The 55,645-nt window shown below is 73.3% G+C and carries 53 protein-coding genes (1 of these 53 cut by a window edge); 18 read left to right on the top strand and 35 right to left on the bottom strand.

Going from position 1 to position 55,645, the window contains the following annotated elements:
- The 3 genes from ACFO60_RS28710 to ACFO60_RS28700 all read left to right on the top strand — a co-directional run.
- Positions 1-740 carry the 3' portion of a hypothetical protein gene (locus ACFO60_RS28710; protein WP_380846037.1) on the top strand. The gene continues 241 nt to the left of window position 1, outside the view, so 740 of the gene's 981 nt are visible here — the last part of the coding sequence; its start codon lies beyond the left edge, outside the window; it ends in the stop codon at positions 738-740.
- On the top strand, positions 734-1,096 hold the full coding sequence (locus tag ACFO60_RS28705; protein ID WP_380846034.1) for a GntR family transcriptional regulator: 363 nt from the start codon (positions 734-736) through the stop codon (positions 1,094-1,096). The genes ACFO60_RS28710 and ACFO60_RS28705 overlap by 7 nt, the downstream gene beginning before the upstream one ends.
- A gap of 93 nt (positions 1,097-1,189) precedes the next feature.
- A complete protein-coding gene (locus tag ACFO60_RS28700; protein WP_380846031.1) occupies positions 1,190-1,357 on the top strand; it encodes a hypothetical protein in 168 nt (55 codons plus the stop codon).
- 95 nt (positions 1,358-1,452) lie between these two features.
- Here the strand turns inward: ACFO60_RS28700 and ACFO60_RS28695 are convergent, their stop codons facing one another.
- Positions 1,453-2,346, bottom strand: a complete 894-nt coding sequence (locus ACFO60_RS28695) for an NmrA family NAD(P)-binding protein (protein ID WP_380846028.1) — start codon at positions 2,344-2,346, stop codon at positions 1,453-1,455.
- 123 nt (positions 2,347-2,469) lie between these two features.
- Between ACFO60_RS28695 and ACFO60_RS28690 the strand changes: the two genes are divergently transcribed.
- Positions 2,470-3,372, top strand: coding sequence for a LysR family transcriptional regulator (locus ACFO60_RS28690; RefSeq protein ID WP_380846025.1), 903 nt, complete (start codon positions 2,470-2,472; stop codon positions 3,370-3,372).
- A gap of 186 nt (positions 3,373-3,558) precedes the next feature.
- Here the strand turns inward: ACFO60_RS28690 and ACFO60_RS28685 are convergent, their stop codons facing one another.
- Positions 3,559-3,945 (bottom strand): hypothetical protein, encoded by a 387-nt coding sequence (locus ACFO60_RS28685; protein ID WP_380846022.1) that lies wholly within the window; start codon positions 3,943-3,945, stop codon positions 3,559-3,561.
- A gap of 80 nt (positions 3,946-4,025) precedes the next feature.
- Here ACFO60_RS28685 and ACFO60_RS28680 point away from each other — a divergent pair, with 80 nt between their 5' ends.
- Positions 4,026-4,619 (top strand): alpha/beta hydrolase family protein, encoded by a 594-nt coding sequence (locus ACFO60_RS28680; RefSeq protein WP_380846019.1) that lies wholly within the window; start codon positions 4,026-4,028, stop codon positions 4,617-4,619.
- Positions 4,620-4,622: 3 nt separating this feature from the next.
- On the opposite strand, the gene ACFO60_RS28675 is transcribed toward ACFO60_RS28680, so the two are convergent.
- Positions 4,623-4,823, bottom strand: coding sequence for a DUF5999 family protein (locus ACFO60_RS28675; RefSeq protein WP_380846016.1), 201 nt, complete (start codon positions 4,821-4,823; stop codon positions 4,623-4,625).
- 327 nt (positions 4,824-5,150) lie between these two features.
- A complete protein-coding gene (locus ACFO60_RS28670; RefSeq protein WP_380846013.1) occupies positions 5,151-5,765 on the bottom strand; it encodes a TetR/AcrR family transcriptional regulator C-terminal domain-containing protein in 615 nt (204 codons plus the stop codon).
- A 183-nt stretch (positions 5,766-5,948) separates the two neighbouring features.
- Between ACFO60_RS28670 and ACFO60_RS28665 the strand changes: the two genes are divergently transcribed.
- Complete coding sequence (locus ACFO60_RS28665; protein WP_380846010.1) at positions 5,949-6,326, top strand: hypothetical protein; 378 nt, start codon at positions 5,949-5,951, stop codon at positions 6,324-6,326.
- A 133-nt stretch (positions 6,327-6,459) separates the two neighbouring features.
- On the opposite strand, the gene ACFO60_RS28660 is transcribed toward ACFO60_RS28665, so the two are convergent.
- The 3 genes from ACFO60_RS28660 to ACFO60_RS28650 form a co-directional block, all read right to left on the bottom strand.
- Positions 6,460-7,914, bottom strand: coding sequence for an RNA polymerase sigma factor (locus tag ACFO60_RS28660; protein ID WP_380846007.1), 1,455 nt, complete (start codon positions 7,912-7,914; stop codon positions 6,460-6,462).
- Positions 7,915-8,261: 347 nt separating this feature from the next.
- Positions 8,262-8,606, bottom strand: coding sequence for a hypothetical protein (locus ACFO60_RS28655; protein WP_380846004.1), 345 nt, complete (start codon positions 8,604-8,606; stop codon positions 8,262-8,264).
- 83 nt (positions 8,607-8,689) lie between these two features.
- Entirely contained in the window at positions 8,690-9,823 is a 1,134-nt protein-coding gene (locus tag ACFO60_RS28650; RefSeq protein ID WP_380846256.1) for an AMP-binding protein, read from the bottom strand.
- A 142-nt stretch (positions 9,824-9,965) separates the two neighbouring features.
- On the opposite strand from ACFO60_RS28650, the gene menB reads away from it, so the two are divergent.
- The 3 genes from menB to ACFO60_RS28635 all read left to right on the top strand — a co-directional run bounded on the left by menB (position 9,966) and on the right by ACFO60_RS28635 (position 13,238).
- Positions 9,966-10,787 carry a 1,4-dihydroxy-2-naphthoyl-CoA synthase gene (gene menB / locus ACFO60_RS28645; RefSeq protein WP_380846253.1) on the top strand — a complete coding sequence of 274 codons (822 nt, stop codon included), beginning with the start codon at positions 9,966-9,968 and terminating at the stop codon, positions 10,785-10,787.
- 77 nt (positions 10,788-10,864) lie between these two features.
- Positions 10,865-12,520 (top strand): 2-succinyl-5-enolpyruvyl-6-hydroxy-3-cyclohexene-1-carboxylic-acid synthase, encoded by a 1,656-nt coding sequence (gene menD, locus ACFO60_RS28640; RefSeq protein WP_380846001.1) that lies wholly within the window; start codon positions 10,865-10,867, stop codon positions 12,518-12,520.
- Between the two features lie 61 nt (positions 12,521-12,581).
- Positions 12,582-13,238, top strand: a complete 657-nt coding sequence (locus ACFO60_RS28635) for a DedA family protein (RefSeq protein WP_380845998.1) — start codon at positions 12,582-12,584, stop codon at positions 13,236-13,238.
- Here the strand turns inward: ACFO60_RS28635 and ACFO60_RS28630 are convergent.
- The 4 genes from ACFO60_RS28630 to ACFO60_RS28615 form a co-directional block, all read right to left on the bottom strand.
- Positions 13,205-13,945 carry a GntR family transcriptional regulator gene (locus tag ACFO60_RS28630; RefSeq protein ID WP_380845995.1) on the bottom strand — a complete coding sequence of 247 codons (741 nt, stop codon included), beginning with the start codon at positions 13,943-13,945 and terminating at the stop codon, positions 13,205-13,207. The genes ACFO60_RS28635 and ACFO60_RS28630 overlap by 34 nt on opposite strands.
- 223 nt (positions 13,946-14,168) lie before the next feature.
- On the bottom strand, positions 14,169-15,002 hold the full coding sequence (locus ACFO60_RS28625; RefSeq protein WP_380845992.1) for a hypothetical protein: 834 nt from the start codon (positions 15,000-15,002) through the stop codon (positions 14,169-14,171).
- Positions 15,003-15,035: 33 nt separating this feature from the next.
- Positions 15,036-15,449 carry a hypothetical protein gene (locus ACFO60_RS28620; RefSeq protein WP_380845989.1) on the bottom strand — a complete coding sequence of 138 codons (414 nt, stop codon included), beginning with the start codon at positions 15,447-15,449 and terminating at the stop codon, positions 15,036-15,038.
- 118 nt (positions 15,450-15,567) lie between these two features.
- Positions 15,568-20,022, bottom strand: coding sequence for a CHAT domain-containing tetratricopeptide repeat protein (locus ACFO60_RS28615; RefSeq protein ID WP_380845986.1), 4,455 nt, complete (start codon positions 20,020-20,022; stop codon positions 15,568-15,570).
- A gap of 189 nt (positions 20,023-20,211) precedes the next feature.
- Between ACFO60_RS28615 and ACFO60_RS28610 the strand changes: the two genes are divergently transcribed.
- The 3 genes from ACFO60_RS28610 to ACFO60_RS28600 are packed head-to-tail and all read left to right on the top strand — an operon-like array spanning position 20,212 to position 23,083.
- Positions 20,212-21,201, top strand: a complete 990-nt coding sequence (locus ACFO60_RS28610) for a sugar ABC transporter substrate-binding protein (protein ID WP_380845983.1) — start codon at positions 20,212-20,214, stop codon at positions 21,199-21,201.
- The gene (locus ACFO60_RS28605; RefSeq protein WP_380845980.1) at positions 21,198-22,232 is read left to right on the top strand and encodes an ABC transporter permease; all 1,035 of its coding nucleotides are present in this window, start codon (positions 21,198-21,200) and stop codon (positions 22,230-22,232) included. Before ACFO60_RS28610 ends, ACFO60_RS28605 begins: the two co-directional genes overlap by 4 nt.
- Positions 22,229-23,083, top strand: coding sequence for an ATP-binding cassette domain-containing protein (locus ACFO60_RS28600; protein WP_380845977.1), 855 nt, complete (start codon positions 22,229-22,231; stop codon positions 23,081-23,083). Before ACFO60_RS28605 ends, ACFO60_RS28600 begins: the two co-directional genes overlap by 4 nt.
- Positions 23,084-23,160: 77 nt before the next feature.
- Here the strand turns inward: ACFO60_RS28600 and ACFO60_RS28595 are convergent, their stop codons facing one another.
- Positions 23,161-23,523, bottom strand: coding sequence for a winged helix-turn-helix transcriptional regulator (locus ACFO60_RS28595; RefSeq protein ID WP_380845974.1), 363 nt, complete (start codon positions 23,521-23,523; stop codon positions 23,161-23,163).
- 96 nt (positions 23,524-23,619) lie between these two features.
- Here ACFO60_RS28595 and ACFO60_RS28590 point away from each other — a divergent pair, with 96 nt between their 5' ends.
- On the top strand, positions 23,620-24,501 hold the full coding sequence (locus tag ACFO60_RS28590) for an NAD(P)-dependent oxidoreductase (protein ID WP_380845971.1): 882 nt from the start codon (positions 23,620-23,622) through the stop codon (positions 24,499-24,501).
- A 101-nt stretch (positions 24,502-24,602) separates the two neighbouring features.
- Here the strand turns inward: ACFO60_RS28590 and ACFO60_RS28585 are convergent, their stop codons facing one another.
- On the bottom strand, positions 24,603-25,832 hold the full coding sequence (locus ACFO60_RS28585) for an isochorismate synthase (protein ID WP_380845968.1): 1,230 nt from the start codon (positions 25,830-25,832) through the stop codon (positions 24,603-24,605).
- A 232-nt stretch (positions 25,833-26,064) separates the two neighbouring features.
- Between ACFO60_RS28585 and ACFO60_RS28580 the strand changes: the two genes are divergently transcribed.
- Entirely contained in the window at positions 26,065-27,006 is a 942-nt protein-coding gene (locus tag ACFO60_RS28580; RefSeq protein ID WP_380845965.1) for an SGNH/GDSL hydrolase family protein, read from the top strand.
- Between the two features lie 38 nt (positions 27,007-27,044).
- Here the strand turns inward: ACFO60_RS28580 and ACFO60_RS28575 are convergent, their stop codons facing one another.
- The 4 genes from ACFO60_RS28575 to ACFO60_RS28560 form a co-directional block, all read right to left on the bottom strand.
- Complete coding sequence (locus ACFO60_RS28575) at positions 27,045-27,650, bottom strand: response regulator (protein ID WP_380845962.1); 606 nt, start codon at positions 27,648-27,650, stop codon at positions 27,045-27,047.
- Positions 27,651-27,795: 145 nt separating this feature from the next.
- The gene (locus ACFO60_RS28570) at positions 27,796-28,947 is read right to left on the bottom strand and encodes a sensor histidine kinase (protein WP_380845959.1); all 1,152 of its coding nucleotides are present in this window, start codon (positions 28,945-28,947) and stop codon (positions 27,796-27,798) included.
- 130 nt (positions 28,948-29,077) lie between these two features.
- Positions 29,078-29,803 (bottom strand): ABC transporter permease, encoded by a 726-nt coding sequence (locus tag ACFO60_RS28565; RefSeq protein WP_380845956.1) that lies wholly within the window; start codon positions 29,801-29,803, stop codon positions 29,078-29,080.
- Positions 29,803-30,807: an ABC transporter ATP-binding protein gene (locus tag ACFO60_RS28560; RefSeq protein WP_380845953.1), complete on the bottom strand. Its 1,005-nt coding sequence runs from the start codon at positions 30,805-30,807 to the stop codon at positions 29,803-29,805. The genes ACFO60_RS28565 and ACFO60_RS28560 overlap by 1 nt, the downstream gene beginning before the upstream one ends.
- A 330-nt stretch (positions 30,808-31,137) precedes the next feature.
- Between ACFO60_RS28560 and ACFO60_RS28555 the strand changes: the two genes are divergently transcribed.
- Positions 31,138-31,629, top strand: coding sequence for a hypothetical protein (locus ACFO60_RS28555; protein WP_380845950.1), 492 nt, complete (start codon positions 31,138-31,140; stop codon positions 31,627-31,629).
- A gap of 141 nt (positions 31,630-31,770) precedes the next feature.
- On the opposite strand, the gene ACFO60_RS28550 is transcribed toward ACFO60_RS28555, so the two are convergent.
- From ACFO60_RS28550 to ACFO60_RS28535, 4 genes are all read right to left on the bottom strand, one after another.
- Positions 31,771-33,219 (bottom strand): arabinofuranosidase catalytic domain-containing protein, encoded by a 1,449-nt coding sequence (locus ACFO60_RS28550; RefSeq protein ID WP_380845948.1) that lies wholly within the window; start codon positions 33,217-33,219, stop codon positions 31,771-31,773.
- 881 nt (positions 33,220-34,100) lie between these two features.
- Complete coding sequence (locus tag ACFO60_RS28545) at positions 34,101-37,781, bottom strand: S41 family peptidase (RefSeq protein ID WP_380845945.1); 3,681 nt, start codon at positions 37,779-37,781, stop codon at positions 34,101-34,103.
- 238 nt (positions 37,782-38,019) lie between these two features.
- A complete protein-coding gene (locus tag ACFO60_RS28540) occupies positions 38,020-38,160 on the bottom strand; it encodes a hypothetical protein (RefSeq protein ID WP_380845942.1) in 141 nt (46 codons plus the stop codon).
- A 141-nt stretch (positions 38,161-38,301) separates the two neighbouring features.
- Positions 38,302-39,336: an Rv2578c family radical SAM protein gene (locus tag ACFO60_RS28535; protein WP_380845939.1), complete on the bottom strand. Its 1,035-nt coding sequence runs from the start codon at positions 39,334-39,336 to the stop codon at positions 38,302-38,304.
- A 135-nt stretch (positions 39,337-39,471) separates the two neighbouring features.
- Here ACFO60_RS28535 and ACFO60_RS28530 point away from each other — a divergent pair, with 135 nt between their 5' ends.
- Positions 39,472-39,750, top strand: coding sequence for a DUF3040 domain-containing protein (locus tag ACFO60_RS28530; RefSeq protein ID WP_380845936.1), 279 nt, complete (start codon positions 39,472-39,474; stop codon positions 39,748-39,750).
- Positions 39,751-39,768: 18 nt separating this feature from the next.
- Here ACFO60_RS28530 and ACFO60_RS28525 read toward each other — a convergent pair whose 3' ends face one another.
- The 3 genes from ACFO60_RS28525 to ACFO60_RS28515 form a co-directional block, all read right to left on the bottom strand.
- On the bottom strand, positions 39,769-41,403 hold the full coding sequence (locus ACFO60_RS28525; RefSeq protein WP_380845933.1) for a penicillin-binding transpeptidase domain-containing protein: 1,635 nt from the start codon (positions 41,401-41,403) through the stop codon (positions 39,769-39,771).
- Between the two features lie 83 nt (positions 41,404-41,486).
- Positions 41,487-42,149 (bottom strand): lysophospholipid acyltransferase family protein, encoded by a 663-nt coding sequence (locus tag ACFO60_RS28520; RefSeq protein WP_380845930.1) that lies wholly within the window; start codon positions 42,147-42,149, stop codon positions 41,487-41,489.
- A gap of 478 nt (positions 42,150-42,627) precedes the next feature.
- Positions 42,628-43,092 (bottom strand): DUF4352 domain-containing protein, encoded by a 465-nt coding sequence (locus ACFO60_RS28515; protein ID WP_380845927.1) that lies wholly within the window; start codon positions 43,090-43,092, stop codon positions 42,628-42,630.
- Positions 43,093-43,288: 196 nt separating this feature from the next.
- Here ACFO60_RS28515 and ACFO60_RS28510 point away from each other — a divergent pair, with 196 nt between their 5' ends.
- Positions 43,289-43,840, top strand: coding sequence for a GNAT family N-acetyltransferase (locus tag ACFO60_RS28510; RefSeq protein ID WP_380845924.1), 552 nt, complete (start codon positions 43,289-43,291; stop codon positions 43,838-43,840).
- Positions 43,841-43,905: 65 nt separating this feature from the next.
- Here the strand turns inward: ACFO60_RS28510 and ACFO60_RS28505 are convergent, their stop codons facing one another.
- The 11 genes from ACFO60_RS28505 to ACFO60_RS28455 form a co-directional block, all read right to left on the bottom strand.
- Entirely contained in the window at positions 43,906-44,910 is a 1,005-nt protein-coding gene (locus ACFO60_RS28505; RefSeq protein WP_380845921.1) for a tyrosine-type recombinase/integrase, read from the bottom strand.
- A gap of 28 nt (positions 44,911-44,938) precedes the next feature.
- Entirely contained in the window at positions 44,939-45,463 is a 525-nt protein-coding gene (locus ACFO60_RS28500) for a hypothetical protein (protein WP_380845918.1), read from the bottom strand.
- Positions 45,464-45,572: 109 nt separating this feature from the next.
- Positions 45,573-45,953: a SchA/CurD-like domain-containing protein gene (locus ACFO60_RS28495; protein WP_380845915.1), complete on the bottom strand. Its 381-nt coding sequence runs from the start codon at positions 45,951-45,953 to the stop codon at positions 45,573-45,575.
- Between the two features lie 93 nt (positions 45,954-46,046).
- Complete coding sequence (locus ACFO60_RS28490) at positions 46,047-46,682, bottom strand: antibiotic biosynthesis monooxygenase family protein (RefSeq protein ID WP_380845912.1); 636 nt, start codon at positions 46,680-46,682, stop codon at positions 46,047-46,049.
- A gap of 129 nt (positions 46,683-46,811) precedes the next feature.
- Positions 46,812-47,279, bottom strand: coding sequence for an SRPBCC family protein (locus tag ACFO60_RS28485; protein ID WP_380845909.1), 468 nt, complete (start codon positions 47,277-47,279; stop codon positions 46,812-46,814).
- Between the two features lie 15 nt (positions 47,280-47,294).
- Positions 47,295-47,546 (bottom strand): acyl carrier protein, encoded by a 252-nt coding sequence (locus ACFO60_RS28480; protein ID WP_380845906.1) that lies wholly within the window; start codon positions 47,544-47,546, stop codon positions 47,295-47,297.
- A 40-nt stretch (positions 47,547-47,586) separates the two neighbouring features.
- Positions 47,587-48,828, bottom strand: coding sequence for a ketosynthase chain-length factor (locus ACFO60_RS28475; RefSeq protein ID WP_380845903.1), 1,242 nt, complete (start codon positions 48,826-48,828; stop codon positions 47,587-47,589).
- Positions 48,821-50,095, bottom strand: coding sequence for a beta-ketoacyl-[acyl-carrier-protein] synthase family protein (locus ACFO60_RS28470; RefSeq protein WP_380846250.1), 1,275 nt, complete (start codon positions 50,093-50,095; stop codon positions 48,821-48,823). Before ACFO60_RS28470 ends, ACFO60_RS28475 begins: the two co-directional genes overlap by 8 nt.
- A 101-nt stretch (positions 50,096-50,196) precedes the next feature.
- Positions 50,197-50,676: a cupin domain-containing protein gene (locus ACFO60_RS28465; RefSeq protein WP_380845900.1), complete on the bottom strand. Its 480-nt coding sequence runs from the start codon at positions 50,674-50,676 to the stop codon at positions 50,197-50,199.
- The gene (locus ACFO60_RS28460; RefSeq protein WP_380845897.1) at positions 50,669-50,998 is read right to left on the bottom strand and encodes a TcmI family type II polyketide cyclase; all 330 of its coding nucleotides are present in this window, start codon (positions 50,996-50,998) and stop codon (positions 50,669-50,671) included. The genes ACFO60_RS28465 and ACFO60_RS28460 overlap by 8 nt, the downstream gene beginning before the upstream one ends.
- Positions 50,999-51,085: 87 nt before the next feature.
- On the bottom strand, positions 51,086-53,089 hold the full coding sequence (locus tag ACFO60_RS28455; protein WP_380845894.1) for an AfsR/SARP family transcriptional regulator: 2,004 nt from the start codon (positions 53,087-53,089) through the stop codon (positions 51,086-51,088).
- Between the two features lie 646 nt (positions 53,090-53,735).
- On the opposite strand from ACFO60_RS28455, the gene ACFO60_RS28450 reads away from it, so the two are divergent.
- Positions 53,736-55,409: an acetyl-CoA carboxylase carboxyltransferase subunit alpha gene (locus tag ACFO60_RS28450; RefSeq protein WP_380845891.1), complete on the top strand. Its 1,674-nt coding sequence runs from the start codon at positions 53,736-53,738 to the stop codon at positions 55,407-55,409.
- The last annotated feature ends 236 nt before the right edge of the window (positions 55,410-55,645 follow it).

Below are 55,645 nucleotides of genomic sequence, written 5' to 3'. Positions count from 1 at the left end.
TGCACTACTGGCGATGGCCGGAGCTGCAGCGGTGGGTGGTGACGGCGGCGTTCGGCGTGAGCGTGTGGCCGGCCGCCGCGGACGCGGTCAACATCGTGGCGCTGCTCGACGCCACGGGCCCGGCGCCCCTGCCGGCGTGGGAGCTGCCGGTGGAGCTGGGCGCCGCCGCCCTCGCGGGCCTGGCCGGGTGGCGGCTGGCGGGCCCACTGCCGAGCCCGCCCGAGGCGGCCGCCGCCCCGCCTCCCGGGGTCCCGCTCATGGACCTGGCCCCGGGGCAGCGTGCGGTGTACACGGCCTCCACCTGGTCCCGCCGCAAGCTCCGCAACGGGGCGATCTGGCTCGCCGCCGCCGCGTTGACGGTCTTCACCTTCTCCACGGGATGGCAGGGGACGGCGATGCTGGCGTTGACGGGCGCCTTCGAGATCCTCCAGGCGCGCACCCGGCTCCAGATCGACGACAGGGGAGTGGAGCTCACCCTGCCCTGGCTCGGCCGGCTGCGGCGGGCGATCCCGTTCCCGGCGGTGAGGTTCGCCGAGGTGCGGCCGAGCGCGTCCGGCCAGTGGCTCGGCCTGGTCGGCGGCGAGCGCGGCTGGGGGTACGTCGGCGGCCCGGGCCCGGTGCTCGCCCTCCTGCTGGCCGACGGCAGGGAGTTCCTCTACTCCACCAAGGACGCGGGAACGGCCGCCGCGCTGGTCAACGCCTCGCTCAACCGCGCCCGCCAAGGAGCGGCCGGGTGCTGATCGTCGTCGACCCCTCCTCGGCGCGGCCCCTCGCCGACCAGGTGGCGGCCTCGGTGCGGGCGGCGGTGGCCGAAGGCGCCGCCTCGCCCGGCGACAAGCTGCCCTCGGCGCGCAGCGTGGCCGCCGCGCTCGGCATCAACCTGCACACGGTCCTGCGCGGCTACCAGCAGCTCAGGGACGAGGGTCTGGTCGAGCTGCGGCGCGGCCGGGCGGCCACCATCACCGGGCTGGCCGCCGACGGCGCGCGCCTTCGCCTGCGCGAGGCCGCCGAGCGGTTCGCCCAGGAGGCCGGCGAAATGGGCGTGTCGCAGGAGGAGGCCGTGGCGGCGGTGCGCGACGCCTTGGAGGCGCGATAGGGCGTGTCCCGCGTTCGCCCATATCCAGCAGGTCGGTTCCGTGAAGTATGGTCTGGAGTGTGGTGATCTTCAGGGCGGGGGGAGTGGTGACCGGTGTCCTTCTTCCCGGACGGCCCGGCCGGGAACGACTTCGTGCTGATCCGGTTGCGTCCGCACAGAGTCGAACTCATGGACTTCTCCCGCAAGATCCATCCTGACCCCTGCGGGCTGGTCCCCGCCGCCGCCGAGCGGCGGGAAGGCTCATGGTCGCCCAGCCGGTGAGCCGGTGGATCACGTGAGGGGATCACGGAGCCAGATCCTGATCGAGACGACGTCGACGGCGCCCTGGTAGATACGCTCACGCTTGTCGCCCGCCCTTACCGCCTTGCTCGAAGCGGGACGGCCGGCTTCAAGATGTCCTGGCACCACTGGCGGAAACCGGTGGCGGTGGCGGAGGCCGGGTCGCGGGGCTCGGCGTCGTAGATTCCGCTGTTCTGCGCGTTGACCATGTCGGCCATGTCCTGGGCCAGCGCCGGGCTCGCGCCGTGCCGCACCATGCGGGCCTGGAAGTCCGTGAGCGGGACCTGCTGGTAGCGCACCGTGCGGCCCAGGGTCTCGGAGATGATCTCGGCCATGGCGTCGGGGGTCAGGCTGTCTGGGCCGACCAGTGGAACGCGGGCCTGCCCGCTCCAGGAGGTGTCCAGCAGGAGCGCCGCCGCCGTGGCGGCCACGTCCCGGGTGGCGACGGTCGGCAGCGGCCGGTCCGCGGTGTTCGCCATGGAGAACACCCCCTGCTCTGTGATCGGCCGGATCTGACGGAGCAGGTTCTCCATAAAGAACGGCAGTGCCAGGGCCCGGTACCGCACGCCGGTGCTCGCGATCAGCTCGTCCATGTCGAGCGCGGCCGACAGGAGTCCGGCCTCGTCCTGGTGGCCGTGGCCCAGGGAGGTGACGTGCACCATCCGTACGCCCCCGCTCGCGGCCTCCTGGGCTGCGGCCCGGGCGAAGTCCAGGTAGTAGCGCCTGGCGGGGCCGGCGTCACGGAAACCGGCCGGGGGCACGAGCCAGAACAGCCGGTCGGCGCCCTCCAGCGCCTTCGCGATCGTGTCCGCGTCGGCGTGGGAGCCCTCCACCACCTCAACCCGCGCGCGCACGCGCTCCGGGAGGCGGGAGGGGTCGCGGACGATCACCCGGACCGGCTCACCGCTGGCCAGAACGCGGTCCAAAATCTGTCGGCCGATGTCACCGGTCGGCGTGGTAACGACGATCATGAGTGTCTCCAAGCGTGGCGGTCGACGGCGAACCCCAGGGGCGCCGGGCGGTCGCCTTCGAGTGAACCTGGAGCGACGTCGCAGGTGAAGGACCAACTTGGTCGCGATTGATACCCTGGGGATATGAATGACCTGGAGGTGCGGCAGCTCCGCTACTTCGTCGCGGTCGCGGAGGAACTGCACTTCGGGCGCGCCGCCGCCCGGCTGGGCATGGCGCAGCCCCCGCTGTCCCGCACGATCAGGGACCTGGAACGGCAGCTCGGTGTGACGCTGTTCGAGCGGACCACCCGGCAGGTGAAGCTCACCGGCGCCGGAGAGGTCCTGCTGCGCGACGCCAGAACCGCCCTGGAGGCGATCACCGCCGCCGCTCACCGTGCCCGGCACGCAGGCAGCACCTCGCCCCGGCTGCGCATCGCACTCAAGGCCGACATCGACGGTGGCCTGCTGCCGCAGATCCTGGACGCCTACAGCGCCGACCCCGCCGCCCTGCCCACCGAACTGATCCTCGGAGGGTTCGGCGATCAGCCCAGGGCACTGCGCGATGGCCTGGCCGACGTGGCACTCGTGCTCTGCCCCATGGACGACCGCGGGCTGGACAGCGAGCCGCTGATCACCGAGCCTGTCCTGGTCGCCATGGCCGCCACCGACCCGCTGGCCGCCAGGACCCGGCTGTGCCTGGCGGACCTGGCCGGCCGGAACCTCCCCAGCGGTGCGCCGGCCGACGCCGGCCGCGCCGCGCCGCGCCGGCCCGGGGCGACAAGGCCGGCCTCCAACTTGTCGGAGATCTTCAACCTCGTCGAAACGGGCGGCATCGTGTTCTTCGCACCTGCCTCGGTCGCCCGGCGCAACCCGCGCCCTGGGGTCGCCTACCGGCCGGTCAGCGACCTGCCGGACTGCACACTGGCCATCGCGTGGCCCCAGGACGCCCGCTCACCGGCCGTCGCCGCCCTCGTACGCGTCGCATGCGCGATCGCAGCCACCCGGCGCACACGAGCAGAGCCCCAGATGCGGAGCACGACCGCCTGAGGGCCGCCGCCACTGACGACGGGCGCCGGCATCGGCCATGGGTCGCGCCGATCGCAGTGAACCGGAGAGACTCGCCCGCGCTTGTCCGTTGTCGACAACGCTCGTGGTCGATACACCTGGCACGCCCCGCTCCGCCGGCCGCTGGACGGCGGGTGCGTGGCGGACGCGGCGGCGGGTGCGCGGAGGCTAGTGGCGCCTGCGGCCGAACGCGGCGGCGACGTTGACCAGGATGATGCCGGTCCAGGCGAGGAACAGCCCGGCGGCCCCGGCCTCCCCGGCGGCGATGGCGGTGAGCGGGATGCCGATGCCGAGGGATCCGAGCGCGATCGGGATCGTGGCGTCCCCCTTCGCCTTGCCCGGGGCGGGGGGCGGCGCCCCGTAGGGCCCGGGCCGGCCCGGCGGGAGGTGGTGGCCGTTCTGCGCGGCGACCTCGGCGCGCACGCGGGAGTCGATCGCGGAGTCGATCTTCTCCAGGAACGACTCGATCAGTGCCTGCTCGTAGTCGGGACCGAGATCCCGGCGGGCTTCGACGGTGGCGCGCAGTTCGTCGCGCGGAAGTGAATTGTCCGGCACATCTCAAATCTCGCACAGGCCGGGGCCTGTGGCATCCCCCGTGAGGAGTAAAAGGATGCTTCCGGAGTACCGTGTCGGCCATGCAGATCATGACGCCGCGGGGGGCGGCGATCGTGGAGGTCGACGAGGCGGTCGCGCCGAGGTTCCTGTTCGTCCTCACCCACGGGTCGGCGGGCGGCGTGGAGTCGCCCGACCTGCTGTCGGTGCGGGACGCGGTGGTGGCGGCCGGCGGCACGGTGGCGCGGGTGCTGCAGCCGTTCAGGGTCGCGGGCGGCCGGGCGCCGGGGTCGCCGGCCAGGCAGGACGAGGCGTGGACGTCGCTGGTGGCCTCGCTCAGGGAACGGTTTCCCGGCCTGGCCCTGGTGCAGGGCGGCCGGAGCAACGGAGCCAGGGTGACCTGCCGGACGGCTCGCGCGGTCGGCGCCGCCGCGGTGGTGGCGCTGGCCTTCCCGCTGCATCCGCCGGGGAAGCCCGGACGCTCGCGCGTGGAGGAGCTGCGCGGGGCAGGCGTGGACGTGCTGGTGGTCAGCGGTGACCGTGACCGCTTCGGAATCCCCGATCAGGCGGACGCTGCACGCCTGGTGGTGCTCGCGGGTGAGGGACATGACCTCAACCGAGACCCCGCCCGCGTGGGCGAGGTCGTCGCGCAGTGGCTCGGCCCCCGCTTCTCGTGACGCTCAGGCTGCGCTGATGGCCAGGTCGGTGGGCCGGTGCGGAGCGATGATGGCGCCGTTGGGCAGGAGCTCCCCGGTGTCCTCGAAGAGCACGATGCCGTTGCACAGCAGGCTCCACCCCTGCTCGGGGTGCGCCGCGATCGTGCGGGCGGCTTCGCGGTCCGGCGCGTTGGTGGTCGGACAGGACGGCTCATGCGGGCACATTGGCGTGCCTCCGGTTTTCTCTCTCGGTCTGGGGCTCGCGGGGGCGTCATCGCCAGGCACCGCATGCCCCGCGCCGATTCCCCCATTCCCCGCCGCACGGGGACGAGCGCTCTGTGGTTGATGTGTGCGCTAACACACACCTACAGAGTAAGTGTGCTGCGGGTCACACGCATACGACATAGCCCATTGGGACGGTTTGGAACCTTCGATTAGGGGGTCCGCGGGGGCCCCGCGGGGCTCGTTCGAGGGTGTGACCTGCGACACAAGCCTGCCCCACCGAAGATAACGGTCCAGGCACGACTCGCCGCCGAACGGATAAACGAACGGTTACGTGCGGGACAGGCCTCTCAGCAGGGCTTCCAGGCCGCGCTCGAAAGCGGCCGCGGCCTCCTCCGGGGGCTCCGCGCCACCGCTCGCGAGTGCCGGCAGGAGGGCCTGCTCGTCCTCGTCGCCGCCCGTGGGAGCGGCCCAGCCCGACCGCTGGATCTCCACGGCCACGCTCCCCATGACGTACGCGCGCAGCGTCCGCACCGCCTGGGCCGCCCGGGCGGCGTCGCCGAGGCCGGAGGCGGCCAGCTGCTCGGCCTGTTCCCGGATCGCCATGAGCGCGCCGCCCTGGGGCGGCTTGGTGAGGGCGAGGGCGAGCACTCCTGGGTGCTCCAGCAGCGCGGAGCGGCCCGCGTGGGCCCAGGCCCTGGCGATCTCCTGCCAGCCGCCGTCGGATGGCTCGACGGTGACGGCGGTGACGTGCTCGGCGAGCGCGTCCATGAGGGCCTCCTTGCCGCGGGGGAGGTGGTGGTAGATCGCCATCGCCTCCACCTGCAGGGCGTCGCCGAGCCGGCGCATGGTGAGCCGGCGCAGGCCCTGGCCGTCGGCGATGTGCAGGGCGGCCTCGATGATGCGCTCATGGGACAGGGGGACCGCGGGTCGCTTGGCTGGCATACCAGGCATGATCCTCACGATGGCTTACTTTGTAAAGGGCGCCGCGCCGTGCCGCTCGCCCTCCCTTGGCCCACCGGGGGTGAGGCGGTGCCGCGGGCGGCGTACGCTATGGCGAGCGAGGAACGCCGGAACACCCGGCGATGTGCTGAGAGAGGGCAGGCGATGGCGTTTTTCCGTCCGAGCGTGAGCCGGGAGGCGGAGGTCAGGCACCACGCCGACCAGGAGGTCGGAAAGAGCTTCTCCACGTTGCTCGGCAGGGCGCGTGAGGCCGAGCACGAGCTGCGCCGCGTCCAGGCCGCCGGGGCCGGCGCCGTGGAGCTGCGGGCGGCCGGGCTCGCCTACGACCGTGCGCTGACCGACGCGCTGCGCGCCGCCGAGGCCGCCCAGCGGGCGATCCTGGGCGTCAAGGCGTACGACGACCGCATCCGCCGGCGCAAGGGCGTCGCGACCCCCGAGGGGGCCGAGTGGACCGCCGAGGTCGACCGGCTGCGCACCCTGCGCGAGGAGCACCGGCTGACCGGCATCGCCCGCGTGCCGCGCCCCTTCGCCGCCGCGCGCTGACCGGCTGACCAGGGGCCCCGCGGGGGGCGATCCCCGAGATGGCTCCCGTGAACGACGACGGCCTCCGCCCAGGTGGGCGGAGGCCGTGCGCGCATACAGCCGGTCCGGGCCGGGCGGCGGCCCGGACCGGCTGTCAGCTGGCCCAGTCGAGCAACGGGCGCGTGTTGCTGGGGTGGCGAAGCTTGGACAGCGACTCCTTCTCCAGCTGGCGGATGCGCTCGCGGGTGAGCCCGAGGTGCTTGCCGATCTCGTCGAGCGTGTGCGGCTTGCCGTCGATCAGGCCGAAGCGCAGCGCCATGATCTTGGCTTCGCGCGGGGTGAGGTTGCCGAGCACGCCGCGCAGTTCGGCGCCCAGCAGCTGCCGGTCCACGACCTCCGAGGCCTCCGGCGCGTCGACGTCCTCGATGAGGTCGCCGATGGTCGTCTCACCGTCCTCGCCGATGGTGGCGTTGAGGCTGATCGGCTGGCGGCTGGTGCGCAGCAGCTCCTCGATCTGGTCGGGGGTCTTGTCCAGCTCCACCGCCAGCTCCTCGGGGGTGGGCTCGCGGCCGAGCCGCTGGTGCATGTCGCGCTCGATGCGCGACAGCTTGGACAGCATCTCGAGCACGTGCACCGGAAGCCGGATCGTGCGGGCCGAGTCGGCGAAGCCCCGCTGGATCGCCTGGCGGATCCACCACATGGCGTAGGTGGAGAACTTGTAGCCCTTGGAGTAGTCGAACTTCTCCACCGCGCGGATCAGGCCGAGGTTGCCCTCCTGGACCACGTCGAGCAGCGCCATGCCGCGGTCGGTGTACTTCTTGGCCACCGAGACCACCAGCCGCAGGTTGGCCTCCAGCATGTGGTCCTTGGCCCGCCTGCCGTCCTCGGCGACCCACTCGAGGTCCTCGCGCCGGGCGCCGGTCAGCGAGGCGTCGCTCTCGAGCTTGTGCTCGGCGTACAGGCCGGCCTCGATGCGCTTGGCCAGCTCGACCTCCTCGGCCGCGGTCAGCAGGGTGCGGCGGCCGATCGACTTGAGGTAGGTGTGCACCGAGTCGCCCATGACGGAGGACTGGTCGTCCAGGTCGAGCGGCTCGTTCTGCAGCTCGTTCTCGTCCGGCTCGGTCCAGCCGTCCTCGGGGTCGGTGGTCTCCTCCTGGCCCGCCGGGAGCCGGGCAGGGACGGGCGCGGCCGGTGCGGCGGGGGAGGCCGCCGCCTCCGCGGTGGTGCGGGCGGTGCGGCGGGCGGTGTGGCGACGGCGGGTCGTGATGGTGCCCTCGGAGGCCTCGGCGGTGGCCGCCGGGTCCGCGGTCGTGCTCGTGGTGCGTGTCATTGCGCTCTTCGCGGTAGTCTTCACAGCGGTGCTCTTACGGGTCTTTCGCGCCGGGCCGCCAGGTGTGGGCTCGTTCTCCGCGGCCAGGCTCACGCCGGCCTCGGTGAGCTCGCGCAAGATCGAACGACCCTTGGCCGGACTGATCTGCGCAGATGAGAACGCCTCGCGGAGCTCCGCGAGGGAAAGGTGACCTTGCGCTCGCCCTCGGTCCAAGACCTGAGCGAGCGTCGTCGGGGCCGCCTCGCGAGAGGGCGAGGTCGCCGCGGCAGTTCGGGGCATGAGCACACCTCCTCCGTCACGGAGTCGTCATTTCGGTCATGGGATGGCGCGGCGTTCGAGGTTCGGCGCACCAGTATCAATAACGTCAGGCGGCGCGGTTTGTTCCCGCCGGCCGCACGCCCGCCGGGACGAGTCTCCTGATGAGTGCGCAGGTCGCCGCGGGTGGCCGTCTCGGCCGCGGCGTGTCGGGGCTGCACGGATCCTCCGTTCGTCGGCTCCTCGGCGCTCCCGCCTCCCCTGCCCGCGATCGGCCGTCCCACACGGGTCGTTCGCCTTTCGCGCGGTCCCCTCACGCGAGGAGGCGGGCCGCCCTACGGCGACCCGCCTCCGGGAAAGGTCCTGCCGGCCTACTTCGGCTTCTTCTCTCCGGTGATCACCGGGATGGGAAGCGGCTCGGCCTCCTCCATGCGCTTCTCGGTCCAGTACTCGGCGACCTTCTTGGGGTCGCGGTTCATCTGGTCGTCGACGAAGACCGACGGCGCGCTCGTGGGCTCGGCGTTCGCCGGCACGTCGGGTCCAGGGATCTGGCCGGGTGCCTCGCCCGGAGCGTAGGTCGCGGAGCTCTCGCTCTGCCGGCCGACCTTTTCGGAATCGACCCGTCCGCCGGCGGCCGCGGCCGCGACGGATATACCCCCGACGAGGACCGCTCCCACCACTCCGGCGGAGATCCACATCTTGCGGGTTGGGTTCATCAAAGGCGTCCTTCCTAGATCCACTGCTGACGATATGACGCGCCGGATGCAGCTTCCGGTTCCCTCTCGAAGCGACATTGTGGTCAACAAAGATCCCTTGCGCTAACAAACCCGGAAATATCCTGTCGTATGGCGACAAGATCATGTTTGCCATTCGGCAGCAGAGGCAGACGGTCCCGCACCGCCAGCGCGCGCGGCGCCGCGTACCCGGGCAGGCGCTGTTTCACCAGCGCGCGCAACTCGCCCAGGACCGGGGGAGCGGCCGGGTCGGCGGCCACCACCACCGCGACGACCTCCTCGCCCCACTCGGGGTGCGGCCGTCCCACGACGACGGCGTCGCGGACGCCGGGGTGGCCGGCCAGGATGCCGGCCACGGCGCCCGCCACCACCTTGCTCCCCCCGGTGTTGATCACATCGTCGGCGCGGCCGAGCACCCGCAGCCGGCCCCCCTCAAGGGCGCCGAGGTCGGAGGTGAGATACCAGCCGCCCTCCAGCGCCGCCGCGGTCAGATCGGGGCGCAGGCGGTAGCCGGAGAACAGCACCGGCCCCGCCAGGCGCACCCTGCCGTCCGGCCCCGCCTCGACGCGCACCCCGTCCAGCGGGACGCCGTCGTAGACGCACCCGCCGCAGGTCTCGCTCATGCCGTAGGTCGTCACCACCCGCGCGCCGGCGCCGCGCGCCTCCTGCAGCAGGCCGGACGGCGCGGCGGCCCCGCCCAGCAGGATCGTGCGGAACCGCGACAGGTCGGCGCCGATGTCGAGCATGCGCCTGAGCTGGGTCGGGACCAGCGACACATGATCGGCGCCGCTGGCGGCCACGGCCTCGGGCGAGAACCGCTCGTGGATCAGCGGCTCGGCGCCGGCCAGCAGCGAGCGCACCAGCACCAGCAGCCCCGACACGTGCGAGACGGGCAGGCAGCACAGCCAGCGCTCACCCGGGCGGGCGCCCAGGCGCCGCAGCGAGGCCGAGGCCGAGGCCGTCAGCGCCGCCGCCGGAAGCTCCACCCCCTTGGGCGCGCCCGTCGAGCCGCTGGTCGCGATGATCGCCGCGATGTCCCCGGCCGCCGGCACCCCGCCCTCACGGGGCCGCACGCCCTCGGCGGTCACCACATGGGTCGGGCGCAGCGTCGCGAGGGCCTGCTCCAGAGCCGGGGCGGGCAGGTCGGGGGCCAGCGGCAGCACCGCGGGCCCGCCGCCGAGGAGCGCCTCGCGAACCATGCCGAACAGGTCGGGACCGGGAGGAAGAACCACCGCGTGCACAGGACGCTCACTCACGGTCGTAAGGTTAGTCCCGATGAGAGGGGCCCCCGCCGTGGCCCTGCCGGGGGAACGCGCAGGTGAGTGAGGAGCGAGCGTGACCGTGAGCACTGTCGACTGGAAGCGGTCGGGTGACTACGAGGACATCATCTACGAGACCGCCGAAGGCATCGCGAAGATCACGATAAACCGCCCCGAGCGGCGCAACGCCTTCCGTCCGACCACGCTCTTCGAACTCCAGCACGCCTTCAACGCCGCCCGCGACGACGGCGACGTCGGTGTGATCATCTTCACCGGCGCCGGCACCGAGGCGTTCTGCTCCGGGGGCGACCAGAAGATCCGCGGCGACGACGGCTACATCGGCCCCGACGGCGTCGGCCGCCTCAACGTGCTGGACCTGCAGGTCCAGATCCGCCGCCTGCCCAAGCCGGTCGTCGCCATGGTCGCCGGGTACGCCGTCGGCGGCGGGCACGTCCTGCACGTCGTGTGCGACCTCACCATCGCCGCCGACAACGCCGTGTTCGGCCAGACCGGCCCCAAGGTCGGCTCCTTCGACGGCGGCTACGGCGCGTGGTTGCTCGCCGAGACCGTCGGGCTGAAGAAGGCCCGCGAGATCTGGTACCTGTGCCGGTTCTACAACGCCCAGGAAGCCCTCGACATGGGCCTGGTGAACACCGTCGTCCCGCTGGAGCGGCTGGAGGAGGAGACCGTCCAGTGGTGCCGCGAGATGCTGGACAAGTCGCCGCTCGCCCTGCGCATGCTCAAGGGCGCCATCAACGCCGTCAGCGACGGCGCGGCCGGCATGCAGCAGTTCGCCGGTGACGCCACCCTCCTGTACTACATGAGCGAGGAGGCGCAGGAGGGCCGCGACGCCTTCAAAGAGAAGCGCCGCCCCGACTTCTCCCGCTTCCCGCGCCGCCCCTAGATGAGGGCCTTCCCCGTTCCCCCGCGCACCCGCGCCGCCGCGCGGCCCGCCCGGCGGGTCCCGCCCGAGGAGGGCAGGTGAACCCCGCCACCGCGCTGTCGGGCGTCCTGATCGACGAGCTGGTGCGCTGCGGCCTGACCGACATGGTGCTGGCCCCCGGCTCCCGCTCGGCGCCGCTGGCCATCGCGGCGCACGGCGACCCGCGCCTGCGCCTGCACGTGCGCATCGACGAGCGCTCGGCGTCGTTCCTGGCCCTCGGCCTGGCCCGCAGGTCCGAGCGGCCGGTCGCGCTGGTGTGCACCTCCGGCACCGCCGCCGCCAACTTCCACCCCGCGGTGATCGAGGCGCACGAGTCGGGCGTGCCGCTGCTGGTGCTGACCGCAGACCGGCCCCCCGAGCTGCGCGCCACCGGGGCCAGCCAGACGATCGACCAGCTCAAGCTGTACGGGTCGGCGGTGCGCTGGTTCAGCGAGATCGGCGCGCCCGAGGAGCGGCCGGGCCAGGTGGCCTACTGGCGATCGCTGGCGTGCCGCGCCTACCAGCGCTCTCTCGGGCCCGGCGACCCCGGGCCGGTCCACCTGAACGTGGCCTTCCGCGAGCCGCTCATCCCCGACGGCGACACCGCCTGGTGCGAGCCCCTGGAAAGCGGCGCGAGCGGTCCCTGGGTGCGCGCCCGGGTAGGGCCGCCTTCGGCGGGCCTGCACGTCGCGCCGACCCGCCGCGGCGTGCTGGTGATCGGCGACGGCGCGGCCAACGTGCGCAGGTACGTCGCCGCCGCCGGGATGGCCGGATGGCCGGTGCTGTCGGAGCCCACCGGAGGGGGCAGGTACGGCGACCACGCCATCTCGGCCTACCACTTCCTGCTCGGCGACCCCGGCTTCGCCGCCGCCCACCGTCCCGACGTGGTCGTCACGCTCGGCCGGCCCAGCCTGTCCCGCCCCCTGCTGTCATGGCTCAAACAGGCCGACGAGCACATCGTCGTCGCCCCCGACCTGTCCCACTGGCCCGACCCCACCCGCTCGGCCACGCAGGTCGCCGAGGCCGTCGAGATCCCCGGCGCGGCCGGCGACGACGCCTGGCTGCGGTCCTGGCGGGCCGCCGACGCGGCCGTGCGCGCGGCCGTGGACGCCGTCCTGGACGAGGCCGAGCAGAGCGAGCCGCGCCTGGCCAGAGACCTCGCCGAGGCGCTGCCCAACAACTCCCTGCTGTTCTGCGGCTCCTCTATGCCGATCAGGGATCTCGACCAGGCCATGCGGCCCAGGCGCGGCCTGCGGCTGCTCGCCAACCGCGGCGCCTCGGGCATCGACGGGCTGGTGTCCACCGCGGTGGGCGCCGCGCTCGCCCACAACGGGCCCTCCTACGCCCTGATCGGCGACCTCACCCTGCTGCACGACCAGAACGGCCTGGTGCTCGGCCCTCGCGAGCCCCGGCCCGACCTGTGCATCGTGGTCGTCAACAACGACGGCGGCGGCATCTTCTCGCTGCTCCCGCAGGCGGCGCTGACCGACTCCTTCGAACGCGTCTTCGGCACCCCGCACGGGGTGAACCTGTCCTACCTCGCCGCCGCCACCGGCACCCCGCACACCCTGCTCTCCTCCATCGGCGACCTGCCCAAGGCGATCAGGGGCGAAGGGCTGCGCATCGTCGAGGTGCGCACCGATCGCGCCGAGAACGCCCGCGTCCACGCGGCGATGCGCGAGGCCGCCCAGGCGGCCCTCAGGGATCTCCCCTAAAAGTCCCTGGTGTTCTCCGCTGACGCAAAGCGAGTGCATGCCACCGCATAAGGTGTGAGCCATGCATGTCGAGGAATGGCTCATGGCGATCCCGCCGGTGTGGATCTGCGTGATCGTGGGCGTGGTGATCGGCGTCGAGAGTCTCGGCATCCCGCTGCCCGGCGAGGTCGTCCTGGTCAGCGCCGCACTGCTGTCCGCCCAGCACGTCGTCGACCCGTTGTGGGTGGGGGCGTGCGCCAGCGCCGGGGCCATCATCGGCGACTCGATCGGGTACGCCATCGGCCGCAAGGGCGGGCAGCCTTTGTTCGACCGCCTCGCCAGGCGCTTCCCCAAGCACTTCGGCCCGGCCCACATCGCCAAGGCCGAGAAGGCCTTCGACCGGTGGGGCATGTGGGCGGTGTTCTTCGGCCGCTTCATCGCGCTGCTGCGCATCCTCGCCGGGCCGCTGGCCGGGGCGCTGCGCATGCCCTACTGGCGGTTCCTGATCGCCAACGTGCTCGGCGGCATCACCTGGGCGGGCGGCACCACCGCCGTCATCTACTACCTGGGCATGGTCGCCGACCGCTGGCTGAAGGGGTTCTCCTGGGTCGGCCTGGTCGTCGCCGTGCTGTTCGGCTGCTTCACCACGCTGTACATCAAGCGCCGCGCCGGCCGCGTCGTCACCGAGGCCGGCGAGCCGGTCGCTCAACGCTCGATCAGCGTGACCTCCAGCGAGTAGTGCGAGGCCCGGTAGACGTGCGAGCCGTGCTCGACGGCCCTGCCCTGATCGTCGTAGGTCGTGCGCACCATCGTCAGCAGCGGCGCGCCCCGGCGCTCCTCCAGCAGCCGCGCCTCTGCGGGGGTGGCCGCGCGGGCGCCGATGCGCTGGTTGGCCACCCGCATGCGCACCCCGGCCGAGCGCAGCAGCTCGTAAAGGCCGCGCTCCTCCAGAGCCTGGGCGGTGAGCGGTCCAAGGCCCGCGGGCAGCCAGTTGTGCAGCAGGGCCAGCGGCTCTCCGGCGGCGTAACGCACCCGCTCCAGGAGCTGCACCTCGGTGCCGGGCGGCACGCCGAGGACGGCGGCGATCTGCTCGTCGGCGTGGGCCGGTCGCAGCGATAGCACCTTGGTCGTCGGCTCCTGCCCGGCCCTGCGCAGGTCGTCGTACAGGCTGGTCAGCTCGACCGTGCGCTTCACCTGGCCGTGCACCACCTGGGTGCCGACGCCGCGCTTGCGGACGAGCAGGCCCTTGTCCACGAGGTACTGGATGGCCTGGCGGATGGTCGGGCGCGAGAGCCCGAGCTGGTCGGCGAGCAGGATCTCGTTGTCGAGCCGCGAGCCGGGCACCAGGTCGCCCCGGCGGATCGCCTCGGCGATCTGCTCGGCCACCTGGAAGTAGAGCGGCACCGGGCTGGAGCGATCGAGGTCGATGTCGAGTCGAGTGCCCATGCCTTCTCCCGGCTCTGTATTGATCGCTTGGAACGAGGCTAGCGGACATCAGAATGTCCTGACAAATATTGACGCTCCGTGGTGTGTCCCGGTCAGCCCGCCCGGCGACGTCGCCCGGAGCGTCCCGCCGGGCCTTGATCGCGAGCGCGCGGGGCCGGGGCGCCCGCTCGCTCGGCGGTGGCTGGAGCCGCCTCGCCCGGGCCCCGATCTCGCGCCGGGCGGCTCAGGGGAGCCGGTGGCCCTTGTGGAGCAGATCGTTGATGACCGCGGCCTCGGCCCGGGTGAGCCGCCCATGCGGCAGTGCCACGCCGAGGGCCTCGGCCAGTGCCCGGTGGCGGGTGTCCACGGTGGCCTCCACGACGTCGGCGAACCCGGCCGCGGCGGCGCGGCCCTGCCGCCAGGCGATCACCATGACCAGGGCCCCGACCGGCAGGCCCGGCCACCACAGGACGCCGGTCGCCGCGTACAACGCTCCCCAGCCGGCCAGGCGGACCGTCTCGTCGAACCGGTCGGCCGCCTCCTGCACCGGCGTGCGGATCGGCTCTTCCAGCACCTGCCACAGCGGGATCCAGACGAGCGCCAGGCGCAGGCCGTACTGGGCGTCGACCCGCTCACCGGCGAGCCGGAAGCGGTCGCCGATCCAGGTGGGCCTGGCCGGCAGGAAGCGTCCGGGAACGGCCGCGCCCTCGGGCGGGCGGGCGGTCGCCCGCCGCAGGCGCCACGCGCGGACGCGCCGCCCCAGCGGGGCGGCCGGCCCCCGCCAGAGGCCGAGCCAGACCGCGCGCACGGCACGGCCCAGCGCCTGGGCCGTCAGGCCCGCGACCACGGCAGCGCCCAGCACGGCGGCCACCGCCGCCGCCGCCGCGACCGGCCGGGCCGACAGCGCCATGCCGGCCTGTTCGGCCCGCTGCACCAGCGCCGCCGCGTCGAACGGCCGGGCGTGGCCGAGGACCACCGCGGTGGCCGCGGCGACGAGCCACAGCAGGCCGGGCAGCACGAGCCGGATCACCCAGCGATCGGAGATCCGCTTGCCCAGTTCGCCCAGTAAGGTCTCCATCGACGCCCTTTCGCACGCGGCGGACGTTGCCGGTCAGTGACCGGGAGTGAAGCGCATCGGAGCTCCGTCGAGCCCGCACAGGGGCGGCTCGCCCCGATCGTTGCGCCCGGCGCGGCGCGGGCAGCGCCAGTGCGGGCAGGCGTAGTCGCCGATGAGCTCGACGGGGTCCTGGCCGGGCAGCGAGACCAGCGCCCCGCCCGCGCGGTGTTCCAGGCGCATGGGCTCGCCGGCCAGCGGCATGCCGAGCTCGGCCCAGGCCGTGGTCGCAGGCCCGCCGGCGGCCACCGCGGCGGCCCGCTGTTCCAGGGCGCCGCTCCAGCCGCCGTCCGCCGCGTCGCGGCGCATCCTCGGCAGGGCCTCGCACCACAGTGCCAGCGCCCACTCTGCGGTCACCGGGGCGGCGCCCGCCCGCCCATCGTCGCCCGGGGGTCGTTCAGGGGGTGTCATGGCCTGCCTTCACCGGTGCCGTCCTGCCACCACGCCACTCTAGTGGCGCGTCGCCGGCGGGGCTCGCCCCTTCTGGCGCGCCCGGACCACCGGGGATCACCCGGGGCGCCGGGCGTGGTCATGGACCGATGTGCAGGTACGGGGCCCACAGGTCGGGCTGGGCGCGGAAACGCTCCCGCAGGCTCCGCACCGCGTGGTGCAGAGCGAGGGCCGCCCGCCCGGCGTCCGGCCGGCCTGCCTGCGCCAGCATCTGGTAGACGCCTTCGGCGAGCGCCGCCGCGTTGCCGTCGGAGACGACCCACTGGGTGGCGACGACGTGCGCGTATCCGGCCATGTGCAGGGCGGCGGCCAGGTGGATCGCCTCGTCGAGCAGTTCCACGCCGCCGACCGCGGTCTGACAGGCCGACAACTGCACCAGTTCGGCCCCCTCCAGCGGCCGGGCGGCCAGGTCCTCCACCGTGAGCGGGCCGTCGTGCAGGTGGACCGCCGCGGCGGCCGGGTCGAACAGGTTCTGGCTGCCGTGACAGGCCAGGTGCGCCCACTCGTGCCCGGCCAGCGCCGAAAGGACCCGGTCGCGGGTGGCGTCCGCGTCGCGAAGGAGCGTGTCGACGGGACGGTGGACGCCGATCGCCCGCAGCTCCCCGTCCACGCCGGGAAGGGGCGGCAGCCCCGGCGTGTGCGACATGCCCACCGCCAGCAGCCGCGGCGCCGCCGCGGGCGGACGGCGCCGCACCTGGCGCAGTGCCTCCAGGGTCGGGGTGTAGGAGGACACGACCTCGTCGATCACCCAGCGCCCGTCTCCGCCCGCCGTCCCCGCCGCGTGCAGCGGCAGCAGGCTGAGCGGCCCGGTCGGACACCACCACAGCCGCGGCGGCCCGCCCAGGAGGGCTTCGCCGCGCTCCGCGGCCTCACCCGGACGGCCGCCGGCGCGGCGCTCCTCGCCGGCGGCCGGGTCGCGCCGCGGCGGCGCCATGGCGTCCAGCACGGGACCCGCGACCGTGTTCCAGAGCCACTCCTGGACGGCCGTGAGGGTCTGCCGGACGTTGACCAGCGCCGCGGGGCCGCGGCCGGCGGTGTCCAGGCGCCGCAGCGCGGTCAGCCAGCCGGCCGTCCGCCGGTCGGCCTCGGCGAGGGTGAGATCGGGCAGCGGCACCAGCAGGGGCTGTTCGGCGCCGGCGGTGACGATCAACGCGTCGCAGCGGTACGCGCTGACGTTGACGACCACGACCGGGCCGCCGGCGGCGGCCTCGCGCAGTTCGGCGAACGGGGTGGGAGCCAGGAAGTGGGCCAGCCCGTCCAGCGAACGCGCCCGCTCCACCAGTTCGTCCCACTCGCGCGCCAGCGACATGCGGGACTCGACCGTCCGCCGCCGTCCCGCCTCGCCGTCCAGGCCGGCGGACTCGGCGGGAAGATCGTCCAGCAGCCGCCGGATCCGCGCCAGCCCGGCCGCGACGTCCGGCGCGCGCCGCTCCAGCACGGCCAGGTCGCCCCGGGTGTGCAGCATCTGCCTCCACAGCACCGAGCGGCCCAGTTCGAGCAGCTCCACGGCCTCAGCGGTCCTGCCGCACTCGATCGCGCGGGCCGCGGCGATCCGGGCCAGGCCTTGCCGGTCGGCCAGCCGCTCGCGGCGGGCGGCCTGGGGCAGTCCGTGCCAGGCCACCTGGGGCAGCAGCCGCACGGCGGCCGCGTAGCCCTCCGCCGACGCCGCCGGCGTCGGGGCCGCGCGGCCCCACGCCGAGGCGGCGGCCATCCGCACCGACGTCGTGGCGGTCCGGCTCCGCGCGGCGGTGCGCCATGTCCGGATCGCGCGCTCGGTACGGCTCTCGTCGTCGTCGCTGGGGGAGAGGAGTGCCGAACCCAGGTTGAGCAGCCACATCGCCTGCGACGGGTGGCCGTCGGGGACCGTCCGCACCGCGTGCTCCAGGTGGGCGACGGCCGCGTCGGAGTCGGCCCGGTCACCGGTGAGCAGGAACCGGGCGCTCAGCGCGTTGCCCAGGTTCGACAGGCACGTGCCCAGGTAGGGGTGCGAGGGCGGCAGCTCGCGCACGGCCTCCTCCAGCAGGCGGATCGCCTCGCTCAGATCGCCGTCCAGGGCGGCGCGATCTGCGGGAACGTCGTGATGGCCGTCGTCCTGGGCGCCGTCCTTGGCGGCGTTCACGGCGGCGAGGTCCAGGGCGGCGTCGTCCAGGCCGTCGCCGTCGCCGTCGCTGGGGCCGTCGCCGTGGTCGTCGTCGGCGAGGTCCGCGGCCGCGGACCGGGCCAGCAGGGAGATCGCCAGGTTGGACCGGCACATCGCCCGGTCGGTGGAGATGCCGAGGAGACCCGCCACGGCCCCGCGGCCGGCCCCGATCGCCCGGTCGATGTCGGCGGGGTCGCCGCCGTCCTCGAACCGGGCGCGCAACGCGTTGCCCAGACTCGACAGGATGCCCGCCTCGATGAGGTGCCCGGCCGGCACGGCCTCGGCGGCCCGGCCGAGGTGGGCGATCGCCTCGTCCAGGTCGCCCTTCTCCCCGGCACGCTGGAACCGGACGTGCAGGGCGTTGCCGAGATTGGACAGGCCCATGGCCCGCAGAGACGGCTCGTCCGCGAGCCGGGCGACCGAGCGGCGCCCCATCTCGACGGCCTCGTCCAGGTCGGCGCCGTTTCCGGTGTGCTCCGACCGCGACCGCAGGGCGTTGCCCAGGTTGGACAGCCGCGTCGCCTCGTCGGGGTCGCCCGGCCTGGTCCGGCGCAGGCTCTCGCGCAGGTGGCGGACGGCCTCGTCCAGGTCGGCGACCCGCGCGGTGAGCTCGCCGCGCGACTGCAAGGCGACGCCGAGGTTGGACAGGCAGGTGGCGGACGGGCCGGCCGGCCCGCGGGCGCCGGCGGCCTCCTCCAGGCGGGCGATCGCCTCATGCAGGTCGGCGGCGTCTCCCTCGCGCTCGAAGCGGCCGTGCAGGGCCGCGCCCAGTGACGTCAGGTAGACCGGCCGGTGCACGGCCGGCGCCGCCGGCAGGATGCGCTCGAGGTGGGCCGTCAGCCGGGCGAGATCGGCGCCGGTCCCGGTGCGCCCGTACCGGCGGGCCAGGACGTTGACCGTCCCGTCGAGGGGCTCCTCCGCCTCGTCCGCGGGCGCGGGGCCGGTCTCGCCCGTGCCGTCGTCCATGTCCGCTTCGGTGGTCTCGTCCGCCCCTGCCAGGGCCGACAGGACGGCTTCGCGGATCGTCGCGTACACGTCCGACGCCGCCGCCTCCGGGCCGGCGATGGCCAGCGCCGCGTCCACGTGCTCCAGCGCCTCGCGGAGCCGGCCGGGGTCCCGGTCGCGCAGGTACGCCTCGTAGAGCGCCTCGGCGGCCTGGGCCAGGTGCATGTGCCGCTGCGGCGTGCCGCGCCCCAGCTGGGCCGACCGCCGCGCGACCTCCACGGCGCGGCGCAGGTCGCGCTCGTCCCCGTCCCGCCGGAACCGGTGCACGAGGCCCCGGCTCAGGTTGGACAGGCAGGTCGGGTAGAGCGGGTCCGACGAGGCCCGGCGCCCGGTCGCCAGCGTGTACGCCGCCATGGCCTGGTCGAGGTCCGTGCCGTCCCCGCCGGTGGTGTACCGGTCCAGCAGGGCGTTCCCGAGATTGTTCAGGGCCCGGTGCCGGTGCGGGCTGCGCTGCCCGTAGGCGGCGGCCGACTCCCGCAGCCATCGCACCGCCGCGTCGAGGTCGGCGGGATCACGGTCCAGCCCGAAGCGGTTGCGCAGGGCGTTGCCGAGGTTGCCGGCGTAACCGGCGCGCTCGGGGTGGTCCAGGGGCGTCTCCTCCAGCAGCGCCCGGTTGAGCCGGACGCTCGTCTCGGCGTCGGCCTCGTCGCCGCGGTCCTCGAAACGGTAGGTGAAGACGTTGGCGCACAGGTGCAGCAGCCGCAGGCGGGGGAAGAGACGCACGTCGTACCAGCAGCGGTGCTCGATCATCCCGGCCGCGAGGCCGGCGGCCTCGTCCAGCGCCCGCGCGACGCCCCGCTCGTACCGGTCGAGCACCTCCTCGAAGAGCGCGATCAGGCGGAACAGCTCGCGCTGCGCTTCTATCGGGTCGCCGAACTCCCGCTCGTCGAGGACCCCGGTCTCGCGTACCCCGGCCAGGAGCCGGCGGCCCCTCGCGACGGAGTGCGACTCCCGGAACATGCGCAGGGACCGCATGTCCCGCGCCAGCCGCTCGAGATCGCGGCCGGTCGGCTCGGAGAGCACCTCGGGGGCGTCCGCGATGGCGCGGCGCACCTCGCCGGCGTCGGTGGAGTTGACGACCGTCAGGACCGGCGCGGTGAGCACGGCCGTCGAGTACCCGTCGATCAGCAGCCGCCAGGTCGCCTCGTCCATGCCGGCGCGGCAGGCGTGCACCAGCCAGGAGTTCTGTTCGTGGGCGAGCACGTCGGCAGAGTCGTCGCCGTCCTCGGCCCGGATCTCGGCCAGCCTTCTGACCAGCGCGGCCTCGACGTCGCCGAGCAGGCCGGGCGGGCAGCGGCCGAGCACCGACCGCTTCTCCGCCCAGGTACCGGCCATCACCAGGTCGCGCGCCACGTCGGCGACGCGCCACATGTTGCGGAACCGCGCCATCGCGCGCCCTCCTCGTCGGCATGCCCGGGGCCCACCTCACTATGACGCCTCGCGGGGCGGTGCGGCACGCCGCGCAGATTAGCCATACATCCGAATGTCACGACAAATGATTGACAGGGAGGTTACGCGAGGTTACAAACTCTGGCATGCGGCCGATCCCGACCTCCGGGTCGGTACGGGAGGTAATCCATGAGATTGACCACGCGGTTGATCGCGGCGACGGCACTTGGCGCGCTGGTCCTGGCCGGATGTTCCGGCGGTGAGCAGCCTGCCCCGGCGGCCGGCGGCGCCCCCGCGTCGGCGGCGGGCGGGCAGGAGGGCGGCGGCACCTTCGCGGTGATCACCCACGGCGCCGCCGGGGACGCGTTCTGGGACGTGGTGAAGAACGGCGCCGAGGCGGCCGGCAAGCAGTACGGCGCCACGGTCACCTACCAGGGCGACGGCGACCCCCCCAAGCAGGCCCAGCTCATCGACCAGGCGGTCAGCCAGAAGGTCGACGGCGTGGTGGTCTCCATGGCCAACCCCGACGCGCTGAAGGAGGCCATCGGCAAGGCCGTGGCCGCCAGGATCCCGGTCGTCACCATCAACTCCGGCGCCGACAAGGCCAAGGAGTTCGGCGCGATCACCCACGTCGGCCAGTCGGAGGAGGTGGCCGGTCGCGGCGCGGGGGAGAAGCTCAAGGCCGAGGGGGTCACCAAGCTCCTGTGCGTCATCCACGAGGCGGGAAACGTCGGCCTCGACCAGCGGTGCAACGGCGCCACCGCGACCCTGGGCGGCACCGTCGAGCGGCTCCAGGTCGACGTGAGCAACCTCGCCGACGCCTCCTCCAAGATCAAGGCCAGGCTCCAGAGCGACACCTCGGTCAACGGTGTGCTCGCCCTCAACCCCGCGATCGCCATCGCCGCCCGCGACGCGATCAAGGACGGTGGCTCCAAGGCCAAGCTGGCCACCTTCGACCTGTCGGCCGACGTCGTCGACGCCATCGAGGCCGGGGAGGTCCTGTTCGCCGTCGACCAGCAGCAGTACCTGCAGGGCTGGCTGCCGGTCACGTTCCTCTACCTGTACAAGAAGAACCTCAACACCGTCGGCGGCGGCCTGCCCGTCAACACCGGCCCGGGTTTCGTCACCAAGGAGAACGCGGCACAGGTCGCCGAGCTCGCGCAGGGCGGCACGCGGTGACCAGCGTCATCGCCGACGAGCGGATCGCGGGCGCCGGCCGGGTCCGGCGCCTGCTGATCCGCCCGGAACTCGGCTCGGTGGTCGGCGCGATCGCCGTCTTCGCCTTCTTCTCCGCCCAGTCGCCGGTCTTCCGGTCGGCCGACGGGGTGGCGAACTGGCTGGACCCGGCCTCCACGCTGGGCATCATGGCGGTCGCCATCGCCCTGCTCATGATCGGCGGCGAGTTCGATCTGTCGGCCGGCGTGCTCACCGGCACGACCGGGCTGGTGATGGTCACCCTGGCCACCGAGTACGGCTGGAACGTCTGGGCCGCCATGCTCGCCGGGCTGGCGCTGGCGCTCGCGATCGGCTTCGCCAACGGCGTGCTGGTGGTCCGCACCAAGCTGCCCAGCTTCATCGTCACCCTCGGCACCTTCCTGATGCTCCAAGGGCTCAACCTCGGCGTCACCAAGGCGCTCACCGGCACCGTGCAGGTGAGCGGCCTGCGCAGGGCCGAGGGCTACGAGGGCGCGCGCGCCCTGCTGGCCGGCTCGGTGAGCGCCGGCGGGGTGGACTTCCGGGTGGCCATCTTCTGGTGGATCGGCCTCACCGCCCTTGCCACCTGGATCCTCATGCGCACCAAGGCCGGCAACTGGATCTTCGCGGTGGGCGGCGGCGAACAGGCGGCGCGGGCCGTCGGCGTGCCCGCCGCCCGCACCAAGATCGCACTGTTCATGGTCACGGCCACCGCCGCGTGGCTGGTCGGCTCGATCATGGCGCTGCGCTTCACCTCGGTCCAGGCCAGCGCCGGCATCGGGCAGGAGTTCATCTACATCATCGCCGCCGTCATCGGCGGCTGCCTGCTGACCGGCGGGTACGGCTCGGCGATCGGCGCCTCCATCGGCGCGGTCATCTTCGGCATGGCCGACAAGGGCATCGTGTTCGCCGGGTGGGACGCCGACTGGTTCAAGTTCTTCCTGGGCGCGATGCTGCTGCTGGCCACGCTCGCCAACCGCCTGGTCCGCCGCTATGCCGAGGAGGTCCGGCGATGACACCGAGCACCGTGCCCGCGCGGGAACAGGACGCCCCGGCGGCCCCGCCGCTGCTGGAGGTCCGTGACATCGGCAAGGTCTTCGGCGGTGTCATCGCCCTGCGCGGCGTCTCGATGCTCGTGCGCGCGGGCGAGGTCACCTGCGTTCTGGGCGACAACGGCGCCGGCAAGTCGACGCTTATCAAGATCCTCTCCGGAGTGCACCGGCAGGACGGCGGCGAGTACCTGCTGGACGGCACGCCCGTGCGGCTCGGCGGCCCGCGCGAGGCCCTGGACCGCGGCATCGCGACGGTGTACCAGGACCTGGCGATGGTCCCGCTGATGTCGGTCTGGCGGAACTTCTTCCTCGGCTCCGAGCCGGTCACCGGGCTTCTGCGCAGATTCGACGTCGCCCGCGCCAAGCGGGTGGCGCGCGAGGAGCTGCGGGCCATGGGCATCGATATCCGCGACGTCGACCAGCCGGTCGGCACGCTGTCGGGCGGTGAGCGCCAGTCGGTCGCCATCGCGCGGGCGGTGTACTTCGGGGCCCGGGTGCTCATCCTGGACGAGCCGACCTCCGCCCTCGGCGTCAAGCAGGCAGGGGTGGTGCTCCGCTACATCGCCAGGGCGCGCGACCGGGGTCTCGGTGTGGTGTTCATCACCCACAACCCCCACCACGCCTTCCCGGTGGGCGACCGGTTCCTGTTGCTCAACCGCGGTGTCAGCCTCGGCCAGTTCGGCAAGGACGCCATCACCCGCGACGAGCTGACCTCCCTGATGGCCGGCGGCGCCGAACTCGACGACCTGACCCACGAACTGAACCGCCAGGCGACGTCCCCGGCGGGGGAGCGGAGAGACCCCACTCAGGCGTGAGCATCGCTCACTTCCTGCGGGCGTCGCTCATCACAGCAAGGGGAACCCTTCACCCGGTGACATGATCGAGCCGCCGCCTAGCGGGGGACGTGGTGAACGTCCTCAGCGCGCACATCGCCGAGTATGTGCTCCCGTCCCCACGCGCCGAGCGGCGCCAGCGCCCGGTTGAGCGAGACGCCGAGCGGAGTCAGCGAGTATTCGACGCGGGGCGGCACTTCGTCGTACACCTCGCGGTGCACGATGCCGTCCACCTCCAGTTCTCGCAGATGAGAGGCGAGCACTTTCTCGGTCACCCCCGGCAGCAGCCTGCGCAGCTCGCCGAAGCGGCACGCCCGCTCGTCGAGCGCCCACAGGATCAACACCTTCCACTTGCCGCCGATCACGGCCATCGCCGCGTCGATCCCGCATTCGTACGCCCCCGGCCTCCGCGCAGCCGCCATGGCCCACCTCTCCTGCCTGCTCACTCACCCCAGAGTAACCACGCACCTCGAAGTGCGTACTTGATCGTTTCGGGGCCTGCGGCAAGGCTGACCGGCATGAATGACAACACCGGTGAGAAGTCCCGGCTCACTCTCCTCGGGCTCGGCGCCATGGGTACCGCGCTCGCCCGTGCGTGGCTCGCCGCCGGGCACCCGCTGACCGTCTGGAACCGTACTTCCAGCCGGGCCGAGCCGTTCGCCGCCGAGGGCGCGGCGGTCGCCGGAACGGCCGCCGAGGCGGTGGCCGCGAGCGATCTCGTGGTCGTCTGCCTGCTCGACGATGTCTCGGTCGGCGAGGCCCTGGCGGACGCCGATCTGAGGGGCAAGGACCTGGTCGACCTCACCACCGGCACCCCCGCCCAGGCCAGAGCCCGCGCCGAGTGGGCCGAGAAGCGTGGCGCCCGCTTCCTGGACGGCGGGATCATGGCGGTCCCGCCGACGATCGGCACGCCGGGATCCGGCGGCTACGTCTTCTACAGCGGATCGCGCGCCCTTTTCGAGGCCCGCCACAGCGCACTGGCCATACCGGCCGGCACCAGGTACGTCGGTGAGGATCCCGGCTTCGCCGCCCTCCACGACGTGGCGTTGCTGAGCGCGATGACCGGGATGTTCGCCGGGGTTTCGCACGCTTTCGCGCTGATCCGCGATAAGGACATCGCGCCGAAGGACTTCGCCCCTTTGGTCGTCGATTGGCTCACCGCCATGGCCCCCTACGCGTACGGGGTCGCCGACCACCTGGAGAGCGGCGACTACACCAAGGGCGTGGTCTCCAACCTCGCCATGATGGTCGAGGGCAACTCGACGCTGCTGCGCACGGCCGGGGAACAGGGGGTCAGCGCCGAGCTGCTGACCCCGTTCATGGCCCTGATGGAGCGCCGCCTTGCTGACGGCCACGGTGACGAGGGCACCACAGGAGTGATCGACCTGCTCACTCGCTGAGGTCTGCACCGTGGACTCCACCTCCCCGTGACACGGAGGTCCACGGGGACGGCCTGTGGCGGCGCACCCGCCCCCACGGTGCTCAGGGCCGCGACCGCGGATCAGCCCTCAAGGGCGTAGCGCATGACGCGGAACTTGGCCTGGGCCTCGGCCAGTTCGGCCGCGGGGTCGGAGTCGCCCATGATGCCGCAACCGGCGAACAGCCGGGCCCGGCGCCCGTCTATCTGGGCGCAGCGCAGGGCGATGCCCCACTCGCCGTCGCCGCGTCCGTCGATCCAGCCGACCGGCCCGGCGTAGCCGCCGCGGTCCATGCCCTCGAGCTCGCGGATCACGTCGAGGGCCACGCCGGTCGGCGTGCCCCCGACGGCGGCCGTCGGGTGCATGGCGGCCACCACGTCGAGCACCGACGCGCCGTCGGCCAGCCGGCCGCGCACCCGGCTGGCCAGGTGCTGCACGTTCGGCAGCACCAGCAGCTCCGGCTCGTCGGGCACGGTGAGCGAGGCGCACAGCGGGGTGAGCGCCTCGCGGACCGAGGCGACCGCGCACGCGTGCTCGTGGCGGTCCTTGCGCGAGGCGAACAGGGCCGCCGCCTGGGCGCGGTCCTCGGCCGGGCCGGCCCCCCGGTAGGTGGTGCCGGCGAGCACCAGCGACTCGACGGCCTTGCCGGTGTGGCGCACCAGCAACTCGGGGGTGGCGCCCACCAGGCCCGCGCAGGAGAAGGTGTAGCAGTCGGGGTAGGTGGCGGCCAGCCGCTGCAGCAGCAGGCGCACGTCGATGTCCCGCTCGGCGGTGGCGACCAGGTCGCGGGCGAGCACGACCTTCTCCAGCCGCCCCGACTTGATCTCGCCGACCGCGCGGCCCACGGCGTGCTGCCACTCGGGCGCGGTCAGCGAGCCGTCGCCGTACACGACGCGGCCGGGGGAGCCCGCGGGCGCCATCAGCTCCATCGGCGCCTCCCCGACCGTGGTCAGCCACGCGCGGCCGTTCCTGCGGCCCAGCACGACTCGGGGGATCACCAGCACCGAGCCGCGGGCCTCGGGGTCGAAGGTGAACGAGCCGAAGGCGACCGGACCCGAGCCCGGCACGTGCACGTCGTCATCGACGTGGGCCTCGCCGAACGCCGAGGCCAGCCACGCCCTCGCCCAGTCGAAGCGGCCGGGGCCGGGCGGCACCGTCACCCGGGCCGCCTCGCCCCAGGCGACCAGGCCCTCGCCACGGTGGACCCAGGCGTAGGGGGGAGCCTGCGGCAGTCGCGCGACCAGATCTCCAGCGTGATCGATGGGGATGGTGCGAACCAGCGGGGGGCGGGTTGTCCCGAGCGCGACACTCACTCTGCCCACCTTATGCGGAAACTGAACACGTTCGACATCAGGCCCCGTCTCAAGGCCTCCACCTGTCATGGGTGATCACGCGTCATGGGCGTCTACATACACGTCCCCGGCTGTCAAGCCGCGATAGGAACTTGGTCAACGGTAGCAACGCGTTCCCCGGAGGTAATAGAGCGCGCCCTTGCCGATCTCTACCTTGGGTGTCGATCTCTCCGCCGGGGATGGATCGTTCCCGGTGGAGGTGACCATGGTCCGCAAGATCGCGCTCGTTCTCGCCGCCGCGGCGGTGTGCGTGCCCGGCGCGGCCCTCCCGGCCGCCGCCGAGCAGGTGCCGCCGGTGATGGCGGCGCTGGGCGACTCGATCAGCGCGGGCTTCAACGCCTGCGGCTGGTACGTCTCGTGCACCTCCCGCTCATGGTCGGCCGGGGATCACCCCTCGGTGAACAGCCACTACGTGCGCCTGCTCGGCTTCGGCCAGGCCGTCAAGGGCCACAACCTCAACTTCGCCGTCCCCGGCTCGACCAGCGCCGACCTGGCAGGGCAGGCCCACAAGGCCATGGCGGCCAAGGCCGCCTACGTCACCGTCCTGATCGGCGCGCAGGACGCCTGCGTGTCCAGCGAGGCGCGCATGACACCGGTCTCCACCTACCGCGCCCGCGTCGACCGGGCGCTGGCCGTGCTGGCCCCCACCGGCGCGAAGGTCTTCGTGGCGAGCATCCCCGACGTCAAGCGGCTGTGGCGCCTCGGCAAGGACAACCTCGTGGCCCGCTCGTTCTGGGCGCTCGGCCACATCTGCCCGGCGATGCTGGCCAACGCCGCCTCGACCGCCAAGAAGGACCAGGCCCGCCGCGACCGCGTCAGGGCCCGCGTCCAGGACTACAACGAGGCGATGCGGCAGGCGTGCACCGCCTACGGCCCGGGCTGCCGCTCCGACGACGGAGCGGTGTTCGCCTACCCCTTCACCCTCGACCACATCAGCAAGTGGGACTACTTCCACCCCAACGCCGACGGCCAGCGCGCCCTCGCCCGGGCGACCTTCCCGCACGGATTCCCCTGGGACAAGACCCCCTCGGCCCCCGAGACGCCGACCTTCGGGCCCGAGCCCACGCCCGAGCCCCTCACCACCACCGACCCCCGCGCCCTGTCACGCTCGGCGGCCGGCCCGGCCGGGAGGTGACCCCTCCGCGCCGAAGTCTCGGGGCGGAAAGACGAGGTTCACAGCCAGCCGTTGTGGCGGGCCATGGCCGCGGCTTCTATGCGGTTGCGGGTGCCGGTCTTGCCGATGGCGGACGACAGGTAGTTGCGCACGGTGCTCTCCGACAGGTGCAGCCGCCGGGAGATGTCGGCGATGGTGGAGCCGTCGGCGGCCGCGGTCAGCACGTCGCGTTCACGGTCGGTCAGCGGGCTCGGGCCGGTGCTCAGCGCCGCCGCCGCGAGCGCCGGGTCGATCACGCGCTCACCGGCCAGGACGCGCCGCACGGCCGCCGCCAGTTCCTCCACCGGGCCGTCCTTCACCAAGAAGCCCCAGGCGCCGGCCTCCATGGCCCTGCGCAGATACCCCGGCCTGCCGAAGGTCGTCAAGATCAGGACTTTGCAGGAGGGAAGGCGGTCGCGCAGGTCGGCGGCGACGTCCAGCCCGCTGCGGCCGGGCATCTCGATGTCGAGCAGCGCCACGTCGGGCCGGTGCGCAAGGGCCGCGGCGAGGACCTCGTCCCCGGCGGCGACCTGGGCCACGATCTCGATGTCGTCCTCCAGCCCGAGCAGCAGGGCGAGCGCTCCGCGCATCATGCCCTGGTCCTCGGCCAGCAGCACCCGGATCACCGGGCGCTCCGACCGGCGCGGACCACCGGGCGCGGGCCCAGCGAACCTCGCGGGGACCGGCCGGACGGGGAAGGTGCCGGGCCGCACGGGCAAGACGGCGGGCCGCCGGGGGAGGGGCTCGCCGGAACCCGCGGGCGAGGGCCGTTCACGGGGACTCCTGGGGCAGCGTGACCCTGAGGCGGAAGCCGCCGGAGGGGAGGTCGTCCGCGTCGAGGAGCCCTCCGGCCGCCGTCACCCGCTCGCGCAGGCCGCTCAGCCCATGGCCGGCGCCGGCCCGGCGGGCCCCGCCCCGGCCGTCGTCGAGGATCTCCAGCACCGTGCCATTGTCGCCGACGCCCAAAGCGATCTCGCAGGCGTGCGCCCCGCTGTGGCGGATCAGGTTCGTCACGCCCTCGCGCACCGCCCACCCGAGCAGCGCGTCGGTCTCGGGCGGCAGCTCGGCCACCGGCATGCGGGTGGTGAGGCGCACCCCCGCGTCGCCGAGGACGGTGCGCGCCGACTCCACCTCCGCGGCCAGGCCCCGCCCCCGGTACCCGCTCACGGCGGCGCGCACCTCCTTGAGCGCCTCGCGCCCGATGCGCTCGATGTCCCCGGCCTGCTCGGCGGCGGCGTCCACGTTCCCCGGCAGCACCCGGCGCACGGCCTCGGCCTTGACGACCATCACAGAAAGGGTGTGCCCGAGCAGGTCATGCAGGTCGCGCGAGAACCGCAGGCGCTCCTCGGCCACGGCCGTCCTGGCCAGCTCCTCGCGGGTCGCCCTGAGCTGCCCGATCACCTCGAACAACTTCAGCATGATCGCCGGGACCAGCCCGGCCGTGAAGGTGCCCCAGGCCAGCGTCAGCAGCCCGCCCCAGTCGCCGTCGCGGACGGAGGAGGCCCCGCCGGAGGCCGCCGAGACCGCGCAGACCGCGGCGATGGTCACCACGAGCACGATGGTCACCCTGCCGAGGCCCTTGACGGCGACCCCGCAGGCGATGGCGAACAGCACGAACAGCACGTGCCAGGAGCCGTGCAGGGCCAGAGTGAGCGCCAGCGTCAGCGTCCCGAGGAGGGGCAGCGGCACGCGCTCGGCGCGGCGGGGGTCGGTGAAGCCGAGCCTGATCGTCCACAGGTAGAGCACGGTCGCGGCCGCCAGCCCCGGAATCGTGACCCACAGCGGCCCGGCCTCGCCGCGGACCACCTCCCACAGGGGGCCGATCAGCAGGACCAGCCAGAAGGAGAACCCCCGCGCGTCCGGGCCCTCCGCCGCGAAATCGCGGTCCATGGAGCCCGGGCCGAGGGGACGCTGCTCGCTCACCGGCACAACCTAACCGTCGCGCGGACCCGCCCCGGCCCGCGCCCCCCGCCGCCCGTGTGCGGCCGTCCGCGGCGGGCCGGGTGCGCCGGGTGCGCCGCGTCCGTACATCGGCCCGCGCGGTGGCCGGCGTTCATGCCGTGCGGCCGGCGCGGCGGTAGCCGAGCAGCGCGTAGGCGCCGAAGACCGCCAGCCAGCCGAGCAGGACGAGCACCGAGCGGAGGGCGGGGGCCTGGCCGAAGGCGACATGCCAGGACAGGTCGGCGTAGCTGTGGGTGGGCGTCCACTCCGAGACGGCCTTCAGCCAGCCGGGGAACCGGTCGGCCGGGATCCACAGGCCGCCGGCGACGGCCAGGGTCATGCTCGCGCCGAAGTTGGCGATGCCCGCCGACTGGGCGCTGAGCCGATAGCCGTTGCCGAGGCCGAACAGGGTGAACGGGATCGTGCCCGCCCACAGCAGGGCGATGATCGACACCCACTGGCCAGGCCTGAGGGAGACGTGGTTGACCAGTGTGCCCGCGACCAGGATGGCGGCGATCGCGGGCACCACGACGACCATCCCCGTGATCGTCTTGCCGGCCACGACGGTCGCCGGGGCCAGAGGCGTGAGCCGCAGCTGGCGCAGCCAGCCGAGGGCCTTGTCCTCGCCGAGCCCGGTGCCGTTGTTGAAGGCCGCGCCGATGCCGCCATAGGCGGCCATGCTCACCATGATGAACAGCGCGGCCTGCTTCTCGTCGCCGGGGGCCAGGCCGAGGGTGGTGAAGATCAGGTACATCACGACGGGCATCGCGATGCCGAAGACGAGGAAGGTCACGTCCCGCAGGACGCGCAGGAGTTCCAGGCGGACGTAGCCGAGCATCAGACGTCGTTTCCTTCCGGGGCGGGGCGGACGGGGGAGCCGGGACGGGCCGAGGCGGCGGCCGGCGCGGAGGCGGGAGGATCGAGGTCGGTGGCCGTGGCGGAGACGGCCGCGGAGGTGGCGGGGCGCCGGCCGGTCAGGGCGACGAAGGCGTCCTCCAGATCGGCCGGGGACACCTCCAGATCGCGAAGGGCCCGCGCTTCGGCGAGCGCCATGACGGTGGCGTCGGAGTCGGCGCTGCGCAGATGGGCACGGCGCCCGCGGATCTCGACCATGGTGACGCCGGGCAGGCCGCCGAGCCAGGAGGTGTCGCCGTCGACCGTCAGGCTCACCGTGGTCAGCGCCGCCACGCGCTTGATCTCCCTGCTGGTGCCGTCGGCGACCACGCGGCCCCGGTCGATCACCACGATGCGGTCGGCGTGCTCGTCGGCCTCCTCCAGGTAGTGCGTGGAGAACAGGATCGTCTTGCCGCGCGCGGCGTAGCGGCGCATGCCGTCCCAGAACTCGCGGCGGGCCTCCACGTCCAGCGCCGCCGTGGGCTCGTCCAGGACGATCAGGTCCGGGTCGCCGGCGAGGGCCAGGGCGAACCGCACCCGCTGGGCCTGGCCGCCGGACAACCGGTCCACCCGGCGGCCGGCCAGGTCGGTGAGACGGGCGGTGGCCAGCACGTCGTCCACGGCGAGGGGAGCGGCGTAGGCGCCGGCGACGAAGCCGATCACCTCGCGCACCGTCACCCTGGGGATCAGGCCGCCCTCCTGCGGCATCGCGCTCATGCGGCCGGCCCGCACGGCGGCCCGTGGTGTGCCGCCGAAGACGCGCACCTGCCCCGCGTCCGGGACGGTCAGGCCGAGCAGCATGCCGATCGTGGTCGACTTGCCCGCGCCGTTGGGGCCGAGAAGTGCCAGCGTCTGGCCCTTCGGGATGTCGAGAGTCAGCCCGTCCACGGCCCGGACCGTCCCGAAGCTCTTGGTCACCTCTGCGAGTGACACGGCGTTCACGCTCATGCCCACGACGGTAAGGATCACCTCCCGTCCGCCGGTAGGAACACCGATCCGCCGTCCGCCGGGACAAAAGTCCCAAAGATCTTGATCTACGATGTGAAGTCGCGGTGATCGGCCGCCGCCGAGGACACGGCCGCCGGTCGAGATCCGGCCGCGTGACCGGGCACGGCACCCCGCAAGCGTCCGCCGGTCCGTTCCACCCTCTCGTCCGGCCCGCGCGCGGAGGGCTTGCGTGCGTGGACACCGGGGAGGCCAGGCGGGCATCATCGAAGGGACACCGGCGGCCGGCCGGGCGTCAGGCCGGCGGTGCGCGCCCGCGGAAGGACGAGTCCCGTGAGCAATCCCGACCAGACCCTCGCGGCCATCGACGATGTGCTCGCCGGCTGGGAGGCCGGCCCCGACGCCATGGTCTGGACCGCGGGCCCGCCCGAGGCCGAAGATCCGGCCGGCCCCGACGCCGCGGGCCCGCGGCCCGCGCCGGGACCGCCCGGCACGGCGGCTCCGGCTGTACGTGCCCCCCGCCCGGTGGCCGTGATGCTGACCACGGGCTTCGCGGTCTGGGCGCGATCGCCGGCGGTGCGGCGGATGGTCGCCTACGCCCAGAGCCTGGAGGACGAGGCCGTGGCCGAGACCTGCGGGCGCCGCGGCGGCGAGCGCGGCCTTCGTCCCTGTCTGTGCCTGTGCGGCACCCGGCACGGCGAGCGGGGGGACATCTGCGAGGGCGAGGCCGTCGGCACCCATCCCCACGAGTCTTTGACCACCGGCCTGATCGAGGTGCCGATGTGCCGTCCCTGCCTGTCGGCGGACAGGTCCGCGCCGCCGTAGGCGCCGCCTCCGGATGGTGCCCGGGACCCTCACCTGGGCCGTGCCACGAAAATGTGAGGGGGGCGCGCTCGCTCCCCGGCCGGGCGCCAGGGGATGGCGTCCGGCCGGTTTCACGAGAGGCGCGGCTTCATCGCCGGCGGGTCAGCCGCGCAGGCTCCATTGCTGGTTGGCGCCGCCGTTGCAGGCCCACAAGATGAGCTTGGTCCCGTTGGCCGTGCCGGCCGCGTTGGCGTCCAGGCACAGCCCGGACTGCACGCCGGTGATGGTGCCGTTGGAGTTGACGTTCCACTGCTGGTTCGTCTGCCCGTTGCAGTCCCAGATGATCACTGTGGTGCCGTTGGCGGTGCCCCGCCCGTTGGCGTCCAGGCACTTGTTGCCGTACACCTGCAGCTGCTTGCCCGAGGTGGAGGTGAACCGCTGGTTGGTGCCGCCGCCGCAGTCCCACAACTGCACCTGGGTGCCGTTGGTGGTGCTGCTGTTCGGCACGTCGACGCATCGGCTGGACTGGCCGCCCACGATCTGGACGTTCTGCCCGCCTCCGCCGCTCGTCACCGCGTACGCGGCGGCGGTGATGTTGGCCTGGACGGCGTTCTCGGTGGCGTCGGACGGGTATCCGGAGGTCATCACGCCTTCGTAGAAGGTGCCGCGAGCGCCGTTGCTGTTGTCGCCGCCGATGCCCAGGATGATGGCCCCTTCCTTCTTCATCGGGTTGTAGCCGGACACGTTGGGCCGCACCCCGTTGTAGAAGGTCGAAAGGCCGCCCGACTGGGCGTTGCCGCCCCGGATGGCCCAGTGGTTCGGCTCGCCCTTGATGATGGCGGTCAGGAACCGGTGGCTGATGCTCGGGTCGCCGGCGTTGTTCTTCTGGTTCACCCCGGAGAACAGGCCGTTCTCCAGGTCGGCCATGATCCAGGGGCCGCTGCCCGCCCCGGAGCCCCACCAGCTGTTGTTGCCGAAGTAGATGGCCTCCATGTGGCCGTTGCCGTTGTCGAGGTTGTTGGTCTCGGCGTTGCCGTAGTCGAAGCAGCAGGCGCCGTTGTAGTGCGTGCCGTCGAAGATCGCGTACATTCCCTCCGGCTGGTCTCCGGTCGCGATGCCCGAGGTCCGGTTGTTGCGGTAGCCGGTGCCCGGAGCCACGTACACGCCGTAGGCCTTCTGCCCGCCGACCGTGATCGGCGCCGCGGTCGCGTTGGCGAGGTTGTCCGGGCCGCCGGCCGCCCCGCCGCCGGGCGCCTGGGTGAGGTGGTTACCCCGGCCGGACTGGTCGTAGATGATGGTGATGACGCAGCTCGTGCCGGAGCAGAACGAGTCCTGCGTGGCGGCGTTGGCCACTCCACCGGCGCTCAGCACGCCGATGTCCCGGGTGCTGTTGTCCGACGCGCGGCGCACCTGGTACAGCGAGCCGTTGTAGCCGTCGTACAGAGCGCGGGTCGTGCTGTGCGCCGCCACGCACGGCGTGCCACCCGAGGCGTAGATGTCACACGGCTGCGGCGTCGCGGCCTGGGCGGTGCCGGAGCCCACCACGCCGGCGGCGGCGAGCAACGCGCCGACGCTCGCCGCGAGCGCTCTTCTCAGGTTTCCGAGGGGCATTGAAGTGGACCTCTCTTGCTAAATGTTAGCGCTAACACAATGTGGGCGGCCGTGCCGCGGCGCCGCCGCGGCACGCAGGGGGCGGCCGGCGTCCGTCCGCCCCGGCCGGGACCGGATGACGCCTGCCGGAGGATCGGGCCGGCAGGGGAGCCGATCCGGGCGAGCGGGCCCGCCGCCGGGGTGGGCGGACCGCAGCCGCCGCCGGCGCCGGGAGTCACGCTCCGGCGCGCGTGCCGCGGCTCGCGGAGGGGTGCTCGCCCAGGTTCGGTCGCCGTCGGAGCGGACCGGAGCTCCGGAGCCGATGTCCTGGTCAGGGAGGCTTTCGGGAAGACGCCGTCGCCGCGCGTGCCGCCGCGGTCCCCCGGGAAGGCCGCCGGTGGGCGACCTGTGGGCACCGGGCGCGGCGAGGCGTCGCCGGGCCCGCCGGCCCCGGCGCGGATCGGCCGCCGCTGCTGGGCGCCCCCGCCCGGCGACGGCGGCCGCCCGCGTCTCGCCCATGCGCGAAGAGCTTCCAGGGGTGGTCGAAGCCGTAGTCCTCCCCAGGAACCGGAGGTGTCCGGCACAGGCTGCCGAGAGGCAGATTGTTAGCGTTAACAACGGGATGCAAGCCGGAACCCCTCCATCTGGGTGACTCCATGGGGTGTGGGCCGCATCACACAGCACGTCACGAAGCCCCGTCAAGGCTTCAGGGCCGGTCGGATCCGCCCCTCCTCCGGCCGCACCGACCTCACCAGCTCTGACCGTGCGGATCGCCCTGCTCGTGATTCGCCTGGTGCTGAAATTTTCATCGAGACGGCGTGCCCCCGCGGCCCGGTCCTGGCCGGCGATGCTCATCGCCGGGCGCGCGCCCGGCGATGAGCGGCCTGCCCTCTGCCGGGGGTCTACATGCGCGGGGGGAGCGTCGGGGCGCCGAGGCGGGGGCGGTCGGCGGGGTTCGGGGTGTGCGGCGGGTACTGGGCCAGGCGTTCCAGGGCGACCTCGATCGCCCGCTCCAGCTGGGTGTCCAGGCCTCGTGCGTAGTCCTGCGGGGTGATGTCGACCTCGATGTCGGGGTCGGTGCCGTAGTTCTCCACCCGCCATCCGACGTCGTCGAAGGCGAAGGAGAACTCCGGCTGGGTGGTCACCGTGCCGTCGGCCAGCCGGTGGCGCGGCCAGATGCCGATCACCCCGCCCCAGGTGCGCTTGCCGATCAGCGGCCCGAGCCCGAGCAGCTTGAAGGTGTGGCTGAAGATGTCGCCGTCGGAGCCGGCCCACTCGTTGGTGACCGCCACCAAAGGGCCGCGCGGCGACTCGGACGGGTAGGGTTCCGGCACGCCCCAGCGCGGGAAGTCGTACCCCAGCCTGCGCCGCGACAGCTTCTGCAGCAGCAGCCCCGAGACGTGGCCGCCGCCGTTGAAGCGCACGTCCACCACCAGCCCCTCGCGGTCGTACTCGGCCAGGAAGCCGCGGTGGAACTCGGCGTAGCCGTCGGGGCCCATGTCGGGGATGTGGAGGTAGCCGACCCTGCCGCCGGTCCGCTCGTGGGTGAGGGCGCGGTTGGCCTCCACCCAGTCGCGGTAGCGGGCGGGCTGCTCGTCGGAGATGGCCTTGACGGTCACCGTCCTCGCCGGCCCGTCGCCGCGCCTGATCGTCAGCTCGACCTCCTCGTCGGCCTGGTTGACCAGCAGCCGGGCCGGGCCCGCCGCGGCCCCCACCGGCTGCCCGTTGATCGCCAGCACCGCGTCGCCGGCGCGCACGTCCAGGCCGGGACGGTTGAGCGGGGAGGTGGCCTCCGGATCCCAGGGGTCACCGGCGACGATGCGGGCGATGGTATGCACGCCGCCGGAGTAGGCCCAGTCGACGCCCAGCTTGCCCTGCCAGTAGTGCGGCCGCGGACGGTACTCGCCGCCGCTCTCGTAGGCGTGGGAGGTGCCGAGCTCGCCGAGCAGTTCCCACAGCAGGTCGGAGAACTCGCCGCGGGTGCCGACGCGGTCGACCAGCGGCAGGTAGCGCTCGTAGACCCCGTCCCAGTCGATGCCGGCCATGTCCTGCACCCAGAAGTTCTCCCGCTGCAGCCGCCAGGCCTCGCGGAACATCTGCCGCCACTCGGCCTCCGGGCAGACCGACACCTTGACCCGGTCCAGGTCGACCCATCCCGACGCCCGGCCCGGGGCGTCGTCGTCCGGTGGGGTCTCGCCGGCCTTGACCACCCGCAGCCGCCCGCGCGAACGGTAGAGCAGCGTCGTGCCGTCCTGGCCCAGGCGGAATTCGCCGACGCCGGATGCCAGGGTGTCGCACTTCTGCTTGACGAGGTCGAAGACCTGCAGCGTGCCGGAGACCGGCTCGGGGATGTACTCGTCGCCGCGGCTGCCCTCCACGGGGAAGGAGGTGAACAGGACCTTGTCCTTGGTGCCGGCCACGCGGTCGTAGCGGCCCTCGGGAACGGGGAAGGCGACGACCCGCCGCTCGAGGCCCTCCAGTTCGATCTCCAGCGGCTCGTCGTCGTCCTCCTCGTCGGACGCGTGCCGGCCGCCATCGTCGCCGGCGTCCCGATGCCCGTCCTCATGGGCGCCGGGCTCGCCTTCCGTCGCCTCCTTGCCGGCCGGGGAGTCTCCGGACAACGGACGGGGCTCGGGCACGAACGGCGACCCGACGCCGGGCCGCAGCGTGATGGCGTACGGGCGGGTGCCGAGGGGGAAGCCCAGGTCGAACTGCAGTGAGTCGTAGACGGGGTTGAAGACCCGCTGCCCGATGAAGTACAGGTACCGGCCTTCGGGGTCGAAGGCGGGCCTGCTGTCGCGCAGCACCGGCCGGGTGGCGCGGTAGGTCTCGCCCGTGGCGACCCGGCACAGTTTGATCGCCGTGGTCTGGGCGGTGTCGGGGCAGGTGTAGGCGAGCCAGTGGCCGTCGGGCGACCACACGGCGTCCTCGATGCGGCCGAACCGGCTGCTGTCGACGACGGTCATCGTGGCCGGCGACCGCGCCGCCGGCGGGCCGGACGCCGCCGCGCACCGCCCGCCCGCGGCCGCCCCGCCCGTCGCGGGCGCGGCGGTCTGCCCGGCCGCGCCGTAGCCGCCGGCCGTCCCGGAGGGCACACCGGGCGCTCGCGCGGCCGGGGAAGGCGCTTCGGCCGGCTCGCCGTTCGCATCGGGTGGCCCTGCCGCCTGGCCGGAGGCCGCCGGCGTCGCGCCGAGAGCGCTCCCGCCCGCGGCGCCGGGATCGGCCGTCAGGGCCTCTCCCGCCACCGCCGGGCCCGCCACCGGCGTCTCCGGCGCCGCCACGGCCGACGACGTCCCTTGCGCCGGCCCCGTCTGGTCCGCCGCCGGACCCGGCTCGCCGGAGGCGGGCGCCGCGTCGCCCGCCGGGCCGGCCGCGGGCGGGGCGGGTTCGGCCGCGAGGAGCTCGACGATCAGCAGTTCGTTGCGGTGGTTGGTCACCGCGATCTTGTCGGCGGCGGGGGAGACCTCCAGGCCGATGGCGCGCCCGGTGTCCAGCTCCGGCAGCCGCGCCGGCGCGGCGCTGCCGTCGGCGGTCAGCACGACCAGCACCTCGCGGTCGCCGTCGTCGCTGGCGGCGGCGACCAGGCGCCTGCCGTCCCTCAGCCAGGTGAGCAGGCGGTAGCGCACCCCGTCCGGCTCGCCGTGCTGGCGCACCGGCCCCTCCCAGCCGCCGAAGGAGTACGCCTTGCCGCGCGTGGTGATCGCCAGGCCGCTGCCGTCGGGGGAGAGGCGGGCGCTGTCCAGGTAGGCGGCGGCGGGGACGAACCGGCGGTTGCGCTGCGTGCGCGAGCTGCCGAGCCGCACCTCCACGCGCCGCGACTCGCCTTCCTGCGGGTCCAGCACGTACAGCTCGGCGGCGGCGTGGTAGACCAGCCGCACGCCGTCGCCGGACAGGTTGCGCGCGTAGTAGTCGGTGTGGTCGGTGTGCCGCCGGAGGTCCTCGCCGGCGGGGGTGCAGGAGTAGACGTTGCCGATGCCCTCGTGGTCGGACAGGAAGTACACCCGCTCGCCCGCCCAGCAGGGCGAGGCCAGATTGCCCGCCAGGGAGATCAGGCGGGTGAACACGCCGGTGCCCTCGCGGTCGATCCACAGGTCGCCGACGGTGCCGCCGCGGTAGCGCTTCCAGCGCGCGGGATCGGCGGTGTTGCGCCCGAGCACGATGGCGCCGCCGGGGCCGTAGGAGATGGAGTTGGCCGGCCCGTAGGGCAGGCGCTGGGAGACTCCGTCGGCGTCGACCCGGTGCAGCCACTTGCGCCGGTCGAACGGCTGGCCCTCGTCGCTGGCGTAGATGATCGCGCCGGAGGGGTCCCACCCGGTGACCGTGCACAGCGCCCCGTCGTAGGTCATCCGCCGGGCGGTCCCGCCGTCGGCGGGCATGACGTACACCTCTTCGGGGCCTTCCTCCCGGCCGACGAAGGCGAGCCGGGCGCCGTCGGGGGAGAATCGGGGGTAGCCGGCCTCGGCGACACCGGCGGTCAGGCGGAAGGCCCTGCCTCCGTCGGCGGACACCATCCACAGGTCGTCTTCGGCGGCGAAGACGACGACCTCGCCGAAGATGGTGGGGAAGCGCACGTACACGGACATCGATCCTCGCGTTCGGGTGGGCCTCCCATGATCAGGCACCCGGGCCTGCCGCGTCGAGACCGCCGGCGCCGCTGTCCGCAGCCGGTCCCCGGGGCCGCGCGGCTCCGCGCGTGGTCCGGGCGTGGACGGCGGGCGCGCCTTCCGGTTCCGCGGCGGGCGGCGGGTGCCTGATCACGCCGTCACCCGGGCGTCCTGCCTGCGCGCCGTGCCCGCTCACCCGGTGGGAACATCGCGGTGGTCACCGGCTCTCGTCGGGCCCGGCCGCGCGCCGATCGTCTTCTTCGCGTTTGTTCTGCTTGGTCTCGCGCGTGGCTTTGATCGCGGCCTTCTTGGCCTTTCCTGTGGCCTTGTTGGACTTCTTCCGCGCTGCTCCGGCCATGGTCCCCCCTCGCGTATCACGGGTTCTTGTTGCGACAATGCGTCATATTCGACGCATCCAGCGCGGTAAATACCCAAGGATGGAGACAAGCATCTATATAGGTTGTAAAGCCATTTAAATGGACACGTCGCCTGCGGGATGTCAGAGCAGGGTGAGCTGGTGCGGCCCCGAAGGCGGCGCCGCCGGGGACGGCGCCCGCACGCCGCGGGCGGCCCTCGCGGACGAGCGGCCGACCCCCGCGCGCAGGGCCAGCTCGCGCACCTGCCGCATGACCCGGGCCTGGTAGGCCTTGGGCGCGTAGGCGCCGCGGCCGTACAGCTCGAGATAGCGCGGCACCAGGCGGGGGTGCTCGCGGCCCAGCCAGCCGAGGAACCACTCGCGGGCGCCCGGCCGCAGGTGCAGCACGATCGGCACGACGTGGGTGGCGCCGGCCTCGGCGATCTGCCCCACGGCGCGTGCCAGCGCCTGCGGAGAGTCGCTGAGATAGGGCAGGATCGGCGCCATCAGCACCCCGCACGGCACGCCGCGCCCGGCGAGCGCGGCGCAGACCTCCAGCCGCGCGGCGGGGCGCGGGGTGCCCGGCTCGACCGAGCGCCACAGATCGTCGTCCACGAACCCGATCGACAGGGCGGTGGACACCTCGGTCACCTCGGCGGCCTCGGCCAGCAGGTCGAGGTCGCGCAGGATCAGCGAGCCCTTGGTGAGGACGGAGAACGGGTTGCGGGCGTCGCGCAGCGCGGCCAGGATGCCCGGCATCAAGCGGTAGCGCCCCTCGGCCCGCTGGTAGCAGTCGACGTTGGTGCCCATGGCGATGGGATGACCGCCCCAGCGCGGCGCCGCCAGCTCTTTGCGCAGCAACTCGGGGGCGTTGACCTTCACCACGATCTTGGAATCGAAGTCGTGCCCGGAATCGAGGTCGAGGTAGGTGTGGGTCTTGCGCGCGAAGCAGTAGACACAGGCGTGCGAGCAGCCGCGGTAGGGATTGACCGTCCACTCGAACGGGACGTGCGAGGAGGCGGGCACCCGGTTGACGATCGAGCGGGCATGGATCTCGTAGAAGGTCATGCCGCGGAACTCGGGGGTGTCGAAGCTCCTGGCGACCGCGCCGCGGGCGAACAGCGGCGCCTCGGCGGCGCCCTGACCGGCGTCGGTCAGGCGCAGGTTGTCCCAGCGCATGCCTTGATTAGAACAGGTTTTCGACACAGATCGCAACCGCGCAAAGTGGCGGCAAAAAGGAGCTCTGGAAACGGCTAAAGATCTTCGGGTTGGGCAGAACGTCGGCACACCGCTTGCGTCGCCGGGAGGTGCGGCATGGCCTGGTCGCAGGACGAGGAGCGAATGCTTGCCCAGATCGAGAACCACCTCGCCGACGAGGACCCGCGACTCGCCGCCCGGCTCGAGTCGTTCAACGAGCGCGTCGAGCGCCGGGAGACCCAGCGGCGCGACCGCCCCGGCCGTCCCGAACGGGGAAGGCGCCGCCCCAGCCGGTCGACGATCATCATCCTCGTGAGCTGGCTGCTGATCGCCACCCTGATCGCCACTTTGCTGATCATGGTGTTCCGCCACGACGCGGCGGCCCTGCCGATGTGACGTCCCTGCCCGGGCCGCTCAGCCCGGCAGGCCGCGCAGGAAACGGGCGGCGACCGGGGCGGCCACCGCGCCACCCATGCCTCCCGCCTCGACCACCACGGCGAACGCCACGTCGCCGCGGAAGCCGATGAACCAGGCGTGGGAGTCGAGCTTCGGCCCGGTGCCGAACTCGGCGGTGCCGGTCTTGCCCGCCGTGCCCTTCGGCAGCCCCGCCGCCTTGGCGGTGCCCTTGGTGACCACGGCCGCCATCATCGTGCGAAGCTGACCGGTCACCGTCTCGGGCAGCGGCCGGGGCTGGAGCTTCTGCTTGATCGAGGGCACCAGGGTCGGCGGCCGCCAGGAGCCGTCGGCCACCGCGGCGGCGACCGACGCCATCACCAGCGGGCTGGCGGTGATGCGACCTTGCCCGAAGGACTCGGCCGCGAGGTCGGCCTCGCTGGTCGGCTTGGGCATGCTGCCCTTGGTCGCCGGGACGCCGATCGACAGCGGCTGGTTGAACCCCATCGCGGAGGAGATCTCGTACAGCTTGCCGCCGCCCAGGTGGCGCGCGGCCAGCGGGGCGAACGTGGTGTTGCACGAGTGGGCGTAGGAGTCCAGGAAACTCAGCGAGCCGAACGCCTCGTGGTCGGAGTTGCGGATCGCCAGGCCGCCGACGGTGGCCTTCTTGGGGCAGGTGACCTTCTGGTCGGGGGTGAGGCCCTCGGCGAGCAGGCCGGCGGCGGTGACGGTCTTGAAGGTCGACCCGGGAGGGTAGCGCCCGTCCAGGGCGCGGTTGAACCCGCCGCGGTTGTTGACCACGGCGAGGATGTCGCCGCTTCCGGGCCTGATCGCCACCAGCGAGGCCGGCTTGGAAAGGTCGCGCACGGCCGCGACGGCGGCCCGCTGCACGGCGGGGTCCAAGGTGGTGCGCACAGAGGAGCCGGGCGAGCCCTCGATGGTCTTCAGCGTCTTGAGGATCTTCTTGCCGCCGTCGACCACGTTGATCGTCGTGGCGGGAACCCCGGCGAGCCGCTTCTGGAAGGTCTCCTGCAGCCCGCCCCTGCCCACCGCGTCGCCGGGCTTGTAGGAGGAGCCCAGCTTGGCGACGTCCTTGGCGGTGGCCTTGTCGAGATAGCCCACCAGTTGCTGCACCGAGCCGCCGACGTCGCCGGCGTCGATGCGGGCGCCCGAGACGTCCTCGATGACGGCCCGCTGGGGCCAGGTGGTCTTCAGGGCGAGGTGGGTCGAGGCGGTGAGCGCCGGGTGGACCGCGGCCGGCGTCCAGGCGACCTTCCAGTAGTGGTCCTTCACCAGCAGGTCGATGGAGCCGGAATAGGTCCACTCGCCGATGTTCTTCAGCGTCATCGTGGCGGTGTAGGCGGCCTTGGCGCGGTCGTCGCCCGACGGGGTGACCGCGCCGAGCCGGACCGCGACCTTCTCGGCCCCGAGCCTTGCGGCCGGTTCGGCGTAGGCGGCCTCGAACCCCGGCGCGGGGGCGGCGAGGTCGGCCTTCATCGCCGTCAGGTCGCCCCGGGACCAGGCAGCGGCGAACCGGCTCGCGGTCTCCTCGGCGCTGCCCCTGGTGTGGAGCACGTAGTAGGCGCCGCCCGCGGCGGCTCCCACCGCCAGCACGGTGGCGGCGGAGGTGATCGCGATGATTCGGCCGCGCGGCACGCCTTACCCCCCGGTGTCTGGTCGTCGCGACGAGCCTAGCGCGGCCGGTCGGGGACCCCCGCCGCTTCACCGGGCGAAGCGGCTCAGGCGGCCCGGCCGGCCTGCTCCTTGAGGCTGGCGGCGTAGGCGGGCACGTACTCCTGGCCGGACAGGCGCTGGATGGCGGCCATCACCTCGTCGGTCACCGCCCGGCGGTCCTTGGCCCTGGCCGGGTCGCCGGTGAAGGTCATCGGCTCGCCGATGCGCACGCCGATCTTGGCGATGCGCGGCACCGAGGCCCCCGGGGGCAGCACCAGGTCGGTGTTGACCATGGCGACCGGGACCACCGGCGCGCCCGTGGTCAGCGCCAGCCAGGCGACGCCGATCTTGCCCCGGTAGAGCCTGCCGTCCGGGGATCGGGTGCCCTCGGGGTAGATGCCGAACAGCTCGCCGCCCTTGAGCACCTGCACGGCGGCGTCGAGCATCGCCTGCGCCGAGGCGGCGCTCTGCCTGTCGATGGAGACCTGACCGGTGCTGCGCATGTACATGGCCATCAGGCGGTTGCCGGTGAAGTACTCGGACTTGGCGACGAAGGTCACCTTCCGGGGAAGCATGAGCGGCAGGAACACCGAGTCCAGGATGGACAGGTGGTTGGACGCCAGGATCGCGGCCCCCGAGGAGGGGACGTTCTCGGCGCCTGCCACCTTGGGGCGCCACAGCAGGCGGAGGATGGGACTGCTGACGATCTTCGTGAGGCGATACAGCACGGACTCTCCCGGTGTGCGGACGGCCAATGCCCACCATACGGCCCAGACAGGCAACCTTGTGTTACGGCCACCTACAAACTGTTACATCGTGGCTACAACGAAGAGCCCCGCAAGGCGAGCTTGCGGGGCGCTTCGTTTAGGCCGATGTGGCGGTCGCCTCCTCGGCGAGATGCACAACACGGCTCCAGCCGGACGGTATTCCGTGAAGGCGGTAAATGCGGCCCGGGGGACACAAACCACATCGGCTGTTTACAGTTAAGCACACTTCCCGCACCCGTGAGGTCACCGTGGCCGAGCCCGCCCCCACCCCGTCCTACATGCGGCGATACATCACAGAGCCGGCAAGGCCCAGCCCGGCGACCACAGGTCGCCCTCCAAGCGGCACGCCGAGAACCGTGACGTGCGACCGACGCGAACGGTGACGTGACATGCGAAGACCCCCGGGCGCGGAAAGCCCCGGGGGTCTCCGCAGGCTTGCTCAGCTCAGGATCCATTCGCCCTTCTGGTCGGCGAAGCCGGAGTTCAGCCCGAACTGGAACTTGGCGGGCTTGACGCTCGCAGGGATCTCGAACAGCAGCACGCCCTTGCGGCTGTCGCCGGGAGAGACGGTGACCGCGCTGAGCACGACACCTTCGCTGATCTCGCCGAATGTCGTGTTGTACTGCTGGCCCTCGCTGTCGATCAGCTTGGCGCCGTTGGAGGGGGCGTCGTCATAGACGGCTCGCCCTTTGTTGGCCAGGCGCAGTTCGACGGCGACGTACCTGTTGCCCGTCTTCGGCTTGAGGAACTGGTTCGACGGGGTGGCGCGCTGCGTCACCTTCGTGACGGTGACCTTCGACCTGTAGGCCGGGGTCGTTGCCGCGCAGGGTGAGCGCCCCACCGACCGCTGCTGACGTCTGCTGACTGTCGGCCTGCCGGGACGGAACGGGGCGAAGGGAAGCATGTTCGACGAACATCGCCGCGGCTGCCTCCTGCACCAGTTCACTCGCCGGGGTCGTCATCCGGGACCCGCGAATCGCGGCGCGCCGCCCGCCGCCGTCTCGCGACCGGCGGCGGTTCCACCAGGGAACGGCGGCCGCGGCCCGAGGCGGCCCGAGGTGGGGCGGCGCGGGGGGAGATCTTGCGACACAATGGTGATCATGCTGAAGACCGGGCGGCTCATCTTGCGGCGCTGGCGCGAGGACGATCTGGAGCCCTTCGCCGAGTTGAACGCCGACCCCGAGGTGATGGAGCACTTCCCCTTCACCTTGACCCGCGAGCAGAGCGACGCGATGGCCGGGCGCATCATGGCGGCCTTCGATGAGCACGGGTTCGGGCTGTGGGCGGTGGAGGTCGCAGGCAGCGGGGAGTTCATCGGGTTCACCGGCCTGGCGGTGCAGAGTTTCGAGGCGCACTTCACCCCGGCGGTCGAGGTCGGCTGGCGCCTGCGCCGCAAGGCGTGGGGGCAGGGCTACGCCACCGAGGCGGCGACGGCGAGCCTGGAGTACGCCTTCGGTCCCGCCGGGCTGGCGCGGGTGATCTCCATGACCTCGACCACCAACCTGCGTTCCCAGGCCGTCATGCGGCGCCTGGGCATGACGCGCGATGCCGCCGACGACTTCGACCACCCGAGCATCGACGAGGGCAGCCCGCTGCGCCGCCACGTCCTGTATCGCCTGGAGGCCTCCGCCTGGCGCGCCCGCCGTGCCTGAGCCGCTCGTGCCTGGGCCCGCCCGTGCCTGAGCCGCCCGTGCCTGAGCCGTCCGGGGTCACCCGGTCAGCGTGCCGCGCCCCCGGGGCCGCCGGGGCGCAGGGGGCGGGGGTCGGGCATGCGCAGCCGGTCGACGGCCTCGCGGCGGCGGCTTTCGGGCCGGCGGTCGTAGCGCGCGGTGGTGACCGGTGAGGCGTGCCCGACCAGAGCCTGGGTGGTGGCCAGGTCGACGCCCGCGTCCAGCAGCTCGCCGATGAAGGTGCGCCGGAAGTCGTGCGGGGTGCGCTTGGCGGCGCCCGCGGCGGCCAGGCGGCGGGTGACGATGTCGGCGACCGCCTGCCCGGTCATCGGCGCCGGACGCCCCGCGGGGGCGCGCAGCCGCCCGGCCTTGTTGACCGGGCAGAACAGCGCGCCGGGCTCGCGTCCCCGCACCGCCAGCCACGCCTCGGTGCGGGCCACCGCCTCGGCGGTCAGGTAGACCAGGCGCTCTTTGTCGCGCTTGCCGCGCACGCGCAGCGAGCGGGCCGCGGGGTCGTAGTCGCCGAGGGCGAGCCCGGCGACCTCGGCGCGACGGCAGCCGGTGGAGTACAGCACGGCCAGCAGCGCGCCGTCGCGGGCTCCGGCGGGGGAGGGGTCGTGGTCGCAGGCGGCCAGCGCCGCCCCGGCGACCTCCGGCGGGACGTGCTGCCCGGCCGGCAGCCGGGTGTGCGCCAGGGTGGGCAGGTCGGCGGCGCGGTGGTAGTCCTCGGCGGTCATCAGGCCGAGGCGCCAGGCCTCGCGCATGACACGGCGCAGCGCCACCAGGTGTTTGTTGACGTAGGCGGGGGACCACCCGCGCTCGGTGAGGATCGCGCGGACGCGCACGGTGTGCTCATAGCGCAGCAGGTGCCAGGGCTGCCCGGCGCCGGTGGCGGCGGGGTCGCCGGTGATGACGCGGGCGACCCTGTCGAGGCAGCCGCGCATCGTGCGGCGGGACTCGGCGCCGGTCAGCGCGCCGAGGTAGACCAGGTAGGGATCGCTCGCGGGCGTGACGGCGCCGAGGCCGTCGTCGGGCACGGCGGGGACGTCCACCCGCCGATCCTAACCGGCTGAGCGGAATCTACAATGTAAAGGTCTCCGCCGGTGGACGCGTCATGCCCACCAGATCGGTCAGCCTGCGGCTGCGCGCCATGAACCCCGCGACCAGGGCCAGATCGTCGCACCTGCCCCTGACCAGCGGGTACCAGGCCTCCCGCAGCTCGCGCAGGGCCGGGTCCAGGCAGACGCGGTCGGCGGCGGGGTGCAGTTCGACGAGCGCCTGGGCGCGCCGGGGGACGCGGCGGCGCCCGGCGCGGGCCTCGCCTGGTGCGTCGTCGGGCCGTCCGGCGCGCAGGGTCACCTGGCCGTCGCGCTCCATCCGGCCGGCCGTCTCGGCGGCCTCCCGTTCGCTGAGCCCGGCCAGCGCGGCCAGCCGTCCCAGCGGCAGCGGGCTGTGGCGGCGCAGCACGGCCAGGCAGCGGAAGCGCGCGGCGTCCAGGCCCGCGCGTGCGGCCAGGGCCTCCACGAGCCGGTCGGCCTGGGCGAACAGGCCGGCGGTCTCGCGTTCCACGGCCGCAAGGATGTCGATGCCGTCGTCGTGGGACATGGTCGGGCTCCATTCGCGGCGGCGATGCTCCGGAGCGGTCCCGGGCGGGGTGCGTGCCGCCCGGGACCGCGGGCGGGTGTGCGGGGCCGGCCCGCGCACCCGGCCGGCCTCACAGCGGGGTCGCGTGCGTCTCGCTGGACGACTGGGTGACGCAGCGCATCATCGCGTCGCGGAAGAACGCCGCGAAGCCCTCGGAGGTGCCGGTGTCGCGGGCGTCGGCGAGGAAGGGCACGATGCCCTTCTCGATGGTGTGCACGTGCCGCTGGGACGCCAGGTGGCGGGCGATGCCGGCGAAGTCGCCCTGGTAGTGGATCAGCCGTACCAGCACGTCGTCCTTCACGAAGACCCCGGTGCCGAGCAGCCGGGCGGTCTCCTCGCCGTCGTCGTCGGTGACGACGGGCGATTCCAGGGGCGGGGAGTCGCCGAAGAGCGCGGTGAGCTCCTCCTCGTGCCCGGGTTTCACCCGGAAGGTGATCATGGCGTACGGCATCGCATACCTCCATCGTCGTTCGCGGCGCCGGCCGGCGCCGCGCAAGGGCGCCGGCTCCGGGCGGCGACCGCCGCCCGGAGCCGGCCGGGCCGGTCAGTAGGCGGCCACGACCTCGTAGGAGCCGAAGATCCCGAGGTTCTTGTCGTGGTAGCGCGCGAGCGGCGAGGTGGTGGGCAGGTGTTCGGGACTGCGCTCCCACTCGCGGTAGGCCGGCAGGTCGTCCCACTCGCTCAGCACCGCGTAGCGGCGCGGGTCGCGCAGCGAGCGCAGCAGCTCGTTGCCGCGCAGCCCGGCCCGGCCGGTCAAGGTGGTGCTGATCTGGTGGTAGGCGCTCTCGATCGAGCCCTTGTCGGACTCCGGCTCGTTGAGATACAGCGCGACGCGTACACGGCCGGGCTCGGGGGAGGGCTGGGCGCCCAGGCGCGAGGAGACGAGCATGGGGGTCATCGAGGTGCCGGCCGGGTCGCGGTAGGGGTCCAGGCGCATGCGGTTGGCGGCGTGCTCGGGGCTGTGCTCGAACTGGTGGAACCTCTCCTCGTTCTCCCAGTCGCTGACGATGTAGTAGACGCCGTCCTCGTCGGGGCTCTTGGCCAGTGACTGGCCGGCGTTGGCGGGATGGCGGGCGATGGTGGAGGCGACTTCCCGCCAGGTCTTCTCGAATTCTCGCTCCATACCGGGATGGATCCGCATTTTGACCATGACGCGGTAGACGCTGTCCTTGTGGTTCATGCCCACTCTTCTCTTTCTCTCGCTTGCCTTGCTGTCGCGTGCTGTCCGGCGGGATCGGGGCAGGCGTGCCGGTGGACGGCCCGGGGGCCGTCATGAGGGCGGGGGAGCGTGGTGAGGCGGCCCGGGCCGTCAGGCTCGGGCGGGGGCCTGCTCGGCGGCCTCCTCGACGAGCTGCCGGATCCGGTTCATCTGGATCACCGTGTTGTCGTTGAGCCGCTTGGTCATCTGCTTGTCGCTGAGCGGGGCGTCGGGACGCATCTCGAAGTCCTGCACCCAGCGCATGCGCACGGCGTCGGGGACCTGGGTGTACTCCCAGAACAGGTTCATGTACTTGAACCAGCCCGGCTCGACCCGGTGGGCGCGCACGGTGCGGGTGGCCGCGTCGGGGGTGCGCTCGGATACCCAGCTCCACTCGTTGCCGTCGGCGTCGGGGTGCATGGTGAGCCGGAAGCGGATGGTGGGGCCGCGCTGTTCGAGGATGTCGGCCGAGGAGTACTCGCTGAACAGCGTGGGCCACGACTCGACGTCGTTGGTCATGTTCCACACCAGCTCCATGGGGCCGGCGATGATGATCTCGTTGTCGGTGTGTCCTGCCATGGCGTTCCTCCGGGTTCAGGCGGCGAGCCGGCCGTCGACGTAGTCGACGGCCGCCTGCGGGGTCTTCAGCTCGTCGACGGCGTCGTCGGGGATGCGCACGCCGAACTCCTGCTGGATGCGCGCGGCCATCTCCAGCACGGCCAGCGAGTCGTAGCCGAGGTCGGCGAAGGTCATCTCGCCGATGTCGTCGGCGAGGTCGACGGACTCCGGCACTCCCGCGCAGCCGCCCATGATGCGTCTCATGTCGTCGAGGGTGAATGTCGTCATGTCGTTTCTCCGTTGTCGCGAGGTGGGGAGAGCAGGTCTGTCAAGCGGCCGTGACGAGCAGGGCCGCGTTGAAGCCGCCGTGGCCGCGGGCCAGCACCAGGGCGTTGCGCACGGGCCCTTCCCTGGCCGCGCTGCGCACCAGGTCCAGCTCGCAGGCCGGGGCGGTGGCGCGCACGCCCACGGTGGGCGGGATGACCCCGTCGCGGACCGAGAGCAGCGCGGTGGCCAGGTCCAGCGAGGCCCCGCCCGCGTACAGGCGGCCGGTCATGGTCTTGGGCGCGGTGACGGGCACGCCGTAGGGCCCGAAGACCGCCGCGATGGCGCGGGCCTCGGCCAGGTCGTGGCCGGGCACGCCGAGGGCGTCGGCGAAGACCACGTCGACCTGTTCGGGGGTGACGCGGGCCTCGCGCAGGGCCAGGGCGATGGCGCGGCCGAGGTTGGAGCGGGGCTCGCCGCCCGGTTCCGCGCGCGGGTCGAAGGTCGCGCCGTACCCGGCGACCACCCCGTAGGGGCGGGCGCCGCGGGCGCGGGCGGCGGCCTCGTCCTCGACGACGAGCATGGCCCCGCCCTCGCCGGGGACGTAGCCGCAGGCGTCGGCGTCGAAGGGCAGGTAGGCCCGTTCGGGGTCGTCGCGGGGGCTCAGCATCCCGGTGGAGATCTGGGCGACCAGCCCGTAGGGGCACAGCGAGGCGTCGGTGCCGCCGGTGACGACGATGGAGGCGTCCTGGCGCAGCAGCCGCCGGGCCTGGGCCATGACGTCCAGGCCGCCGGCCTGCTCGGCGCAGATGACGCCGCACGGCCCGCGCATGCCGTACCGGATGGAGATCTGGCCGGTGGTGGCGGCGTAGAACCAGGCGATGGACTGGTAGACGCCGACGAACTCCGGCCCCTGGCTCCACAGCTTCTCGATCTCGCGCTGGCCGAACTCGGTGCCCCCGGAGGAGCTGGCGGTGACGACGGCCATCTCGTACTCGGGCAGGTCGCCCGGCTTGACCCCCGCGTCGTGCAGGGCCATGTCGGCGGCCACGAGGCCGAGGTGGCTCCAGTGGTCGGTCTGCACGGCGAGACGGCTCGGCACGTGCTCGGTGTCGTCGAACTCCGACACCTCGCCCGCGACGCGCACGGGGTAGCGCTCGGCGTCGAAGCGGGTGATCCGCCCGAGGCCGCTCTTTCCGTCCAGCGTGGCGGCCCAGTAGGCCTGGGTGCCCAGGCCGTTGGGCGCGGCGACGCCGATGCCGGTCACCACGGGGCGGGCGCCGGGCCCGCGGCCGGGTTCAGTCATGGCCGCCTCCGGGGCCGGTGTCCCCGCCGTCGCGGGCCAGCAGCATGGCCGTCTGGAACCCGCCGAAGCCGCTGCCGACGCTGAGGACCACGTCCACGGGCTGCTCGCGCGCGGTGAGCGGCACGTAGTCCAGGTCGCATTCGGGGTCCGCGGTGTGCAGGTTGGCGGTGGGCGGGACGACGTTGTGCTTGATGGCCAGGGCGCAGGCGGCGACCTCGATGGAGCCGATCGCGCCGAGCGAGTGCCCGACCATGGACTTGATGGAGCTGACCGGCACCTGGTAGGCCCGCTCGCCGAGGGCGCTTTTGAAGGCCGCGGTCTCGTGGCGGTCGTTCTGCCGGGTGCCCGAGCCGTGGGCGTTGATGTAGTCGACGTCGGCGGGGTCCAGCCGCGCCCGGCCCATGGCGGCCCTGATGGCCTCGGCCATCTCGCGGCCGTCCGGCTTGAGGCCGGTCATGTGGTAGGCGTTGCTGCGGCTGGCGAACCCGACGATCTCGGCGTACACCTGGGCGCCGCGCCGCAGGGCCGCCTCCCGCTCCTCCAGGATCATGACGGCGCAGCCCTCGCCGAGGACGAAGCCGTTGCGGTCCAGGTCGAACGGGCGGGAGGCGTGCTCGGGGTCGTCGTTGCTGGGCGAGGTCGCCTTGATGGCGTCGAAGCAGGCGACGGTGATCGGCGAGATCGGCGCGTCGGTGGCCCCGGCCACGACGGCGTCCGCGCTGCCCTCCTTGACCAGCTGGTAGCCGTGCCCGACCGAGTCGAGGCCGGCGGTGCAGCCGGTGGAGATGAGCGCGACCGGGCCCTCGGCGCCACCGGCCCAGGCGACCTCGGCGGCGATGGTGCTGGGCACCATGTACCCGTACAGCTGGGGCACCCCGTAGGCCGGGTCGACCAGCCATTTGGCGCCGCCGTCGCTGAGGACGACGTACTCCTCCTCAAGGCCCATGGTGCAGCCGACGGCGCTGCCGATGGAGACGCCGAGCCGTTCGGGCGGCACGCAGGCGGCGTCCAGGCCGCTGTCGGCCAGCGCCTCGCGGGCGCTGACCACGCCGAGCTGCGCGGCGCGGTCCATGCGGCGGATCTCCTGCGGCGACAATCCCTGGGCGGCGGGGTCGAAGTCGCATTCGGCGGCGATCCGGGAGCGGAAGCCGGTGGCGTCGAACAGGGTGATGGCCCGGGTGGCGGTCCGCCCGGAGGTGACCAGCTCCCAGAATGCCTTGACGCCGAGGCCGCCGGGCGCGGTGACGCCGATGCCGGTGATGACCACCCGGCGCCCGTGCCGCGCGCGCGCGAAGGACGGCCGGGCCGGCCGCGCCCGGGTGCGGCGCCGTGCCGCCGGGCGGACGCCGGCGTCCTGGCCGGTGAGGTTCACCGCGGGCTCCCTGCCGGGGCGTCACTCGCGGCGTGCTCGGAACCGCCGTGCCCGGTGCCGCCGTGCTCGGTGCCGCCGTGCTCGGTGCCGCCGTGCTCGGTGTCGACGTGGCCGAGGTCGGGCCGGGGGGCCAGAGGGCTGGCGTGGAACACCATGCACGCCTCCTCCTCGCCGGTGTTGTCGACCCGGTGCCGGACGGTCTTGGGCACCATGAGCGCCTCGCCGGGGTGAAGGACGATCTCCTGGCCGCCGTCGATGCGGGCGGTCACGGTGCCCCGCACCAGGTACATGAACTCCTCGGAGTAGGGGTGGTAGTGCTCGACGAAGTGCTCGCCGGGCTTGAGGTAGGCGACGCCCATGAAGCCGGAGGTGGCGCCTGCCGTCTTCGGGCCGAGCAGGACGCGGATGTCGCCGCCGCGGCGGTGGTTGGGCTCCACCTGGTCGGCGCTGAACTTGGACAGGCGGATCTCACTCATGGCCGTCGGCCTCCCAGGTGTAGAAGGGCTCGGCCATGGCGTCCTTGGGCTCGCGCCAGCCGGGGTCATAGGGGCGGATGTGCTCGCTGAGCCGCTGGTTGATCTCGCCGTACAGCGGGTGGCTGCGCGCCTTGTACAGGTTCGGCGTGATGTCGCGGTCCGCCTCGACCAGGTGGAAGTACAGGTCGTGGAAGCGGAACAGCGTGCGGCGTGACACTCCGATGAGATACGGCAGGTCGCTCGCGTCCGAATCGGCGAAGATCTTCGCCACGGATTCGGTCTCGGAGGGCTCCATCCGCGCCACGATTAGCGTCCGGTGCACCAGGCGTCTCCTTTCGTTCCGTACGCAGCAATGCTGCGTGGAGCGCCTGGTTTGATGCTGATGCGACGCTAGTGCCGGAATTCTCGGTCAGGGGCCGAGGACGTGCGACGCGCCGCCGTTGACGCACTCGGCCGGCGCGGTCAGCGAGAACGGCCGCCCGGCGGCCTCCCCGGCCGGCGGGCCGGCCTCCTCGCGCGCGCCGGCGGGCTCGTGCCGGTGGGCGGGCCCGCCGGTCGTCCAGGCGTCATAGGGCGCGGGCAGCGCCTCGCCGCGGCCGTCCAGCTCCCGCTCCAGGCACTCGCGCGCGTACAGCCGGACCAGTTCGTGGATGGCGTAGTGCACCTCGCCCGGCGGCGTGGTCCGCGCCGACAGCAGCGAGCAGTCGGCCAGGCGCGCGAGCAGCCGCTCGGCGTGGCCGGGTTCGCAGCCGAGCAGCGCACCCGCCTGGCGCATGGTGATGTCCGGGGTCTGCAGCAGCCCGAGCAGCCGGAAGAGGCTGCGTTCCGGCTCGCCGAGCCGCTCGTAGGTGGCGTGGAAGGCGGTGCGCACGTCCAGGTCGGCGACGCGCAGGTCCGACAGCCGCGAACGCGGGTCCTCCAGACGTCCGGCGAACGTGGCCAGCGTCAGGCCCTGCCCGGCGGCGAGGCGCGACCCGGCGCACCGGAGCGCCAGCGGCAGCCGCCCGCACAGGCGCACGATGTGCGCGGCGGCCGCGCGCTCGCTCTCCAGCCGGGCCGCGCCGATGATCCGGGCGAGCAGTTCCAGCCCCTCCTCCTCGGTGAGCGGCTCCAGCTCCACCATGTGCGCGCCGGCGAACCCGTGCAGGGCGAAGCGGCTGGTCACGATGACGGCGCAACCCGCCGATCCGGGCAGCAGCGGCTGGATCTGGGCGTATCCGGCGGCGTCGTCGAGCACGATGAGCACCTGGCGGTCGCTGCACCAGGTGCGGAACAGCTTGCTGCGCTCGTCGCGGTCGGCCGGGACGTCGCCCGCGGGGACGCCCGCGGCGCGCAGGAACCCGGCCAGCACCTCGCCGGGGTCGGCGGGGACCCCCGACCCGCCGAGCTCGGCGAAGAACTGCCCGGAGGGGAAGGACGCGCGGGCCCGGTGGGCGGCGTGCACGGCCAGCGCCGTCTCGCCCACCCCCGGCATCCCGCTGACGCACACCACCCGCACGGCGGTGCCGGACTCCGCCGGGCCCGACAGGACGGCGGCGATCCGGTCGCCCACCTGCCCGCGGCCGACGAAGTCCCCGATGTCGGGCGGGAGCTGGGCGGGCTTGACGGCGGCCGCCGGTGCGGCGGGGGCCGGGGCGGCCGGGTGCGCGGGGTCCAGATCGGGCTGCTCCAGGCCCGGGTCGGCCGACAGCAGGCGCCGCTGCAGGCGGCACAGGGCGGGGGAGGGTTCCAGGCCGAGCTGGCCGATCAGCACCTGGCGCAGGTTCTGGTACACCTCCAGCGCCTCGCCGCGCCGTCCGGCCTGGTACAGCGCGGTCATCAGCTTGGCGTAGAAGTCCTCGTTGAGCGGATGGGTGGCGATGAGCTCCTTCAGTTCGCTGATCAGCTCGCGGTGCCGGCCCAGGCGCAGGTCGGCGTCCAGGCGCAGCTGCAGGGCCCGTAGCCGGCTCTCCTCAAGGCGGGTGATCTGCGCCGACAGCAGCTCTCCCGCCGCCAGGTTGGCAAGGGCGGGCCCCCGCCACAGCCCGAGGGCATTGGACAGGGCCTCGGTGGCGTGCGCGGCGTCGTCGCGCTCCAGCGCGCTCCAGCCGTCGGCGACCAGGCGTTCGAAGCGGTACACGTCGATGGTCTCGGGGGCGGTGGCCAGCAGGTAGCCGTAGGGCTGGGTGACCACGGTGGCGGGGCCGCCGGTGCCGAGCATCTTGCGCAGCTTGTACACGTAGGTATGCAAGGTGGGCAGGGCGGTCGCCGGTGGCCGCTCGCCCCACAGCTCGTCGATCAGCTCGCGCGTGGACACGATCTGGTTGTGCCGCAGGACCAGCATGGCCAGCACCGCGCGGACCTTGGCGGCGCTCGGCGTCAGATCGGCGCTGTCGTCGACGACTTGCAGCGAACCCAGAACCCGGAACTCCATGTGATCTCCGCAGTTGATCGGCGACGCCGTCCGAGCCGGCCGGCACACGGCGTCGGCGCGTGCTCGGGCGCCTGGTGGACTCCTCGAATTTAGATGGACTCGCTTATCGGAACTGCCGGAAAGATGGCTCATGAGGACAAAATCTCCGAAAAAGTCCTGGTCTAGTACTATATTCTTTACCTCGTCCAGTAATTCCGAATAATGTCGGGACCGGTTCGGAGTGAAATGCGGCGTATGGCCTGTCGCTGTTTAGTATGAAAAAGACGGATAAGTATGGATAAGTCGTAAGTAGAGCGTCCCGCCAGGTTTTCCGTCATCGCGCCCGCCCTCCGGCCCGTCGCCCCCGAGACCGGGCCGACCGGGGCCTGACAGGGGCCGATCGGGGCCTGACAGGGGCCGATCGGGGCCGGCGGCGCCCGCCCGGCCCCGGTTAACGTCCCCGCGCCGGGCCGGCGCGGGCCCCGTGGCGGGCGGCGTTCCCGCCCGCGGACCAGGGCGCCTCCATCGCCTGTCCATCGCCGGACCAGCGGACGGGCGCATGGTTGCGATCAGGAAGGCCCGCCGCGCGCCGCGGCCGGCGTACCCCCGAAGGCCTGGGGAGGATGCACATGCGACCACACGCCCGCGCAGGAACGGGGAGCGCCGCATGACCGCCGTCTGCCCGGCGACCGACACCCCGGCGTGGATCCGCTGCCCGGGCTGCCAGGATCCCGTCTACGGCGAGCACCACCGCAGGCGCCTGAGGGTGTGCGCCGGTTGCGGCCACCACGACCGGCTGGGCGCCCGCGAGCGGCTGGAGCAGCTGCTCGACCGCGGCACACCGAGCGCGCTGACCGCCGCGCCCACCCTGACCGATCCGCTGGACTTCACCGACACCCGCCCCTACTCCGTCCGGCTGGAGCAGGCGCGGCAGGGCACCGGCCTGGCCGAGGCGGTGATGTGCGTCTCGGCGTCCCTGAAGGGCCGGCCGGTCGTGGCCGCCGTCATGGACTTCGCCTTCATGGGCGGCAGCCTCGGCTGCGCCGTCGGCGAGCGCATCACCGCCGCCGCCGAACACGCCCTGAGCACGCGCAGGCCCCTGGTGATGGTGACGGCCTCCGGAGGCGCCCGCATGCAGGAGGGCGCGCTGGCCCTGATGCAGATGGCCAAGACCGCCCAGGCGCTGGCCGACCTGGACGACGCCGGGGTGCTCACCGTCACCGTGGTGACCGATCCCACCTACGGCGGCGTCGCCGCCTCCTACGCCACCCTGGCCGACGTCATCCTCGCCGAGGCGGGGGCGCACATGGGCTTCGCCGGGCCACGGGTGATCGCCGGCACCATCGGGCAGCGCCTGCCCGACGGCTTCCAGACCGCCGAGACGCTGCTGGCGGGCGGCCTGGTCGACGGCGTGCGCCGGCGCACCGAGCTGCGTCCGTCGCTGGCCCACCTGCTGGCGGCCGCCGCGTGGGCCCGTGACGGACGCCACGTACCGCACTCATGGCAGGACGACGCGCCGCCCCTGGTGCGCCACCCGGGCGAGCTGCCCGAGCGCGACCCCTGGCAGACCGTCGCCCTGGCCCGCGACCCCGGCCGCCCCACCACCCTGGACTACGCCTGCCACCTGCTGGAGGACTTCCAGGAGCTGCACGGCGACCGGATGTCGGGCGACTGCCCGGCCATCGCCGGCGGCATCGGGCGCCTGGACGGCGTGCCGGTCATGCTCATCGGCCACCAGAAGGGCCACGACACCCGCGAACTGGTCGCCCGCGGCTTCGGCATGGGCTCCCCGGCCGGGTTCCGCAAGGCGGCGCGGCTGATGCGGCTGGCCGGCAAGCTCGGCCTGCCGGTGGTCACCCTCGTCGACACCCCCGGCGCCTGCGCCGGCGTCGAGGCCGAACAGGGCGGGCAGGCCCACGCCATCGCCGGCAACCTGCGCCTTCTGTCCGCGCTGCCCGTGCCGGTGGTCGCCGTCGTCACCGGCGAGGGCGGCAGCGGCGGGGCGCTCGCCCTGGCCGTGGCCGACCGGGTGCTGGCCCTGGGCAACGCGGTCTACTCGGTGATCAGCCCCGAAGGCTGCGCCTCGATCCTGTGGCGCGACCCCGCCGCCGCGCCCCGCGCCGCCGGCGCCCTGCGGCTCACGGCACGCGACCTGCTGGGGCAGGGCGTCATCGACGCCGTGGTCCCCGAGCCGGACGGCGGCGCCCACCGGGACCCGGCGCTGACCGCCCGCCGCGTCGGCCGCGCCCTGACCGCGACGCTGCACGAGCTCGCGCGGGCCGACCCGGCCGACCTGGTGGCCGCGCGCAGGCGGCGCTTCCGCCGCTTCGGGGTCGCCTAGCGCCACGCCGCTCACGCACCGCCGCTCACGCGCCTCCGCGCAGCGGTCCGTCGAAGGAGGAACGCATGACAGCCGAACCCACACCGGTGGACGAGGGCGAACGCGTGCTGGACTGGGTCGTGCGCCACGCCGCCCGGCTGGCGGGCGCCGGCCCGGCGCCGCTGCGCAGGATCACCGTCTCCACCGCCGCCCTGGCCCTCGCCGGCGACCCGGCCGCCGCGCCGCGCGCCGCCGGG

Origin of the sequence: Sphaerisporangium dianthi (assembly GCF_042654065.1) — a bacterium.
Classification (GTDB): Bacteria; Actinomycetota; Actinomycetes; order Streptosporangiales; family Streptosporangiaceae; genus Sphaerisporangium; species Sphaerisporangium dianthi.
Note: the sequence above shows the minus strand (reverse complement) of the source record. Positions and strands in the feature narration are given on the sequence as shown.

Bases quoted from the DNA above. Each gene is read 5' to 3' on its own strand.
- ACFO60_RS28695 (WP_380846028.1), bottom strand. From the start codon at position 2,346: ATGATCGTCGTTACCACGCCGACCGGTGACATCGGCCGACAGATTTTG.
- ACFO60_RS28690 (WP_380846025.1), top strand. From the start codon at position 2,470: ATGAATGACCTGGAGGTGCGGCAGCTCCGCTACTTCGTCGCGGTCGCG.
- ACFO60_RS28680 (WP_380846019.1), top strand. From the start codon at position 4,026: ATGCAGATCATGACGCCGCGGGGGGCGGCGATCGTGGAGGTCGACGAG.
- ACFO60_RS28675 (WP_380846016.1), bottom strand. From the start codon at position 4,823: ATGTGCCCGCATGAGCCGTCCTGTCCGACCACCAACGCGCCGGACCGC.
- ACFO60_RS28670 (WP_380846013.1), bottom strand. From the start codon at position 5,765: ATGCCAGCCAAGCGACCCGCGGTCCCCCTGTCCCATGAGCGCATCATC.
- ACFO60_RS28660 (WP_380846007.1), bottom strand. From the start codon at position 7,914: ATGCCCCGAACTGCCGCGGCGACCTCGCCCTCTCGCGAGGCGGCCCCG.
- ACFO60_RS28655 (WP_380846004.1), bottom strand. From the start codon at position 8,606: ATGAACCCAACCCGCAAGATGTGGATCTCCGCCGGAGTGGTGGGAGCG.
- ACFO60_RS28650 (WP_380846256.1), bottom strand. From the start codon at position 9,823: ATGGTTCGCGAGGCGCTCCTCGGCGGCGGGCCCGCGGTGCTGCCGCTG.
- ACFO60_RS28635 (WP_380845998.1), top strand. From the start codon at position 12,582: ATGCATGTCGAGGAATGGCTCATGGCGATCCCGCCGGTGTGGATCTGC.
- ACFO60_RS28630 (WP_380845995.1), bottom strand. From the start codon at position 13,945: ATGGGCACTCGACTCGACATCGACCTCGATCGCTCCAGCCCGGTGCCG.
- ACFO60_RS28625 (WP_380845992.1), bottom strand. From the start codon at position 15,002: ATGGAGACCTTACTGGGCGAACTGGGCAAGCGGATCTCCGATCGCTGG.
- ACFO60_RS28620 (WP_380845989.1), bottom strand. From the start codon at position 15,449: ATGACACCCCCTGAACGACCCCCGGGCGACGATGGGCGGGCGGGCGCC.
- ACFO60_RS28615 (WP_380845986.1), bottom strand. From the start codon at position 20,022: ATGGCGCGGTTCCGCAACATGTGGCGCGTCGCCGACGTGGCGCGCGAC.
- ACFO60_RS28610 (WP_380845983.1), top strand. From the start codon at position 20,212: ATGAGATTGACCACGCGGTTGATCGCGGCGACGGCACTTGGCGCGCTG.
- ACFO60_RS28600 (WP_380845977.1), top strand. From the start codon at position 22,229: ATGACACCGAGCACCGTGCCCGCGCGGGAACAGGACGCCCCGGCGGCC.
- ACFO60_RS28595 (WP_380845974.1), bottom strand. From the start codon at position 23,523: ATGGCGGCTGCGCGGAGGCCGGGGGCGTACGAATGCGGGATCGACGCG.
- ACFO60_RS28590 (WP_380845971.1), top strand. From the start codon at position 23,620: ATGAATGACAACACCGGTGAGAAGTCCCGGCTCACTCTCCTCGGGCTC.
- ACFO60_RS28565 (WP_380845956.1), bottom strand. From the start codon at position 29,803: ATGCTCGGCTACGTCCGCCTGGAACTCCTGCGCGTCCTGCGGGACGTG.
- ACFO60_RS28560 (WP_380845953.1), bottom strand. From the start codon at position 30,807: ATGAGCGTGAACGCCGTGTCACTCGCAGAGGTGACCAAGAGCTTCGGG.
- ACFO60_RS28550 (WP_380845948.1), bottom strand. From the start codon at position 33,219: ATGCCCCTCGGAAACCTGAGAAGAGCGCTCGCGGCGAGCGTCGGCGCG.
- ACFO60_RS28545 (WP_380845945.1), bottom strand. From the start codon at position 37,781: ATGTCCGTGTACGTGCGCTTCCCCACCATCTTCGGCGAGGTCGTCGTC.
- ACFO60_RS28540 (WP_380845942.1), bottom strand. From the start codon at position 38,160: ATGGCCGGAGCAGCGCGGAAGAAGTCCAACAAGGCCACAGGAAAGGCC.
- ACFO60_RS28535 (WP_380845939.1), bottom strand. From the start codon at position 39,336: ATGCGCTGGGACAACCTGCGCCTGACCGACGCCGGTCAGGGCGCCGCC.
- ACFO60_RS28530 (WP_380845936.1), top strand. From the start codon at position 39,472: ATGGCCTGGTCGCAGGACGAGGAGCGAATGCTTGCCCAGATCGAGAAC.
- ACFO60_RS28515 (WP_380845927.1), bottom strand. From the start codon at position 43,092: ATGCTTCCCTTCGCCCCGTTCCGTCCCGGCAGGCCGACAGTCAGCAGA.
- ACFO60_RS28510 (WP_380845924.1), top strand. From the start codon at position 43,289: ATGCTGAAGACCGGGCGGCTCATCTTGCGGCGCTGGCGCGAGGACGAT.
- ACFO60_RS28500 (WP_380845918.1), bottom strand. From the start codon at position 45,463: ATGTCCCACGACGACGGCATCGACATCCTTGCGGCCGTGGAACGCGAG.
- ACFO60_RS28495 (WP_380845915.1), bottom strand. From the start codon at position 45,953: ATGCCGTACGCCATGATCACCTTCCGGGTGAAACCCGGGCACGAGGAG.
- ACFO60_RS28490 (WP_380845912.1), bottom strand. From the start codon at position 46,682: ATGAACCACAAGGACAGCGTCTACCGCGTCATGGTCAAAATGCGGATC.
- ACFO60_RS28485 (WP_380845909.1), bottom strand. From the start codon at position 47,279: ATGGCAGGACACACCGACAACGAGATCATCATCGCCGGCCCCATGGAG.
- ACFO60_RS28480 (WP_380845906.1), bottom strand. From the start codon at position 47,546: ATGACGACATTCACCCTCGACGACATGAGACGCATCATGGGCGGCTGC.
- ACFO60_RS28475 (WP_380845903.1), bottom strand. From the start codon at position 48,828: ATGACTGAACCCGGCCGCGGGCCCGGCGCCCGCCCCGTGGTGACCGGC.
- ACFO60_RS28465 (WP_380845900.1), bottom strand. From the start codon at position 50,676: ATGAGTGAGATCCGCCTGTCCAAGTTCAGCGCCGACCAGGTGGAGCCC.
- ACFO60_RS28455 (WP_380845894.1), bottom strand. From the start codon at position 53,089: ATGGAGTTCCGGGTTCTGGGTTCGCTGCAAGTCGTCGACGACAGCGCC.
- ACFO60_RS28450 (WP_380845891.1), top strand. From the start codon at position 53,736: ATGACCGCCGTCTGCCCGGCGACCGACACCCCGGCGTGGATCCGCTGC.